Source organism: Halomonas elongata, assembly GCF_029081005.1.
Taxonomy (GTDB): Bacteria; Pseudomonadota; Gammaproteobacteria; order Pseudomonadales; family Halomonadaceae; genus Halomonas; species Halomonas elongata_B.
The window spans coordinates 1-57,125 of sequence record NZ_JAJQTQ010000019.1 but is presented as its reverse complement, the minus strand read 5'-3'; the positions used below and the strand labels follow the sequence as shown (position 1 = coordinate 57,125).

Below are 57,125 nucleotides of genomic sequence, written 5' to 3'. Positions count from 1 at the left end.
ACCTTCGAGATGCCGGTACTCGATACCCTGCTGCTCTCGCGCGCCCTCGATCCCGGCCTGGAAGGCCACGATCTCGATAGCCTGGCGGCACGTTACGGCCTGCGCTTCACCCCGGGGACCCGCCACACCGCGCTGGGTGACGCCAGGGTCACCGCCCGACTGTGGCTGGTACTGATGCTGCGACTGGAGGCCAGGGGCATCGAAACCCTGTCGCAAGCCCTGGCCTTGCAGGCCACGGCCCTCGATCGGGAGGATGCCTGCTCCTCATGAATGCCCCGCACCGCAAGGAACGCCTCGTCGCCCTGATCGCCCTGGCCACGATGCTGTTCACGCCGCCACTGTTGCTGATCGCCGATCGACTCGACGGCGGCTTGCCACTCTACCTCTTCCTGGCCTGGGGAAGCGTCATCGCCTTGATGGCCTGGCTGATGGAAGATCGACGCGGGGAGTGAAGGGTCATGAGAGACGATGTCGTAGTCCTGGTGATCGCCTTCGGCTACCTGGCGCTGCTCTTCGTCATCGCCGCCTGGGGGGACCGGCGCGCCGAGCAGGGACGTTCGGTGATCGGCTCTCCCACCGTCTATGCCCTGTCCATCGCCGTCTACTGTACCGCCTGGACCTTCTATGGCAGCGTCGGTCGCGCCGCCGAAGCCGGTCCGGGTTTCCTGCTGATCTATCTGGGGCCCACCCTGGCGATGCTCATGGCGCCCCTGGTGATCCGCAAGATGGTGCGCATCGCCACCACCCACCGCATCACCTCCATCGCCGATTTCATCAGCGCTCGCTATGGCAAGAGCGCCGGCCTCGGTGCGCTGGTCGCCCTGATCGCCCTGGTCGGCACCACCCCCTATATTGCCCTGCAGCTCAAGGCCATCACCCTGAGTCATGCGGTGCTGGTCGACTACGTCCCCGAGAGCCCGATGGCCACTGCAGAGGCCAGTTTCTGGACCGATCGCTCCTTCTGGGTAGCCCTGGTCCTGGCCGTGTTCATCATCCTCTTCGGCACCCGCCATCTGGACGCCAGCGAGCGACATGAAGGCATGGTCGCCGCCATCGCCTTCGAATCCCTGGTCAAGCTGGCCGCCTTCCTGGCGGTGGGCATCTTCACCGTTTTCGTGCTCTACCAGGGCCCCGGCGATCTCTTCAGACAGGTCGCCGCTTCACCGGCGCTTACCGACGCCCTGAGCCTGGAATCGGTCCCCGGCGGCGCACTCGGCTGGGTCGGCATGCTGGTGCTGGCCTTCCTGGCCTTTCTCGGTCTGCCCCGCCAGTTCCAGGTGCTGGTCGTGGAAAATGTCGACGAACGACACATCCAGCGCGCCGCCTGGCTGTTTCCCCTTTACCTGCTGGTCATCAACCTCTTCGTGATTCCCATCGCCATGGCCGGCCTGCTCGGCGGCAGCGGCGAGGACCCGGACAGTTTCGTGCTGACCCTGCCCATGGCCGCGGGTGTCGATGGCCTGCCGGTTCTGGTCTTCATCGGCGGTCTCTCGGCCGCGACCGGCATGATGATCGTCGAGACCATCGCCCTCTCGACCATGGTCAGCAACCAGTTGGTGATGCCGCTGCTGCTGCGTTCACGGCATCTGCACCGTGGCCATTCAGGCTCCCTGGCCAACCGCGTCCTGGGCATCCGACGCGTCGCCATCCTCGGCATCCTGCTGCTGGGCTACAGCTATCATGCTCTGATCGGCGACGCCTACAGCCTGGTCACCATCGGCCTGGTGTCCTTTGCCGCGGTCGCGCAGTTCACGCCCGCCCTGCTGATCGGCCTCTACTGGCGCGGCGCCAACCGGCTCGGCGCGGGGCTGGGCATGTCCGCCGGCATCCTGGTGTGGGCCTGGACCCTGTTGATCCCCGGTTTCGCCCAATCGGGCTGGTTGAACGCCGACCTGCTCACCCAGGGCCCCATCGGCATCGACTGGTTGCGCCCCTACGCGCTGTTCGGCCTGGAGGACTGGGACATCTACACCCACTCGTTGTTCTGGAGTCTCGCCGCCAACATCGGCCTGCTGATCGGTGTATCGTTGTTCAGTCGTGCCTCGCCGCTGGAACAGACCCAGGCCGCCTTGTTCACCGAGGCCCTCCACCCCCGGCTCGATCAGACGTCGCTATGGCGCGGTCACACCCTGCGCGGCGAATTGCGCGCTCTGCTCGACCGTTACCTCGGCACCGCGGCCACCCAACGCGTCTTCGCCGATCACGCCCCGGACGACGCCGATGACCAGTCGGCCTCCACGGCCCTGGTCGCCCGGGCCGAGCAGGCCCTGGCCGGAGCCCTGGGCAATGCCTCGGCCCGGGTGCTGATCGATTCGGTGGTGCGCGGCGAGGCGCTGGACCTGGACGCGATCCTGCGCATCCTCGACACCACCTCGGAAACCCTGGAGATGAACCGACGCCTCGAGCAGAAATCCCGTGAGCTCGCACGCATCGGACAGGAACTTCGCGAAGCCAACGATCGGTTGCGAGAACTCGACCGCCTCAAGGACGAATTCGTGGCCATGGTCAGCCATGAGCTGCGCACTCCCCTGACCTCGATCCGCGCCTTCGCCGAGATCCTGCGCGACAATCGCGACCTGACCGAACAGCGGCGAGAACACTTCCTGGACGTCGTGGTGAGGGAGAGTCAGCGGCTATCACGCCTGATCGAGGAAATCCTCGACCTGGCACGCCTGGAGAGCGGTCGACTGACCCTGGAGCCGCATCGGCTGGATCTCGCGGCCCTGACCCGCCAGGCACTGGACGCGATGCACCACCCCCTGGAAGAACGCGGCATCGCGCTGGAGATCGCCTGCGAGGTCGACACCGCCGAGGTGATCGGCGATCCGGACCGTCTGGAACAGGTGATCATCAACCTGATCGACAACGCCGGCAAGTTTGCCGATGCCGGCATGCCCCGGATCTCGCTGCGGCTGACCCGGCACAGGCGAGGTTTCCGTCTCGCCGTCGCCGACAACGGCCCGGGCATCGACGAATCGGAACGCGAACGGGTCTTCGAGAAATTCCACCAGCTCCCTCACCCCGACGCCGGCACCACACGAAGCCGGCCCCGAGGCAGCGGGCTCGGCCTGCCCATCAGCCGAGGCATCGTCGCCCACCTGGGCGGTCGGCTATGGATCGAGAACGACTGCGACCTCGGCGGCGCCTGTCTGGTCATGGAACTGCCGGAAGCACCGGCCATCTCACCGACTCCGCCTGACATGTTGCTGTCACAGTAACGTTACACCCTGTGTTCTGACTCACGCCTCCCCACACAGGTGATCCCATTCAGCTCATGTCTCGTTCTCTGATCGTCAGTGGCATGAGCCACTCCCGCACCTCCGGTATGGCATATAGCCGGTCAGTCTCTCCGACACAGGAAGGGCCGGTCCCTCAATGAAAGCCGACCCTTGTCATGCACCCTCTTGCGCCGGATCAGTCGGTCGTGGCCGCCACGACCTCGATCTCCACAAGCCATTCCTCGTTGGCCAAGTCAGAAACCCCCACCACAGAGCGAGTCGGCAGATTGGGCTGTGCCTCGGTGCCGAAGAACTGGGTATAGCCGTCCATGAAGCCGGCGAAGTCCATCCGGCTACTCTCCTCGGTCGGCACCAGGAAGGCCGTCATCTTGATGACATCGCCCATGCCAAGACCATGGCTTTCCAGCTTGGCCTCGATGCCTTTCAGCACGGAGACGGTCTGAACCTCGGTATCGCCGTAGGTGCCGTCTTCCCGCTGCTGTGGCACAGTGCCGCTGAGGTAGGTGACCTTGGCGCCTTCGACCGTCACGGCCTGGAGGATGGGAAAGTCTGAGTTCGGGAGGGAGTGGCGATCAATGTCTCCCGCCATGGCAGCCGACGAGCACATCAGGGTCAAGGCCGAGGCAGCCATCCATTGCTTGAAGTCCATCATTATTCTTCACGCTCCATGGTCGATGCATCCGAAGTCCGAAGGCTATCGACGTACTGCACGTCGATGCCACCGGCCGCGTCATTGAAATGGGTTCTCAAGAAGTTGGTCACACTGGCGATCTGTTCGCTGCTGAGGTCGCCGTTGAAGGACGGCATGCCGCCTCGACCGTTCAGCAGGACACGCACCACGTCGTCGGCGTCTCCCGAGACGAAGGTATTGTCGTGAAGGGCGGGAAAGACGCCGGAGATACCCTCTCCTCCGGCCTGGTGGCAGGCCAAGCAGTTGTCGCTGTAGACAGCTTCCCCCTCCATATCTGCCAGCACACCAGCCGACATGGCCATGCCGAGCAGGCCGGCGAGGAGTCCAAAGTGTGTCGTTTTCATCATGAGGCCATCGCCATATCGTGCAGTTTCTCGATCTGGATCCAGGCCGATTCGATGGCACCAGCCTGCCATCCGGTCAGGTAGCTCAGGTGCTCGCCGGCCAGGAGAATGCGGCCCTGAGGTTCATTGAGCAGCGGATAGGCAGTTCGACGCCCTTCTGCCGACCAGTGAGCCCATCCGCCGAGGCTGTCGGGCTCCAGGTGCCAGGCGGTGTTGAAACCGTTCTCGAAGTCCCGCCGATATCCGGCGTGCAGTTGCTCGCCCACTCCGAGCGCCTTGTCGATACGCGCATTACGGTCCATGGCGCTGAACTGCGCAGCCTTGGAGCCGAAGTTGTAGACCCCTTGCACGATCCCCTTCTGCGCCTGCCATCCGGTGGAGGGGTAGCTGATGTTGCCGGTCTCCGAGTTATGCGTCAGAGAATGACCGCCGTAGATATGATCCTCGACTTCCCAGAACCGGGTTTTCATCTGCAAACCCAGCTTGCAGGTCGGCTCATAGCTGAGTGAGTTCATGGCCGCGACAAATTCGTCGCCGAAGTCGGCATCGATGTTCTTGAGCACAGAGACCGGGATAGTGCAGATGCAATAATCGCCCTGGATCTGGTGGGTTTCGCCGCTTCCCCCATCGACGTAATCGATCATGACTCCATCGTCGGACTGCTGGATCTTGCTGACCTTGGCCTGATAGCGCACCAGGTCGCCGATCTGTTCCTCGAAGCCCTCGGCGATCTTGTCCATTCCCCCGATTGGCTGAAACATCGTCTTCTGCTGGCTGAAGCCACTCACTGAACTGACGATGTCGTAGAGGCCGGAGTTCAGCAGCTGGTTCAGCGCGTAGGGCTCGGATGCCTGACCGGAATGCAGGCCGGCACCAGGGTTCTTCTGATAGCCCCGCCCGCCGGTGCCCAGATAGTCCAGGCCCCTCTTGTCCAGATGGCCTTCATGGACCAGGAACTCCAGGAACTTCTCCTTCTCTTCCTGCGTCAAGGGCACGTCCAGTGCGCTCTGGTCGACATGCTTGGCCAGGATCTCGGAGGCATGCCCTCGCATGTCCGCGAGAACTTCCATCTGTCGAATCGGGCCAGCGCCCAGCGCCTTGGCATTGGGGCCCGTCACGAAGGCCGCTTCGTTGTAGTTGACGAAGATCTCGAGTGGAATACCGAATTCACGGGTGTAATGAAGCGTCGAGCGGTGGTGATAAGGGATTCGCCACGGGCCATGGTTGTAGTACTGCCCATCATCGAACTGGCACACCTCGTCATCCTGACCGAGCTGAGGCAGCACGAAACCGTACCGGGCGGTTTGACAGCGACCGCCAGCGAAGGCACGAGTCTCGAGGATCTCGCACTGATAACCCTGCTTGCGAAGTTCATAGGCCGAGACCAGACCGGCCAAGCCCGCGCCCAGAATCACCACGCGCTTGCCGTTGGCAGTGCCGGAGAGCGTGGGTGGACGATCCTGCACCGAGGCGATGCCGATACCGAAGGCCGACATGCCCGACATCATCAGGCCGACACCCCCGACGGCACCAAGGGCCTGCAGGAAATGGCGGCGGGTAAGGTGTCCATCGGGTGAAGCGATATGTGTGGAACTATGACCGGATTGTTGGTGGCTTTGTTGTGTCATGGAACCTCCTTATCGTGACGTTCTGTATTAGCAGAAACAGTGCCAAGAAAAGAAGATCCCCCAAGGAATCATGGTTGTAGTTTTATCTTCATCGTCTCTCGTGCGGGTTTGTCGGCCGGTTACGCGAATCTCTGGTGCGACAGGCTTATCGTTTGCACCCTTATAGATCGAACGACAGAGTTCAGACGTCATCACCGCGCTGACACGATGCCGCGAGCCTACAGCAGACGCCTCACCCGGCCTGTACGGAAAGAGAGTGACACAAGAAAACGGCGCCCCGGATGGGGCGCCGTCATCGGACAGGAGGCGGAAATCAGCTCAGCGATCGTCGAACAGGTCATCACCCAGCTCGTCGATCAAGCGTTCGGCCTTGCTGACCATCAGGGCATCGCAGGCATCGCGGCCCGGCACCACGTCGGAGCGCTCGAAGCGGTGTTCCAGTGGTTCACCGCCCTCCGAGCCCGGCTTGCGGATCCAGCCGCTGACACGGAACTGCCCGCCCATGTCCTCGGCCTGGGGCACGATCAGGTAGCCCTGGTACTCCACCGGCTCGCCCTCGACGGTCCTCGAACCGGCGCGGGACTCGCCCGTTCCCTGGCCGAACAGGCCGGATAACAGTTTCTTCAGCATGACGCTCTCCCCGGCTCCGATTCAGCTCTGTTGACGCCCCTTCCCGGCGGCAATCCGCAACCGCAGCGCATTGAGCTTGATGAAGCCTTCCGCATCCTTCTGGTCATAGGCGCCGGCATCGTCCTCGAAGGTCGCAATGGACTCGTCGAACAACGAGGCGTCAGAGCGACGGCCGGCCACGGTGGCATTGCCCTTGTAGAGCTTCATGCGCACCACGCCGGAGACGTGTTTCTGGGTCTCGTCGATGGCCGCCTGCAAGGCGCGACGCTCCGGGCTCCACCAGTAACCGTTATAGATGACCTCGGCGTACTTGGGCATCAACTCGTCCTTGAGGTGCGCTTCCTCGCGGTCGAGAGTGAGCGACTCGATGGCACGATGGGCGCGCAGCATGATGGTGCCCCCCGGCGTTTCGTAGCAACCGCGCGACTTCATGCCCACATAGCGGTTCTCGACGATGTCGAGACGGCCGATGCCGTTGTCACCGCCCAGCTGGTTGAGCCTGGAGAGCACGTCATGGGGCCGCATCGGCTCACCGTCGATGGCCACGATATCACCGCGCTCGAAGGTCAGCTCCACATAGGTAGGCTTGTCCGGGGCGGCCTCGGGGGACACGCTCCAGCGCCACATGTCTTCCTCGGCCTCGACCCAGGGATCCTCGAGGTTGCCGCCCTCGTAGGAGATATGCAGCAGGTTGGCATCCATGGAATACGGCGACTTTTTCTTCTGACTGGAGAAGTCCACCGGGATGTCGTGCTGCTGGCAGTAGGCCATCAGCTTCTCGCGGGAGTTGAGGTCCCACTCGCGCCACGGCGCGATCACCTTGACGCCGGGCTTGAGCGCATAGGCCCCGAGCTCGAAACGTACCTGGTCGTTGCCCTTGCCGGTGGCACCGTGAGAGATGGCATCGGCACCGGTCTGGTTGGCGATCTCGACCAGTCGCTTGGTGATCAACGGGCGGGCAATGGACGTCCCCAGCAGGTACTCGCCCTCATAGATCGTGTTGGCGCGGAACATCGGATAGACATAATCACGCACGAACTCCTCGCGCAGGTCCTCGATGTAGATTTCCTCGACGCCCAGCGCCTGGGCCTTGGCCCGCGCGGGCTCGACTTCCTCGCCCTGGCCGATGTCGGCAGTGAAGGTCACCACCTCGCAGTCATAGGTTTCCTGCAACCACTTGACGATGACGGATGTGTCCAGGCCGCCGGAATAGGCGAGCACGACCTTCTTGACATCGGACATGCTGGGGCTCCTCTAGGTAAACGGTGAGCGTCGTAAAGGGTCGATTATAGCGCGCCATGCCGAGCACGAATACCGGCGACGGGACGACGCGCCTTCGAAATGCTAGACTTCCGCGTTTCGAGACTTTCGTGCCCAGGACAAGGAGAGGTGCATGACCGAGGCGGTCACCCGCGAACTCATGGCGCAGCGCTTTCGCAGCTTTCTGCCCGTGGTGGTGGACCTGGAAACCGGCGGTTTCAATGCGAAGGGCGACGCGATCCTGGAGATCGCCGCGGTCACCCTGACCATGGACCCCGAAGGCAACCTGATGCCCGACGCCACCTTCGCTTATCATGTCACCCCCTTCGAGGGCGCCAACGTCGAGCAATCGGCACTGGATTTCACCGGTATCCGCCTCGACGACCCATTGCGCCAGCAAGTCGCGGTCAGCGAAGCCGAAGCGCTGGGGGAAATCTTCCGCCCGGTACGCAAGGCCATCAAGGCTCATGGTTGTACCCGCGCCATCCTGGTCGGCCACAACGCCGCCTTCGACCACGGTTTTCTCAATGCCGCCGTGGAGCGTTGCGCCATCAAGCGCAACCCCTTCCATCCCTTCTCCAGCTTCGACACGGCCTCGCTGGCCGGCCTGGTCTATGGCCAGACCGTACTCGCCCGCGCCTGCCGCGCCGCCGGCATCGAATTCGACAACGGCGCCGCCCACTCGGCCCGCTACGACACCGAGCGGACCGCCGAGCTATTCTGCGCCATGATCAACCGCTACAAGGACCTCGGCGGCTGGCGACTCGCCCAACGCGAGCAAGGAGTGGAGGAGCTGTAAGCTGTAAGCTGTAAGCTGTAAGCTGGAAAGCAGCATAAGCTCGCCATACCCCATAGCAAACACCCCCCGCAGCCATGCTGCGGGGGGTGTTTTTCTTCAAGCTTCCAGGCGCGAAGCGCCGCTCTTCAAGCTTCAGGCTTCAGGCTTCAGGCTTCAGATTCGTCGTCCTGGTGCTTGGCGGCGGTGTCCTTGACCAGGGTCTCGAGTTCGCCGTTCTGGTACATCTCGACGACGATGTCACAGCCACCGACCAGTTCACCTTCCACCCACAGTTGCGGGAAGGTCGGCCAGTTGGCGACCTTGGGCAACTCGGCACGGATGTCCGGGTTGTCCAGCACGTTGACGAAGGCGAAGCGCTCGCCGCAAGCCATCAGGGCCTGGACGGTCTGGGCGGAGAAACCGCACTGCGGCAATTGGGGCGTGCCCTTCATGTAGATCAGGATCGGGTTCTCGCTGATCTGCCGCTGGATGTTCTCGACAGTGGTGCTCATGTGCTTTCCCTCTGGATCGCGGTGTTGACCATGGCGTCACGGTAATACCCGAGCACGCTGGTCGGCCTTATGATGCAGCCATTCTACTGATGCGAGTCGCATTGCGCATCCCCCGAGGGCTGGCTAGGATGGTCGTTTTTCTCGTGGAGCGACGCCATGGCTACCCGCCATTTTCTGACCCTGCTCGATCTGAGTCCGGAGGAGTCTCGTTACCTGATCCAGCGCGCCATCTCGATCAAGAACGGCCTGAAGACGCACGGTCCGACCTACACGCCGTTCGCCAATCGCACCCTGGCGATGATCTTCGAGAAGTCCTCGACCCGCACCCGGGTCTCCTTCGAGACGGCCATGGCGCAGTTCGGCGGCCACGCCCTCTTCCTCTCCCCGCGTGACACCCAGCTCGGGCGCGGCGAACCCATCGGCGACACCGCCCGGGTACTCGCCGAAATGGTCGACGCCGTGATGATTCGTACCTTCTCCCATCAAGGGCTCGAGGAATATGCCGCGGCAAGCGACGTCCCGGTGATCAATGCCCTCACCGACGACTACCACCCCTGCCAGTTGCTCGCCGACATCATGACCTGGACCGAGCTGCGCGGCAGCGTCCGCGGCCGCACCGCCGTCTGGATCGGCGACGGCAACAACATGTGCCACTCCTGGATCAACGCGGCGCGACAGTTCGACTTCCAGCTGCGCATCTGCTGCCCGGAAGGCTATGAACCTCGCCAGGACATTCTCGAGGCCGCCGGCGATCGCGTCAGCATCCTGCATGACCCGCAAGCGGCCGTGGAAAACGCCGACCTGATCACCACCGATGTCTGGGCCTCGATGGGTCAGGAAGAGGAACAGGCCAGGCGCGAAGCGGACTTCGCCGGCTTCCAGGTCACCGAGACCCTGCTCGACCGCGCCGCCGACAACGCCCTCTTCCTGCATTGCCTGCCCGCCCATCGCGGCGAGGAAATCAGCGAGACCCTGCTGGATGACCCGCGCGCCGTGGTGTGGCAGGAAGCCGGCAACCGTCTGCATGCCCAGAAGGCTCTGATCGAATTCCTGCTGCTGGGGCGCGTCGAACCCTGACGCGACACCATGGTGTCACGCCCTCTCGCCCCGGCTTCAGGCCGGGGCGATGCGTTCATGCCCGGGTAACCACGACAGTTCGACGCATGACGTCAAGTCGACGTCGCCTTTTATATATTCTGCATCTCCATCTTCGCGGACACTCCTCTCAGGCTTAACGAGGAGGTCCAACCATGAACCGCAATGTCATCCTGACCTGCGCCGTCACCGGCGCCGGCGATACCACCGGCAAGAACCCCAACGTGCCGGTGACACCCAGGCAGATCGCCGACAGCTGCATCGAAGCCGCTCGCGCCGGTGCCAGCGTGGCCCATATCCATGTGCGCGATCCAGAAACCGGCGGCATCAGCCACTCGATGGACCATTTCCGCGAAGTGATGGAACGCGTCCGCGAATCCGACACCGATATCGTCATGAACATCACCGCCGGTGGCGGTGGCGACTGGACTCCCGACGTCGAAGACCCGACGCGCGGCGGCCCGGGCACCGACATTCAGACACCGGCGCAGCGTCACGAGCCGGTGGGCGAACTGCTGCCGGAACTCTGCACCCTGGACTGCGGCAGCCTGAACTTCGGCGACATGGTCTATATCAACACCGCCGACTGGCTCCGCGAGCATGCCCGGCTGGTTCAGGCCGCCGGCGTCAAGCCCGAACTCGAGTGCTTCGATCTCGGTCATGTCTGGTTCGCCCGCCAGCTCCAGCAGGAAGGGCTGATCGATGGCGATCCGCTGTATCAGCTCTGCCTGGGCATTCCCTGGGGCGCCGAGGCCGACACCGAAACCATGCTGGCCATGCGCAACAAGCTGCCGGAAAACGCCAACTGGGCGGCCTTCGGCATCGGGCGTCACCAGATGCCGATGGTCGCCCAGGCGGCGCTGCTCGGCGGTCACGCCCGGGTCGGCCTGGAAGACAACCTCATGCTGGAAAAGGGCGTGTTGGCCACCAACGGCCAACTCGTCGAGAAGGCCACCGGCATCATCGATGGCCTGGGCGGTCGCGTCATGACGCCGGCCGAGACCCGTGCACACCTCGCCCTGCGCGACCCGAGCACAGGTCGGATCGCTGGAGGTGAAGCATGAGCCATCAACTCAGCGTCATCGGCACCGGCGTCATCGGCAATGGCTGGATCGCCCGGGCCCTGGCCCAGGGCTGGGATGTCGTGGCCTTCGACCCGTCCCCCGACGCCGCCGAGCGTACCCGCGCCTTCGTCGCCAATGCCTGGCCCGCGCTCGAGGGGCTGGGCCTCGCCGAGGGGGCGAGCCCGTCCCGGCTGCGTTTCGTCGACAGCCTGGAAGCCGCCGTCGAAGGCGCCGACCTGATCCAGGAAAACGTACCGGAACGTCTCGAGCTCAAGCGCGAGATCCTCGCTGCCATCGATGCGGCGGCCGCGCCCGGCGCGATCATCGGCTCCTCCACGTCCGGCTTCAAGCCCAGCGACCTGCAACGCGACTGCACCGAGGCCCCGGGGCGGGTGATCGTCGCCCACCCCTTCAACCCGGTCTACCTGCTGCCGCTGGTGGAACTGGTGGGTGGCGAGTCCACGGTGCCCGCCCAGCTCGATACCGCCCACACGCTCTACCAGGCACTGGACATGCGCCCGCTGGTGGTTCGCCGCGAGATCGAGGGGCATATCGCCGACCGGCTGATGGAGGCGCTGTGGCGCGAGGCTCTGCACCTGGTCAACGACGGCGTGGCGACCACCGAAGAAGTCGACGCCGCCGTGGTCTATGGCTGCGGCCTGCGCTGGGCCCTGATGGGCACCTTCCTGACCTTCCACCTGGCGGGCGGCGACCAGGGCATGCGTCACATGCTCGAGCAGTTCGGCCCAGCCCTGAAACTGCCCTGGACCAAGCTCGAAGCCCCGGAACTGACCGACGAGCTGATCGACAAGGTCGTCGAGGGTTGCGAGTTCCAGGCTGCGGGCCGCCCGGTGGCCGAACTCGACCGTCGCCGCGACGACTTCCTCGTCGAGGTGCTCGGCCTGGCGAAGAAATACTGGCCGGAGGCGGAAGGCCTGGAGGGACGGATCTGATGGCCCTGCTCGAAACCCGCGTCGACTCCCGCTGGGTCGACTACAACGGCCACATGAACGACGCCGAGTACGCCCGGGCGTTTTCCCTGGCAGTCGAGGCACTGATGGACCGGCTCGGCCTCGACGAGGCCGGCCGGGCGCGCCACGGCTACACCCTCTACACCCTGGAAACCCATCTCTGCTATCGCCGCGAGGCCCACGAGGGCCAGGCACTGCATCTCGATGTCACGCTGCTGGACCGCGACGCCAAGCGCCTGCACGTTTTCTTCGAGATGCGGGACAGCGAGGGCAACCTGCTGGCCACCAGCGAACAGATGCTGATGGGGATCGACAGCCAGGCCGGCCGGCCGGCGCCCTTCCCGGCCGACATGGACGAGGCCGTCGAGGCACTGTCCCGGGTCGAACCCGATGCCTGGCCGGAACTCGCCGGTCGCCGCATCGGTCTGCCCCCGACCAAGCGCTGACGCCGACGGGCGTCACCCCATCGCCTTGCCACGCCATCCCGCCCGGCCGATGCCGGGCGGGCACGGGATCGCCGGCCCGAGGCCCGGCTCCGAGAGGATACGGCTTATCGCTACTTCAACACCTCCCACTCCGCCCGACTCGCCGAAAGGCGCCAGCACGTCATCTACCGTGACATCGACGGACTACATGGTGACCGAGCTGTCCCAGGCCGGATTTTTCCGCGGCATGCACAAGGGCATGACCCTGACCTCCGCTTCCCTGGTACTCGCTTTCGTGCTGTTCACCGGCCTCGGCCCCCAACTGGCCGGAGACGTTTTCGGGGCGGCACGCGCCTGGATCGAGAGCACCTTCAGCGGCTATTACCTCGTGACCGTCATGCTCTTGATGGCCGTCTGCGCTTTTATCGTGGTCAGTCGCTACGGCAGCATCCGCCTGGGCAGCGACGACAGCCGTCCGGAATTCAGCAACTTCGCCTGGTTCTCGATGCTGTTCTCCGCCGGTATCGGTATCGGCATCCTCTTCTTCGGCGTCGCCGAGCCGGCCTTCTATCTGGATGACAGCGGTGCCTTCGGCTATCCCAACAACCCCCATGCGGACATGGCCGGGGCCACCGCCATCGGCTACGAGCGCGCCATCGACGCGCTGCGCGTCTCGGTGTTCCACTGGGGGCTGCACGGCTGGGCGATCTACGTCATCGTCGGCATGTCACTGGCCTACTTCGCCTACCGCCGCGGCTTGCCTCTCGCCTTGAGGTCATCCCTTTACCCCTTCATCGGCGAACGCATCTACGGCCCCATCGGTCACCTGGTCGACATCCTCGGTGTGCTGGGCTGCGTGTTCGGTGTCGCCACCTCGCTGGGGCTCGGCGTGAGCCAGATGGCCGTCGGCCTGCAGAGGCTGGTAGGCATCAGTGACGGCCTGGACACCCAGCTCATGCTGATCGCCGGCATCTCGGTCGTCTCCATCCTCTCGGTGGTATCCGGCGTGCAGAAGGGCATCAGGATCATTTCCGAGCTCAACATCTGGGTCTCGGTGCTGGTCGTCGGCGCTTTCCTGCTGGGTGGCCCCACCCTGTGGCTGATCCAGGCCTTCGGCTCGACCCTGGTCGACTACGCCGCGAACTTCATTCCCATGGGACTGTGGTACGCCGACGAACCCGGACCGGCCGCCTGGCAGCAAGCCTGGACCATCTTCTACTGGGGCTGGTGGCTGGCCTGGGCGCCCTTCGTCGGCCTGTTCATCGCGCGCATTTCGCGAGGCCGCACCCTGCGCGAGTTCGTGCTCGGCGTGCTGCTGGTGCCGACCCTGATCATCTTCGTGTGGCTGGTCATCTTCGGCGGCAATGCCCTCTACCAGGAGCTGCATGCCACTGGCGGCCCCGGCACGGCCGGCATCATCGAGCTGGTCAACGCCTGGAACCTGCCGGCCGCCCTGTTCGCCAGCGCCGATGGCATCGCCGGCACCGGCACCCTCGGCTGGCTGCTCTCGGCGATGATGGTGTTCCTGCTGATGAGCTGGTTCGTGACCTCCTCGGACTCCGGTACCCTGGTGCTGACCACCATCCTGTCGCTGGGCAACGACGAGCCACCTCAACGCTTCCGCGTCTTCTGGGGCGTGGTGATCGGCCTGGTGGCGGCTGTACTGCTGGTGGCCGGTGGCCTGAAGGCACTGCAGACCGCCCTGATCGCCGCCGCCCTGCCGCTGAGCGTGGTCATCCTGGTCATGACCGCCGGCGTACTGGTCTCGCTGCTGCGCGAATCGCGTCGGTCCCGGATGGCAACCGAATGATGCAACACGATGCCTTTCACCGACGCTTCGAGAGCGGTCTCGACGCCCTCGCCGGGTTGCCCATGGAGGCAGCCCGGCGGCGTTACGACACGCTCTGTGCAAGCTTTGCGCCCGCCGATCCCCCCGGCATGGCGGTAAGCGACGGGCACATCGAGGGTGTCGGCGTACGATACTTCCATCCTGCCGTCGATGCTGAGGTGGCCCCTATCCTCTATGCCCATGGCGGCGGCTGGAACCTCGGCTCGCCACGCAGTCACCACGGCATCGCCGCCGATCTCGCCGAGCGGCTGGGGCGCGAAGTGATCAGTGTCGACTACCGGCTGGCTCCGGAAGCAAGCTACGCCGAAGCACTCGACGACTGTCGACGCGTGGCCGAGGCCTGCTCGCCCATCGCCCTGGTCGGTGACAGCGCCGGCGGGCGACTGGTCATGGATGTCGCCCGGCAGTCGCACCGGCACGGCGTGCTGGGCCTGATCTACCCACCAGTGGGTCGCCCGACACCCGATACCCTGGGGCCGGACGCACCGCTGCTTTCGCGGGCCGATATCCTGGCGTTGTGGGACAGCATCGCCGACGATGTACCGATGCCGGACGCTACCTCAGCCCCCGGCGAGTCCATCGAGGTGCTCGCGGTGGAACACGACCCGCTTACCCGACCACTCGAGGCAACCATCGACGGCTGGCGTCGCGACGGCGCCGACATCGGCTACCGCTGTGCCCCGGGCATGCTGCATGGTGCCCTGCATGCTCATGCCGAACTGCCCTCGATGTACGATGCCTGGCGGGATTTCTGTCGGGCCCTGGGACAACGATTACCGAGGACATGAACCACAGCGGCTTACCCTTTACGGATTTGCCGGGGTGACTGTCCGTAACGACCTCGAAATGCCCGGGAAAAACTCGAGCTCGAACCGAAGCCACAGGCCAGGCCCACGGCGAGGACATCCAGATCGGTCTCCTCGAGCAGGTAGCGGGCACGCTCCAGCCGCAGGCTCAGGTACCAGTCACGGGGCGACTGCCCGAGCTCGCGCTCGAAGAGCCGCTGTAGATGACGCAGCGAGATGCCGCTTTTCCGCGCCACTTCCGCCAGGCTCAACGGGGACTCCAGATGCTGTTCCATCAGATCGACGGCTTCCACCAGACGGCGCCGATGGGTCCCCAACCGGCGCGCCAGGGTCATGCGCTGCTGGTCGCGGCGCGTGCGGATACGCTCGTGCACCAGCTGTTCCGAGACATCGATGGCCAGCTGGTTGCCATGGCGCCGGGCGATCACGTCCAGGGCCATGTCCATGGCCGCCGCGCCTCCGGCGCAGGAGAAGCGACGACGCCCGAGCTCGAACAGTTCGTCCGAGGTCTCGATGGCCGGAAAGCGCTCCTGGAAGGCCGGCAGACTCTCCCAATGGAGGGTGACCCGCTCACCCTTAAGCAGGCCGGCGGCGGCGAGCAGGAAGCAGCCGGTATCGAGACCGCCCAGCACGCATCCCGCCTCATCGAGACGGTGCAACCAGCGCATCAGGGCACGACTCAGGCAGGATTCCGGGTCGAACCCGCTGCAGACCGCGAGTGAAGGAAGATAATGCACCGACTCGATGGACTGGTCGGCCAGCAGCGTCATGCCGTTGGAGGCCGTCACCGGCTCACCGTCCTGGCTGAGCAGCGTCCAGTCGAACAGCGGGCGACCGCTGATGCGGTTGGCGATGCGCAACGGCTCGACGGCCGAGAAGAACGCCATCATCGAGAAGCGCGGCAGCAACAGGAAGCCGACGAGTTCCGGCGTGGGTCCGGTGTAATCGAGGCGCATGACGGCAAGCCAAGGGTGCAAGGGGGCCGATCATGATGACCGGCCGGAACCTGTCGGGCAAGACGGCCTCAGTCGAAGTGCGCCTCGACCGCCTCGATGGCGGGACGCCCATCACGAGCCTCGACACCCTCGAGCCAGGTCGCCACGGTATCGTGGTTAGCCGCGATCCATTCGCTGGCCACCTCGTCGGCGGGACGCTCCTCGTGACTGTAGGCGTGCACCCAGTCATTCTGGTCGGCGGTGTCCACCACATACTGGGTCATGAAACGATGCACATCGGCATCCTGGTCCTTCAGGTCATCCGGCACGACGGTCCAGACCGTGCTCTCGATCTCTGCCACACCAGCATCATCGGCATCCTCGAGATAGACGAGGTCGAAGCTGACGTTCATCCAGTGCGGTTCCCAGCCGACGAAGGTCACCCATTCGCCGTTGCGCATCTTCTGTTCGGCCTGGGCCAGCATCGCTGCGGTGGAACTCTCGCGTAGATTCCAGTCGCCAAGATCGGCCAGGTCCTCATCGATGGCCTCGCCGATAGCGGTATTGATGCCGGTGCCGGCCTCGATGCCCAGGATGGTGCCGTCGAAGCGCTCACGGTACTCATTCAGGTCCGCCACCGTCTCGATGCCGGCCTCGTGTACATAGCGCGGCACCACCAGGCCCGAGATCGCGCCCTGGATGTTGGCAGCGGCTTTTTCCACCTTGCCGTCGGCCACCAGAGGCTCGACCATGTCGGTCTGCACCGGGTACCAGCCGCCCAGGTAAGTTTCCAGATCTCCCTCGGCCACACCATTGAGGATCACGCTCACCGCCAGGTCGTTCTGCCGGGTCTCGTAGCCCATCGCCTCCAGCAACTGAGCGGCGATTTCGGACTTGACGGTGACCCCCGGCCAGGGCGGTACACCGAAGCGAACTTCATCGAGATCGGCCTGAGCCATGGGAGCGGCCAGGGAAGACAGCGCCAGAGTGGCGCCCAGCAGGTGGCGACGGTGGTGCGTCATCGTCATGGTAATCTCCTGTTGCTTGGGGAACCTTCACAGTCTGACGCCTTTCATCAGGGTAACTTTTCACAAGTCGACCCATAGGCGACACAATGCGACAGAGCGAATTCATGCATGCGCCCCTTGCACGGCCATTGCAAAGGAAGCGATCCGCCCTACAATCGTCACTGCTATCCGATCATCCCCGATGCCCACCGGCCAGGTTCGTCGTCCATGCGCCTACAGCCCCAGGTTCCCGAGCCGGAATCCATCGGCTTCTTGCTGCTGCCGCGCTTCGCCATGGTGGCGTTCTTCTCGGCCATCGAGCCATTGCGCATCGCCAACCGCATCAGCGGTCGCACCTTGTTCCACTGGAACGTGATCAGTCGCGATGGCGGCCCCGTCACCGCCTCCAACGGCATGCCGCTTGCCGCCACCTGGTCGTTGCAGGACGCGCCCGAGACCCCGAGCCTGGCAGTCTGCGCCAGCTTCGCTCCGGAGCAGGCCCTCGACGCCGAACTGCTGGAATGGCTGCAGGCCCGCGCCCGAGCCGGCTGCGTCCTGGGCGGCATGGACACGGGCTGCTTCGCACTCGCCGCCGCCGGCCTGCTCGATGACCAGACCGTGACCCTGCACTGGGAGTCCCTGCCCGCCTTTCGCGAGCGCTTCCCCGGGATCGAGGCGGTCGAGTCGCTCTACGAGATATCGGCCGAAGGATTTTCCTGCGCCGGCGGCAGCTCGGCCATCGACATGAGCCTGGACCTGATCGCCCGTCGACACGGCGACGAACTGGCCGGCCAGGTGCGTGAACAGCTCGTCCACGACCAGGGCCGCCTGCCTGCCAGCCGGCAGCGCCACACCGCCCGGCCAGCCAATGATGTCGACCCTGGGCTCCATCGAGCCATTGCGCTGATGGAGACCCATCTGGAGGCTCCCCTAGGCATCCAGGCACTGGCCGATGAGCTCGGATTTTCCTGGCGGCGGCTCGAGCGGCTCTTCGCTCGCCACCTCGGCCAGACGCCGCTGCACTTCTACCAGGAACGTCGCCTGGCCCATGCCCACCAGCTACTGATCGATACCCGCCACAGCATCATGGACATCGCCCTGGCAAGCGGCTTCGCCTCGGCCTCCAGCTTCACCCGGGCCTTCCGCAGGCGCTACGGCCTGACACCCAGCCAGCTGAGGAGACGCTGATTCGAGACGAATTGTCGAATCGCGCATAGTCGATGTCGAATCATGTCGCATGGCGTTGCCTGTCGGTTGGCATCCTGAGCCGCATCATCACGCTGCCATCTCAGGAGATACCCCATGACCGACACCGAACTGCCACGCACGCCGGATTACGACGCCTGGCCGATCGACGCCGATCTCGACGCCGTCTCCTTCACCGCACGGCTGGTGACGGTGCGCTGGAGCGACGGCCGGGTCAGCCGCTACCACGGCATCTGGCTGCGCGAGAACGCCGCCGACGACACCACCATCAACCCGGCGACCCGGGAACGCATCCTGGACCTCTCCACCCTGCCCGCCTGGCCGGAGGTCGAGGGCGCCGTGATCGACGCCGCCGGCGCACTGTGCGTGGACTTCGCCCCCGAGGATCGCCGCCTGCGCTTCCACCCGGGCTGGCTGCGCGCCCACGACTACGACAACACCGGCGACGCCGAGGCGCCGCTGGTGCCGATGACGACCTGGCAGGGCGGCCCGGAGTCCGGCCCCGACACCCTGGACGCCACAGGCCTGCTCGACACAGACGCGGGCGACGACGCCGAAGAGGCGATCCTCGCCCCGGCCCTGGAGAGCGTGCTCGGCAAGGGGCTGGTACGGCTGCGCAACCTGCCCACCGAACCCGGCTCTCTGGAGACCATCGCCCGGCGTATCGGTCCGGTGCGTCCCACCAACTTCGGGCAACTGTTCGACGTCAAGGCCAAGCCGGACCCGGACTCCAACGCCTATACCTCCATCGCCCTGCCGCCCCACGTGGACCTGCCGACCCGCGAGTACCACCCGGGCCTGCAGATGCTGCACTGCCTGGAGAACAGCGTGGAGGGCGGCCAGGCGGTGATGCTCGACGGCTTCGCCGTGGCCGAGGCGCTGCGCGACCGTCACCCCGAAGCCTGGTCGACGCTGACACGGGTGCGCTGGTGCTACGCCAACACCGCCAGGACCACCGACTACGTGTGGTACGAGCCGATGATCCGTCTCGACGCCCGGGGCGAGCTGCTCGAGGTGCGCATCGCCGATTTCCTGCGCGGCCCGCTGCAGACGGCCTTCGAGGACGTGGAGCCGGCCTATGAGGCACTGATGACGCTGCAACGCCTGCTGCGCGACCCGGCCTTCGCCATCCGCTTCACCTACGAGCCCGGCGACCTGGTGATCTTCGACAACCGCCGCCTGTTGCACGCCCGCGACGCCTTCGAAGGCGCCAGCGGCCACCGCTGGCTGCAGGGCTGCTACATGGAGCGCGACGAGATCCGCTCGCGCTATCGCATGATCCAGCGAGCGAGGCGCCAGCGCCGTCTCACCACCGATGCCTGAGAAGCGACGAATGCTCGGCACCCCTGCCGCCGACATCGGCCTTCGCTGAGCCTCCCGTCAGCGGCTTTCAGCCGCGTTCAGCGGTCACACTGGGCGCCTCTCCGAATCTCGCCCGGTAGGCCCGGGAAAAGTGCGCCAGGTGTGCGAACCCGGTGGCCAACGCCGCCTCGGTGACCCGACAGTGGCTGGCGGCCAGCAGGCGCTGGGCCTGGTCGAGCCGCATGCCCAGGTAGCATTGCTTGGGTGTCTCGCCGAAATGGGCCATGAAGCGACGCGTCAACTGGCGCTGTGACTGTCCCACCAACCGGCAGATCTCGGGAATGGGCAGCGCCTGGGCCAGGTTCGCCTCCATGACCGCCAGGGCTCGCAGCACGCTGCGCGGCAAGTGCGCATAGCGCTCGTCCCGGCTCGGCGAAGGGTCATCGTCACCGCGCTGGTGCACCAGTTGACGGCCCACCGCATTGGCCAGCGCCGGGCCATAGAGCCGTTCCATCCAGGCCAGCATCATGTCGATGCTCGCCGACCCGCCCGATCCAGTCAGCCGGGATGCATCGAGCTCGAAGCGTGCCTGGCTGACCCTGAGCTGCGGGAACTCGCGTCGAAACGCCGGTACGCTTTCCCAATGCATCGCGACCCGATGCCCTTCCAGCACGCCCGATCGCGCCAGGATGAAGGGTGCCGTGTCCAGCCCCCCCAGCCAGCCTCCATGGGCCGCCACTCGCCTCAGCACGGCGAGATCCTGCCCTCGGATGGTCGCCTCCGCCTCATAGGAAGACACCACCATCAAATGCGCGTCATCGGCCACGGCATCGAGCTCGCCATCGACATCGATACGCACGCCGTTGCTGGCCACCAGCCCTTCTCCATCGGCGGACAACAACCGCCAGGCAAACAGGTCCCGGCCGAAACGATTGGCCACGCGCAACGGCTCCAGCAGACAGAACAGACTCAGCATCGAGAACTTGGGCACCAGCCAGACATCCAGGGTGTGCTCCGCTTCCTCAGGCGCCAGCAGCGGCGGGGAATCCGGTCTCGGATAGGGCCAGGCGTCGGTGAACTCACTCATTATGGCCAAAAATATCAAATATAGGGCGAATTTATGCAAATGGTAGCGGCGCAGCGGCGTTAGGGTAAAGCCAGTCGCGCATCGGCGCCGGTGGCGACACTTCGTCACGGTCCACGCAATACCCGGAGATAGATCGTCATGACCGCAAGCGGCAAGCTGTGGCTGTCCTCGGACGGACAGCGCCTGAACCTCGACACCCAGGGCCAGACCCGCGAATTCGCTGCCCTCTGGCTGCGCGAACGCGCCCCCGATTCCGCCACCCTGGATCCCCGCACCGGCCAGCGCCTGATCGAGGCCGCCGAATTACCGCTCGACCTGACCCTGGAAAGTGCCGAGCTGACCGGCGAGCATGTGGCGCTGCGTTTCAGCGACGGCCACGCCACCGACTTTCCGCTCGAGGAACTGGTCGAGGCCAGCACCGAGATCGCTACCAGCGTGCCCGGCCGTACCCTCTGGGATGCCAGCCTGGCCGAGCCGCCCAGAGCGGACTTCGCGGCCGCCCGCCAGGACGACGCCGCCCTGCTCGACATGCTAGAGAACCTGCATCGTTTCGGCTTCGTGCTGGTCTCGGGCGTGCCCACCGAGGAAGACGGCATGCAGGCCCTGATCGACCGTATCGGTCCCCTGCGCCGCACCAACTGGGGCGGCATCGCCGACGTCAAGTCGGTGGCCAACGCCTATGACCTGACCATGACCCAGCGTGGGCTCGAACCGCACACCGACAACCCCTACCGCGATCCGATTCCCGGCTACATCTGGCTGCATTGCCTGACCAATGCCGCCGACGGCGGTGACAACACCCTGGTCGACGGCTATCAGGCGGCGCTGACGCTCAAGGCGCGCGACCCCGAGGCCTTCGACTGCCTGACCCGTGTCGCCCCGGGCTTTCTCTACCATGACGACACCACGCGCCTGGAAGGTGAAGGGCCGCTGATCGAGCTCGACAGCCACGGCCGCCTGGCACGCGTGCGCTTCAACAACCGCACCGAACGTGTCGATGCCCTGTCGGCCGATGAACTCGAACGCTACTACGCCGCGCGCCGGGCCTTCTACCACCTGATCACCTCGGACGAGCTGACCGTTCACCTCAAGCTCGATCCCGGCCAGATGTTGATCATGGACAACTATCGCCTGCTGCACGGGCGACGCGCCTACCAACTCGCCGGCGGCGTGCGCCATCTGCGCCAGGGCTACGTCGACCGCGACAGCACCACCAGCCGACGCCTCGTGCTCCGTCGGCAGCTCTCCGGCCAGCCATCGCAGGAGGCCAGCGCATGAACCAGGCCAGTTTCCGACGTTTCGACGAAAGCCGGCTCGACGAGTGGCACTTGATCGACGCCCGTTTCCGCGACTACCAGGCCGACGCCCCGCGCCGCGTGCTCGACCATCTTCACCGCCTGGCCGGCGACCATCACGGCTACCCGGTGGATCGTTTCGAGCACAGCCTGCAGACGGCGACCCGCGCCCTGCGTGACGGTGCCGACGAGGAAATGGTGGTGTGCGCCCTGCTGCATGACATCGGCGACGACCTGGCACCGGCCAATCACGCCGAGATCGCCGCGGGTATCCTCGAGCCGTTCATCGATCCCTTGAATGCCTGGATGATTCGCCACCACGAACTCTTTCAGGGGTATCATTACCGCCACTTCTTCGGCCAGGATCGCCACGTCCGGGAGCAGTTTCGCGACCATCCGGCCTATGCGCGCACGGTGCGCTTCTGTGACCACTGGGACCAGGCGAGTTTCGACCCCGACTACGACACCCTGCCACTCGAGCACTTCGTGCCCATGGTCGAGCGCGTCCTGGGCCGTCCGCCCTTCGGTGGCCTGCCCGATCCGATCGAGGAGAACTCGCCGCGATGACTTGCGCCCAGCGACTGATTCAACTGCTCGAGGCCTACGGCGTCGATACTGCCTTCGGCATCCCCGGCGTGCACACCATCGAACTGTACCGTGCCCTCGGCGAAAGCCGGCTGCACCACGTCACGCCGCGTCACGAACAAGGCGCCGGTTTCATGGCCGACGGCCATGCCCGGGCAAGCGGCCTGCCCGCTGCCTGCTTCATCATCACCGGTCCCGGCATGACCAATATGGCCACCGCCATGGGGCAGGCCCTAGCCGACTCGGTGCCGATGCTGGTGATCTCCAGTGTCAACCAGCGCGCCAGCCTGGGTCGTGGCCAGGGGCGTCTGCACGAGATGCCCCACCAGCGCGAGACGCTGGCCGGCGTCAGCGTGTTCAGCCACACCCTGCACGACCCAGAGGCGCTTCCAGAGGTCATGGCCCGTGCCTTCTCGATATTCCACAGTGCCCGTCCCGGTCCCGTGCATATCGAGATCCCCCTGGACGTGATGGGCGCCCCGGTATCCGACGAGCCCATCACACCGACTCGCACCTACCCGCCGGCACCGGCTCCCGAGGCGCTGGCACGAGCCGCCGAGTGGCTCGGCACGGCTTCGCGTCCCCTGGTCCTGCTCGGCGGCGGCACCGCCGACGCGCCGGGCGCGGCCCGCGCCCTGGTCGAACGACTCGATGCCCCGACCTTTACCACCATCAACGCCAAGGGCGTGCTCGGGCTCGACCACCCGCTAGACCTGGGCGCCACTGCCAGCCTGCCCGCGGCCCGTCGGCTGGCCCGCGAGGCCGACGTGGTACTGGCCATCGGCACCGAGCTCGGCGAGACCGACTACGACCTGGTGTTCGATGGCGGCTTCGTCCTCGACGGTCGCCTCATTCGCATCGATATCGACCCCCAGCAGCTCGGCCGCAACCAGGCCGCCGACCTGGCCCTGCTCGCCGAGGCCGGCCAGGCCATGGCGGCGCTCGCCGAACGACTGCCCGAGTCGACGCAACGCGACGGTGCCGGACGCGCCGAGGCCGTGCGCCGAGCCCTGGCCCTCGCCGAGGATGCCGAGGTGGCCCCCTACGCACCGCTCTTCGCCACCCTGCGCGAGGTACTGCCGGACGCCATCCTGGTCGGCGATTCCACCGGCCCGGTCTACGCCGGCAACTTCCTGGCCTCGCTGCCGGCACCGCGCCGCTGGTTCAACGCCGCCACCGGCTTCGGCACCCTCGGCTACGGCCTGCCCGCCGCCCTGGGCGCCGCCCTGGCCCGGCCGGAACAACCGGTGGTCGCCCTGGTCGGCGACGGTGGCCTGCAGTTCGTGCTCGGCGAGCTGGGCACCGCCCGCGACCTCGGCCGCCCCGTGGCAATCGTGATCTGGAACAACGACGGCTACGACGAGATCCGCCGCTTCATGTCGATGAGCGAGATACCGCACCTGGGCGTCGATCTGGCCGCCCCCGACTTCCAGGCCCTGGCGCAGGCCTTCGCCTGTCGCCACCTCGGCGTGACCGACCCGGCGAGCCTGCACGACGCCCTCGGCCGCCTCGATGAAGCGAGTTCTCCATTGATCATCGAGGTCGATGCCTCCGCCTGGATCGCCTCGCTCTGATCATCGGCACGTTTACCCGACCAGAAAGAAAGATGGAGATATACGCCGGGGACGAGTCGAAGCGAGGGTCTTGTGACCAGGGAAGGCAAAAGTAGCGCCCAAGGACGGGTTTATAGCGCCCTCGCGCAGACTTGTCGCCGGGCATGCCCTGCTGGCATCTGATATGGGTTTTCATCCAACGCATAGCCAGAACCAGCCGACCAGAGATAAAGGAGACGTCTGTATATGAAGACGCATACCACGACCCTGACCATGACCCTGATCGCCGGCCTGGCCCTGGCCGGCCCCGCCACGGCCGCCGATCGCGACGACCAGCTGCGCCTGGTCGTGCCGCCCTGGCCCGGCGTGACCGTCAAGAGCGAGATCTTCGCCCAGCTCATCGAGCCGCTGGGCTATACCACCAGCAAGCAGCAGCTCAGCTCGACGGTCGGCTACAACACCCTGCAGACCGGCGACAGCGATGCCTTTCTCGCCGGCTGGATGCCCGCACAGCAGGAGAGCTACGACGCCGCCATGAAGGCCGACGCCATCGTCGACCTGGGCAACAACGTCAACGGTGCCCGCATGGGCTTCGCGGTACCGGAATACGTCTACGAGGCGGGCATCACCAGCGCCGAACAACTGGCCGACCCCGAGGTGGCCAAGCGCTTCGACAAGACCGTCTACAGCATCGAGAGCGGCTCCACCGTCACCGACATGCTGAACCAGGCCATCGAGGCCGACACCTACGGGTTGGGTGACTGGGAAGGCATGTCCTCGTCCACGCCCGGCATGCTCAGCGAGGTCGAGGCCGCGGTCGACGAGGACCGCTGGATCGTCTTCTACGGCTGGACGCCCCACTGGATGGTGCCGGAATACAACACCCGCATCCTCGACGACCCCGAAGGCGTCTATGGGGCCGACAATGGCCGCAGCGACGTCAAGACCATCGTCGCCACGTCCTACGCCGAGGCCAACCCCAATCTGACCCGGCTGCTCGACCAGTTCGTGCTCAGCGCCGACGAGCAGAGTGAATTCATCCGCGACTACAGCCTCGAAGAGCGCGAGCTGGAAGCCGTGGCCCACGACTGGCTGGCGTCCCACCCCGAGCGAGTCGCCGAATTCCTCGAGGGCGTCGAGACCCGCGACGGCGGCAATGCGCTCGATGCCGTGGAGGCCAGCCTGTGACGACACCTCGTGACGAGGAAGCCATGCAGCGCCGCGACCTGGCCGCCGCCTACCGGCTGGTCGCACTGGACGGCATGGATGACGGCATCTCGACGCATATCTCGGCACGCCTGCCCGGCGAGCGCTTCCTGCTCAACGCTTTCGGTCTGCGCTTCGACGAGGTACGTGCCGACAACCTGGTCACCGTCGACGCCGAAGGCGAGATCCTCGACGACCCGACCGGGCTCGGCATCAATCCCGCCGGTTTCACCATCCACAGTGCCATCCATGCGGCGCGTCCCGAGGTCGCCTGTGTGCTGCACACCCACACGGTCGCCGGCGTCGCCGTTTCCTGCCTCGAGGAAGGCCTGCTGCCGCTGAACCAGTGGGCGATGCAGTTTCATGACCGGCTCGGTTATCACGACTATGAAGGCATCGCCCTGGACCTCGACGAACGTCGACGGCTGACCGCCCATCTCGGTCGCCACATGGCGATGTTGCTGCGCCAGCACGGCCTGCTGACCTGCGGACGCAGCGTGGGCGAGGCCTTCCTGCGCATGCGCGACCTGGAACGCAGTTGCCAAGCCCAGTTGGCCGCCCAGGCCACCGGACGCCCCTTGCGTCAGGCCAGCTCGGAACTGTGCGAGCACGTCGCCCGCCAGTACGAGGCATGGGCCGCCAGCCCGCAGGGCACCGACCTCGCCTGGCAGGCCGAACGCCGCCGCATGCCAGCCGATGACACTTCCCCTCAGGCCACCTAGCGAGACTTTCATGCGTTATTCCCGACTGACCGACCGTATCGCCGGAGAAGGCGCCGCGGCCTGGGACATCCATAACCGGGCCCTGGCCCGCCAGGCTGCCGGCGAAGACATCACCGTGCTGTCGGTGGGCGACCCGGACTTCGACACCCCGGCGATGATCGTCGAGAGCGCCGTGAACAGCCTGCGTGACGGCGCCACCCATTATCCCGACGTCCAGGGCAAGCACGCCCTGCGCGATGCCATCGCCGAGCGCTACCGCCGGCACGGCGTCGAGGCCGACCCCGAGCGCATCATCGTGATGTCAGGGGCCCAGTGCGGGCTCTACGCCGTGGCCCAGTGCCTGCTCGACCCGGGCGACGAGGTCATCGTGCCCGAGCCCTGCTATGTCACCTACGAGGCGGTGTTACGCTCCACCGATGCCGCCATGGTACGCATCCCGCTACGCGGCGATGCCGGCTTCCGCCTCGACCCGGCCGATATCGAGGCGGCGATCACCCCGCGCACCCGGGCGATCATGCTCAACAGCCCGCACAACCCCACCGGGCAGCTCATCGACGCCGACACCTGGCACGCCATCGCCGAGCTCTGCCGACGCCATGATCTGTGGCTGATCTCCGACGAGGTCTACGCCAACCTGATCTTCGAGGGCGAGCACCAGTGCGCTGCCGCCCTGCCCGGCCTGGAGGATCGCAGCGTGGTGATCGACAGTCTCTCCAAGTCCCACGCCATGACCGGCTGGCGACTGGGCTGGGTGCTCGGCCCCCGGGAGCTGATCGAGCACCTCGGCAACCTGGCGCTGTGCATGCTCTATGGCTGCCCGGACTTCATCCAGGACGCCGCCCGGGACGCCCTGACCCGACAGGCCCCGGAACTCGAGGCCATGCACCAGGGCTACCGAGCCCGGCGCGACGCCGTCTGCGCGGCCCTGGCGGACTGTCCGGCCGTGGAGGTCATCCCCCCGGCGGCGGGCATGTTCCTGATGGTCGATGTACGCGCCACCGGCCTCTCGTCCCAGGCCTTCGCCGACCGACTGCTCGATGAACAAGGCGTGTCGGTGCTATCCGGCGAGGCCTTCGGTCCCTCCGCCGCCGGTTTCATCCGGCTGAGCCTGACCGTCGACGAAGCCCGCCTGACCGATGCCTGCCAACGCCTGGCCCGTTGTGCCGAGACGGCACGCGACGACGCCGGCCTCCTTTCCACCGTCCAATGAGTCGCCTATGACATCATCGCTCGACGACCACACTCCGCAAGCCACCGCCGCCCCGGCGGTGCAAGCGCGCCACCTCGTCAAACGCTATGGCGACCTCGAGGTGCTGCGCGATGTCTCCCTCGAGGTTCCCGAGGGCAGCGTTACCTCCATCATCGGCGCCAGCGGGTCCGGCAAGAGTACCCTGCTGCGCTGCCTCAACCTGCTGGAACGCCCCGACCAGGGCGACCTGGCGATTGCGGATGAGACGATCCAGTTCAACCGCAATCCCCAGGGCGACGTCGTCGGCCTGGACCGGCGCCAGCTGCAGCGGCTGCGCGCCAAGGTCAGCATGGTCTTCCAGCAGTTCAACCTGTGGCCGCACTTCAGCGTGCTCGGCAACGTCACCGAGGCCCCGATGCGGGTGCAAGGACTCTCCCGCCGACGCGCCACCGAGGTGGCCGAACACTACCTGGCGCGTGTCGGCATGGCCGACAAGCGCGATGCCTACCCGGCCTTCCTGTCCGGCGGCCAGCAGCAGCGCGTGGCCATCGCCCGCGCACTCGCCATGGAGCCACGCCTGCTGCTGTTCGACGAGCCGACGTCGGCGCTGGATCCGGAACGGGTCAACGAGGTACTCGGCGTGATTCGCGACCTGGCCGGCGAAGGCCGAACCATGGTGCTGGTCACCCACGAGATGGCCTTCGCCCGGGAAGTCTCCGACCAGGTCGTGTTTCTCGATCGCGGCGTCATCGGTGTCGCCGGTTCCCCCGGCGAGGTCTTCGACGATCCGCGTTGTCGGCGCTTCGCAGCCCCGGCCGCCTGATCGGCCACAGCACACCCACTTTCGAACAACGAGCCAGGAGAACACCATGCAACGCGCCCTCATCCCCGCCATCGCGCTTTCCATCGCCGGTCTCGGCGGCACCGTCCAGGCCGCAGAACCCCTGCAGATCGGCATTTCCGCCGAGCCCTATCCGCCCTTCACCTACACCTCGTCCGAAGGCGAATGGACCGGTTTCGAAGTGGAACTGGGCATGGCCATCTGCGAGGCCATGGAAGCCGAGTGCGAGATCAAGCCCACCGGCTGGAGCGGTATCATCCCCTCGCTCAAGGCCGGGCGCATCGACATGATCATGAACTCCATGTCGATCACCGAGGCCCGCCAGAAGGTCATCGACTTCACCGATCCCTACTACTTCACCCCTGGTGCCTACGTGGCCGCCGACGACCTGGAACTGAGCCTTCCCGAAGGGCTGGACGGCCTGGTACTGGGCGTGCAGAGCGCCACCACCAACGCCACCTATGCCCGCCGCGCCCTGCGTGACACCGGCGTCGATATCCGCCTCTACGACCAGGCCGAGCAGGTCAACCGCGATCTGCTCTCCGGCCGCCTGGACGTGATCCTGGCCGACAAGATCGCCATGAACGAACTGGTCGAGCGCGACGAGGCCGAAGGCTTCGAGATCAAGGGCACCGCGCCGCACCACGAAGCCTATGGCGAGGGCGTCGGCATCGGTATCCGAAAGGCTGACGACGACCTGGAGGCCGACCTCAATGCGGCCATCGAAAAGGTCCAGCAGGATGGCACCTGCACCCGACTCTCCGAGTCGTACTTCGGCACCGACGTCTGCACCGGCTGAGTACCATCGATTGCCATCGTGATTCGAACCGCCGGGCGGTGACGCTGTCCGGCGGCTTCGCCATGTCCATGCAAGGATGTCAACGCAAGTGTGACACGGTACGCGCCGGTCGATCCCCGAAGAGACCGTACGACGTTATTCCGTCCCGGCGCGCATTCCGTGTCTTCCAAGGTGCTTTTCGACCATGAACAACCTCTCGCAAGAAGGCTTGGCCGACTGGGCCGGCCCCATACTCCAGGGGGCCCTGACGACTCTGGAGATCGCCGTGCTGGCCTATGCCATTGGCCTGCTGCTCGGCCTGATCGGCGCCAGCGCGCGCCTCAGCCCCTGGGCACCGGTACGCGGCCTGGGCATCCTCTACTCCACGGCGGTGCGAGCCGTGCCCGAGCTGTTGCTGATCATCCTGCTCTACTATGCCGGCTCCCAGGCACTCACCGCCCTGACCAATGCCATGGGCTTTTCCGGTCAGGTATCCATCAACGGCTTCGTGACCGCCGTGGGCGTGCTGGCGTTCGTTCAGGGTGCCTACATGACCGAAGTGCTTCGTGGCGCCATCCTGGCCATTCCCCGAGGTCAGCTCGAGGCCGCCGATGCCTTCGGCTTCTCGGCCTGGGCGCGCTTCCGACGCATCGTCGTGCCGGCCATGCTGCCCACTGCCCTGCCGGGCATGTCGAACCTGTGGCTGATCCTGATCAAGGATACCGCCCTGATCAGCGTCATCGGCTACAGCGAGCTGTTCTTCACCATCCAGCAGGCGGCCTCCAGCACGCGTGCCCATTTTCTGTTCTATGCCGCCGCCGGCGTCATCTACCTGGCGATGACGCTGTCGTCCACGGCGCTGTTCGCGCGCCTGGAACGTTACCTGCGTCGCGGCCAGCCGACCACCGAGGAGGCCTGACATGGACTTTTCCTGGCTTGGCGATCCCTTCTATCAGGAATACCTGATCGAGGGCTTCATCAACACCCTGTGGCTGATCGCCGTGTCCGCGGTCGGCGGCCTGGCCCTGGCCGTGCTCGTTGCCATCACGCGGCTCAAGGCACCCCGGCCCCTGGCACTGGCCGTTCAGGGCTTCACCACGGTGATGCGCGGAACGCCGCTGCTGGTGCAGCTGTTCTTCTTCTACTACGGCGTGGGACGCCTGCTCGAGGGTATCCCCGGCATCCAGGACAGCGTCATCTGGCCATTGCTGCGCGATCCCTTCTTCTATGGTGCCCTGACCTTCATCCTGAGCGTCGGCGCCTATTCCGGTGAGGTCATTCGAGGCGCCCTGTTGAGCGTGCCGCCGGGCGAACGTGAGGCCGGCCGCGCCTTCGGCTTGACGCCCCTGCAGGTCTTTTTCCGCCTCTGGCTGCCCCGTGCCATCCAGCAATGCCTGCCGACCCTGACCGGCGAGATGATTCTGCTGCTCAAGTCCGTGCCGCTGGTCTCGACCATCGCCATGATGGACCTGCTGCAGGCTGCCAACATCATTCGCGACGAGACCTTCCTGGTCTATGAACCCCTGATGCTGATCGGCGGCATCTATCTGGCCATGACACTGGTGCTCACCCTGGTACTGCGCCAGGTGGAACGTCATTTCCCCGGCATGAAGCCCGAGCGCGGCCGGGGCTGGCTGCCGCGCCGCTCCCTGCACACCCATGGAGAAGCCCCATGAGCACACTGACACGACACTTCATCGATAACGCCTGGGTGGAAAGCCGGGCCACGCGACGCCTGGACGTCCTCGATCCGTATCGCGAAGTCTCCATCGCCGCTGTGACCGCCGGCGATCCCGCCGACGTGAACGATGCCGTGGCCGCCGCCCGCCGTGCGCTGGCCGGTTGGCGAGCTCTCTCGGGCAAGCGTCGCGGCCGCTTCATCGATGCCATTGCCGACACCATCGAGGCCCGTCGCGCCTCGCTCGTCCAGCTTTCCAGCCGCAACAACGGCAAACCGCTGGCCGAAGCCGACCAGGACCTGGCCGACGCCATCGCCTGCTACCGTTACTATGCGGGCGAAGCCCGCGCGCTGGATGCGCGCCAGGGCGAGGCAGTCGCCACGGGCGAAGCGGACATGGTATCGCGACGCTACCAGGACCCGGTCGGCGTGGCCGGCTTGATCACCCCCTGGAACTTTCCCCTGGTCAGCAGCGCCTGGAAGATTGCCCCGGCCCTCGCCGCCGGCTGCACGGTAGTCTTCAAGCCCTCCGAGGTCACACCGCTTCCCGAACAGGCACTGGCCGAGATCGCCCTCGAGGTCGACCTGCCGCCCGGTGTCTTCAACCTGGTGCACGGCGACGGCCGAGGCGTGGGCGAGGCGCTGACCGCCCACCCCGGGGTCGACAAGCTGTCCTTCACCGGCAGCAACCCCGTGGGCGAGGCCGTGATGGCCGCTGCCGCCCGGGGAACCCGCAACGTTTCCCTGGAGCTCGGCGGCAAGTCGCCGATCCTGGTCAGCGAAGATGCCGACCCGGATCTGGCCGCCGAGCTGGTCCTGGCAGGTTTCGCCTACAATGCCGGCCAGATGTGCTCGGCGACCTCGCGGCTGCTGGTCCACGAGTCACTGGCCGATACCCTCCATGAGCGCCTCGACGCGGCCATCGCCGACCTCGTCCCGGGCAACCCGCTGGACAACGCCACCACGCTCGGTCCACTGGTCAATACCGCCCAGTACGAGCGGGTACTCGGCTATCTGGCCGCCGCCGAGCAGGAAGGACTCGATTCCGGTAGCGACCCGTTCCCGGCCTTGCCCGATCACGGCTATTTCATCGCCCCCCGGGTCTTTCGCGATGTGCCCACCACGAGCCGGCTGTGGCGCGAGGAAATCTTCGGTCCCATCCTGTGCACGCGTCGCGTGGTCAGTGATGACGAGGCGATCGCCCTGGCCAACGACAGCGCCTTCGGCCTGGCCGCCACTGTCGTCGCCGGCGACAAGGGCCGCGCCGCCGATATCGCCGCACGGCTCCAGGCGGGCAATGTCTGGTGCAACACTCACCAGGTGGCCCCGCCAGGACTCGGCTGGGGCGGCATGAAGGGCAGCGGCATCGGTCGCGAACTCGGCCGCGCGGGCCTCGACGCCTATCTGGAGACACGGTACGTCACCCTGCCCGCCTGAAACGCCCCCTTCCGATCCAACGAAACGGGCCGCCCGACGGGCGGCTTCGTTGTCATCGCGATGCTTCACTTGACCGTCCAGATCGTCGGCTTCCCAGCATGCCGCTTCCGATCAGCGCGCCCCCACAGATCAGGACCGCGGCGAGCAGCAGGGTCGGGTTGGCTGTCGCCAGGCCGGCGGCGATCAGCACCAGGGTGGAAAACAGCGGCGTGGCGTAGGACAACAGCCCCAGCAAGCGCACCTGACCGCGTTTCATGCCCAGGTCCCAGGTGAAGAAAGCGCTGCCCACCGGGCCCAGCCCCAGGGCCAGGATCGCCCAGAGATTCGCCCCCTCGGGCCAGCCGAGCGGTTCCCAGGCAAGGTGGCAAGCGAGCGCCAGCACAGCGGCGCCCAGGCAGTTCCAGGCCACCGCCGTGGTGGGGATGCGCGCCAGCAGCCGCGAGACCACCGAGTAACCGCTCCAGATAAAGGCGGCCAGCAACGCAGCCAGATAGCCCGGCGTGTACTCCCCTGCCCAGTCGAGACCGTCGGGGCCCACCAGCAGCGCCGCCCCCAGGAAGCCGCAGATGCCGCCCAGCAGATGGATGCCGCGAAGACGCTCGCCCGGCAGCAGCAAGCCGGCCAGGATGACGATCAGCAAGGGCCAGAGGTAGCTGATCAACCCCGCGTTGGCCGCTGGCGCGTTCTGCTGGGCGATGAAGTAGCAGAGGTGATAGCCGAACAGCCCCCCGACGCCCAACAGCCAGCCCGCAGGCGGCTGGCGGAAGGCCTCGGCCAGGGCCGGACCATCACCGCGCGCCAGGAACACCAGCAGCGCCAGGCCGCCGGCCAGACCGAAGCACAGCGCGGTGAGCAGGAAAGGCGGCACCGGGCCGGCCCATTGGGTGAACAACGCCAGGGTCGCCCAGTTGAGAACGGTACTGGCACCCCACAGGGTGGCGCGATGCGCCTCGGCGGTGGACTCGGCCGACATCTCGAGGTCTCCATTCGCGGGATGGACCGACGAGTGTGACCGCTCGACGCGACGACGGCTTGTCGATTTCGGCCATCATGGCCGGCGGCGGAAGTCACTCGGCGTCATGCCCCGCCAACGGCGGAAGTGGCGGCTGAACTGGGCCCCGTCGGCGAAGCCGCAGGCCAGGGCGATCTCGGTGATCGTGGCATCGCCGGTTGTCAGCATACGCTCGGCCCGGGCCAGGCGCTGGCCCTGCAGCCACTGCCAGGGAGGCTGGCTGGTAGCGTCGAGAATACTGCGACGCAACTGGCGCTCCGAAAGCCTGGCGGCCTCGGCCAGGCGCGCCAGGTTCCAGGGCGCGGCCGGATCGTCCTGCACCAGCCGGGTCAGCCGCGCCATATTGAGCCGCGGCCCACACCAGGGCGGCGCACCACCGAGCCGTGCCAGCAGGGCACCATCGTCCAGGCTCCGGGCCTCCTCCGGCGACAGGCTCAGAAAGCGGATGCGCTCGAACAACGCATCGATGGCGTCTTTGCCAATCGGCAGATCCAGCACGCGGCAACGATTGTCGATACCCAGCCCCAGGTAATGATGGGTCGCGGCGGCGGGAATCACACAGACACCGCCGGGCACCACGGCCGCACCGCGCCCCTCCACCTCGACGTCCACGCGGCCGTCGAGCCCCACCAGCAACTGGTGGTGGTCATGGGTATCGCTGAGGCAGTCGGGCGGATAGCATCGCTCGACGCTGCCGAGCCGGGGGCGAAATTCGAGGGTCATGCCCCACAGGATGCCGGGACCGCGACGCGGATGCCAGTGCCCGTGAGGAATAGGATTTCCCTCCTCCGACCGGCCGGTTTACAGCCGTAGCCTCGGCGCGACGAAGTCCAGAAAGGCGCCGATCCGAGCCGACAGGGCCGTGTTGCGGTAGTAGACCGCCTGAACCTGCTCTCGCGGATTGGGACTGATGATGCGGTCGGCCATCAGACTGACCAGCCTTCCCTGGACCAGCTCGTCCTGAATCATGAAGCGCGACAGACAGGCGATGCCTTCGCCGGCCAGGCAAAGCTGAAGCATGACCTCGCCGCTGGACGTGCTCAACTGGGGCTGGATATTGGCCCCCTGTCGGGTCAGGCCCTCCACTGGCCAGTGGTTGAGGTTATTGACATTGAGAAACCCCAGCAGTCTATGGTCGCGCAACGCTGCAGGGCTGACCGGCACGCCGTGGCGCTCCAGATACTGCGGACTGGCCACCAGCTGCAACGGCGAGCGCCCCAGTGAACGGGCATGCAGAGTGGAATCCTCCAGGCCACCGATGCGGATCGCCACATCGGTGCGCTGCTCGAGCAGATTGATGATGTCGTCCGAGGCCGAAAGCTCCAGCTCGATGCCCGGGTAGCAGTCCCGGAAGTCTCCGATCAACGGCACCAGTTGATGCAGCATGAAGGGCGTCGCCGCGTCCACCCGCAGCGGCCCGCTGGGCCGTTCTCGACTGAGACGCATGGCTTCCTCGGCCTCGGCGAGCCGACCTAGCCCATCGCGCACCTGCTCGACGAACACCCGACCCTCGCTGGTCAGCGTCACGCTGCGAGTCGTGCGATTGAGCAACGGCGTATCGAGCCGTCGCTCGAGTCGCTGCACGGCGTGCGACACCCGCGCCACCGGAATATCCAGCCGCCGGGCGGCAGCGCTGAATCCGCCGCTGTCGACGACCGCCACGAGCAGCTCAAGATCTTCCGTACGACTCTGCAAGTCGGATTCTCCTCGCCGGACACGACCTATTATTGCACTTTCCGAAAAAGTGTTTCCATTTTACCCACATTTATCATGCAGAAAAGTCGGCGCAGACTGCCCAACCGTCGAGGCTTCTGAACCACCCACGACCCGATCACCGCCCGTGACATTCGCGTGACGGCCCCGTCCCGAGCCACACCTTTGCGCCCATCGAGAAAGTGTTTTGCGCTGGACGAGCATTGAAGGCCACTGCTTTCGCGCGCATCTACCGGGCACGCAACTCATTAGCCACTTAATGGATTTTATGAATATTCTGCTACTCAACGGCGCCAAGGCCTTTGCCCACTCCGGCGGCCGCTACAATGACACCCTGCACGAAACGGCTCGCGGCACCCTGGCCGAGCAGGGCCATCAGCTTCAGGAGACCCGCATCGACGACGGCTATGACACCGAGACCGAGATCAAGAAATGGCTCTGGGCCGACGCCATCATCCTGCAGATGCCCGGCTGGTGGATGGGCACGCCCTGGACCGTCAAGCGCTACCTGGACGAGGTGCTCACCCAGGGCCATGGCAGCCTGTACGCCAGCGACGGTCGCTCACGCCATGATCCCAGCCTCCAGTACGGCAGCGGGGGCCTGCTGCAGGGCAAGCATTACCTGCTGTCGCTGACCTGGAATGCACCGAGCGAGGCCTTCGACCAGCCTGGCAATTTCTTCGAAGGACGCGGCGTCGACGGCGTTTATTTTCCCGTGCACAAGGCCATGGAGTTCCTCGGCATGAGTGCCCTGCCGACCTACCTGGCCAACGATGTGATCAAGGCACCGGACATCGACACCCATCAGGACGAGTACCGTGCGCACCTGGAACGGGTCTTCGTCGACGCCGCCGCGACCGGCGCTTGAACCCGACGCCCCGAGCCCCACCCATCCAAGGAGCGAACATGACGACCATCACATTGCCCACCCCGGGCTTCGGCACCTTCCGGCTCGAAGGCATACTTGCCTGACGACACTCATCGCCGGGTCAGGCAAGGCTCCGCCAGACCCGGCGTTTCCACCTCGAGTGACAAAAGGCTGCCCGCCAGGGGGTGACGACGCAACGCCTGGTCATCCATGTCTTGGGTGGCGGTGGTGATATAGAGGGTACGCAGATCGCGACCGCCGAAGGCCACCATCGTCGGGTTCGGGCACGGGACGGCGTATTGCGCCACGAGACGGCCCTCGGAATCGAAGCGGGCCACCCGAGCGCCTCCGTACAGCGCACTCCAGTAGTGACCGTCGATATCTACCGCGGCGCCGTCCGGCACGCCGGGAAGATCGTGCGCGTCCAGATCGATCCAGGTCTCGCCCACGCCGACCTCGCCGGTCGCGGCATCGAAGGCATGGCGCATCACCCGACGTGTCGGTGAATCGGTGTGGTACAGCCAGCGGCCATCCGGGCTGAAGGCCAGCCCATTGGCAATGTGCAGATCGCGCCTGGCGGCGATCAGGTGTCCGTCTTCCAGACGATACAGGGCCGCGCCCCCCTGTTCGGGATTCAAGGTTCCGACCCAGAAGCGCCCGGCCGGATCACAGCGACCATCATTGAAGCGATTGCCTCCATCAAGGCCCCACTCGGGATTGGCCACGCCCGGATCGCTGTGCTCGCCTGACGGCAGCGACAGATGCGTCAAGCCCGGCGCGGTGGCTACCAGCAGTCCCTCCTCGGTCAGTGCCACGCAACCGACCGTATGCTCGAAATCGTGCCGCCGCGGTGTTTCGTGACCAGCCGGCGACCAGGCATAGACATGGCCGCGATTGATATCGACCCAGTACAACGTCTGTCGCTCGGTGGACCAGACCGGACTCTCGCCCAGGCTCATGTCGAGCTCGAGAGCGAGCTCCACGGCATTCGATAGCGTTGTCATCATCTCTTCCGTTCGTTTCATCAAGTGATGCGATTATCCTGCCACGACGACAAAAGCCTCCGGACGTCATCAACCTCCGGAGGCTTCATGGTGACTGCTGCTCAGATCTTGTCCGAAGCCTGTCTACACCTAGGCTCGACTGCGTCGCGTCTGCTTCCAGCGATCGAACAGCACCGCCAGCAGCAGGATAGCGCCACGCACCAGATACTGATAGAAGGTCGGCACGTTGAGCAGTCCCATGGCGTTCTGCACACAGCCCATGATCAACACCCCGACCAGCACGCCGGTGATCGAAGCGATCCCCCCGGAAAGTGCCACGCCGCCCAGTACACAGGCCGAGATCACGGCCAGTTCCAGACCCAGCGAGGTATTGGGGTCACCCAGGCCCATCCGCGACGTCAGCAAGACCCCGGCGATACCCGCGACCACGCCCTGAAGGCCAAACACGATGATCTTCAGGCGTCGCACATTGACCCCCGCCAGGGCCGCGGCTTCGGCATTGCCGCCGGTAGCGAGCACATTGCGCCCGAAGGACGTCATGTTGAGCAACACGCCGAAGACCACGAAGCAGCCGATCATGGTCCACACCGGCAGAGTGAGTCCCAGGAAAGAGGCGCTGCCCAGCTCGAAGAAAGCCGGCACGGTGATCATTACCGCATCGCCGCCCGAGGTGATATAGGCCAGCCCCCGCACGAACTCCATGGCCGCCAGCGTGGCGATCAAGGAGTTGATACCGAATCGCGCCACCACGAACCCATTGAAGGCCCCCACCGCGCCGCCGGCAGCCACGCCACCCAGCACGCCGATCACCACGCTGCCGGAAGCACTGGTGACCACGGCGGCCACCACCCCGGCAAAGGCCACGATCGAGGCTACCGACAGATCGACCTCACCGAGCGCGAGCACCATCATCATGGTGGTGGAAATGGTCCCGATCAGGGTCACCGAAAGCAGCAACCCGACCATGTTACGACCGGTGAGGAAGTCGGGGATCATCACCGACAGTCCGATGAACAGCAGCGCAAAAATGGCAAAAAGGCCCGAGGTATCGAGCAGGGTGCGCAATGGCTTGGACAGGGCCTTGCGACTCTCGGGAAGGGACGACTGAACACCATCGCCCTGAGCAGTCTTCTGGATTGTCATGACAGTCTCTCAAGCATTGTTGTCTTCTGGTCATCAGGCCGGCAATGCCAGGCCCAGCAAGCGTTCCGGCGTGGCCTCGTCACGGGACACGATGTCGACCAGTTCGCCGTCGCGCATCACACCGATGCGATCGCAGATGGCGCTGATCTCCGCCAAGTCGCTGGAAATCACCACCACGCCCTTGTCGTTCTCGGCCAGGTCGTACAGCAGGGAGTAGATGTCGCGACGGGCGCCGACATCGATTCCGCGTGTCGGCTCGTCCATGACGAACAGCTCGATGCGCTCCGATAACCAGCGTGCCAGGATCACCTTCTGCTGGTTGCCGCCGGACAGGTTGCTGATGCGCGTGCGCGGGCCCGGCGTCTTGATGCTGAGCCTCGTGATGTAGTCCTCGGTATTGGCCAACTCGCGGCGGGGGTTCCGAAAGCCGCCGAGGCGCTTGAAGAAGCGCCGACAACTGATATTCAAGTTGTCGGTCACACTGGCGATGGGAAAGATGCCCTGGGACTTGCGGTCTTCAGGACACATGGCAATACCGGCGCGAACCGCTTCACCGGGTGTCGTGAAACGTCGCGCTTCGCCGTCCAGCCTGACCTGACCCTCGCTCGGCGACTCCACGCCGCATACCAGCCGCATCAGCTCGCTGCGACCGGCACCGACCAGGCCGAACAGACCGAATACCTCGCCACGCCGCACCGAAAAACTGACCGGCGCATTCACACCCCGACCACACAGGCTATCGACCTCCATCAATACGTCGCCGGTGGATCGCGGTCGGTAACCATAGACATCATCGATGTCGCGCCCCACCATCTCGCTGACCAGGGTGTCGTGATCGAGCCCCGCCATGGTTTCGTGGGTACGAATGTGCTGGCCATCGCGGAATACCGTGACGGCATCGCACATCTCGAACACTTCCTCCATGCGGTGCGTGACATAGAGCACGACCCGACCTTCATCGCGCAGGCGCTGAACGATGCGCTTGAGCTGCCGGGTCTCCTGAACGGAGAGGCTACTGGTGGGCTCATCGAAGGCGATGACCCGGGCATCCCGCAACAGCGCTCGGCCGATCTCGATCATCTGCTGCTGGCCGATGGAAAGGTCGCGGACCTTGGTGGCGGGATGAACCGAGTCTTCCCCCAGCTCGACAAGGATCTCCCTGGCTCGCTCATGCAGGCGGCGACGATCGAGCATGCCGCGTCGTTCCGGCAACTGACCGAGCAACAGGTTTTCCGCTACCGACAGATTCGGCGACAGCGTCAGCTCCTGATAGATGATGGCGATACCCTGGGCCAGCGCCTGCCGTTCATGGGCGAAGACGTGCCGCTCGCCATCGAGCCACAAGGCCCCCTCGCTGACTCGATTGACGCCACTCAGCACCTTGAGCAGGGTCGACTTGCCGGCACCGTTTTCCCCCATCAACGCATGGACCTCCCCCGCCCGGGCGGCGAAGCTCACCCCGTTCAACGCCTTGACCCCGGGGAACTCGACCGTCACGTTCTCGACACTCAGGTAAGCGTCGGCGGCCTTGCCGACGCCTGCCCGTGCGACCGCCACGGCACTCTCAGAGACCGAGCTCATCGCGTACCGCCTCCCAGTTGTCACGGGTCATCAGGGTGCCGGTGGTTTCGGTATTGGCCTTCGGCTTGTCACCCTCGGTGACCCAGGTATAAAGGTTCTGCGCCGTCTGGCGACCATGCATGGTGGAACTGACTGCCACGGTGCCGTGGAAGCCGGTCGGCTTCTCCCGGGAGAACTCGGCAAAAGCCGCGCCGGAACCATTGATCCCGACCCCGATCACATCGTCGGCGGCCAGACCGTACTGCTCGGAAGCTCGCACCCCGCCCAGCACGCTTTCTTCGTTGAGCGCATAAATGACCCAGTGCTCGTATTCGCCGTTCTTGGAGAAGACCGGAGAGGCCGCCGAGAAGGCACTGGAGGTATCGGTGTTCTGCTGGGGGGCATCCAGGATGTTGCTTTCCTGGAACCCTCGGTCCAGCAGCGCATCAGTGGCACCGTCGGTACGTTTCTTGGCCGTGGGCAGCTCATAGTTGGTGATGCGTAGTGCCGCGACCTTCTCGGGATCCCAGCCTCGGGCTTCCATTTCGTCCGCGATGGCATTGCCGACCTGTTGACCGATCTTGTAGCCCGACATGCCCAGATGCGGCACCGCCTCCATGGGCTCACCATCGGCATTGACGAAACGATCATCCACGGTCACCACCTTCATGCCGTACTGTTCGGCGCGGCGCATGATGGTGGGTCCGAGGCGCACATCGGGCGGACAGATAACGAACCCCTGGGCACCTTGGGAATTGAGGTTGTCGATGGCGCTCAGCACCTCTTGACCGTCTTCACCGGCGAGCCTGACGACCTCGAAGCCTTTCTCTTCACCCAGCCGGGTGGCGGCATCCTGCTCATTGATGAACCAGGCCTGTTCGGGCTTCTTGACGATGAAGCCGAGCGTGACGTCATCTTGAGCCTGAACCAGCGGCGACAGCGCCAGGCAGGCACCGAATGCGAGGGGAGCGAGAATGGGGAAGCGGGACATAGGCGTCTCCTTTGCCCTGGGGGCGTTTGTTGTTGTGACGTGTTGTGAAAGCTGTCTCCGGTGGTGTCATGGCATGCACCGGATGCGCTTCCACCCTATGCCGTCTCAACATAACCATCCAATGCGTTTATGGTCAGTAATTGATATAAAATTAAATATCACTTCCGCGACAAGGACCGAACGACCGAGACCACCATCACCGCCAGGCCCAGCATGCTGCGACTAAAGTGTGTCGCCACCTACGGTTGCCGGGCACAACGACGCCCCGGAGGAAACCCGACCGGGGCGTCGACATCCACGGGAGTGGCAATCCAGCAAAGGTTAGTCGTCCGATGTCTGATACGAAGCGTCAGGTACAGGAAGCAACGAATCCAGCATTTTGGTAGACCGCACTAGCCCTTGACCCCTGAGGAGATCATCACGGCCTCAGTCACTTTTTTCTGAAAAATGAGGTAAGCAATCGCAACAGGTGCCGCACCAAGAAGCGCCACCGCCATGACCCGCGCGTAACTGACCCCGAATGTATCCCTGACTTGGGTGATCCCCACCGGAATCGTCATCATGTCTTCCGAGGTGATCACAAGAAAAGGCCAAAAGAACTGGTTCCATGCCATGATGAAAGTGATGATTGCCAGTGCAGTCGTGATCCCCCAGTTGAGAGGCAAATAAATTTTGAAAAGAAGCGTATACTCCCCCCCTCCATCGAGCAGCACTGCCTCACGCATCTCTTTGGGCACAGCATCGAAGAACTGCTTGTAGACGATGATGACGACTGGAACGATGAGCTGCGGCAGTATGATACCTGCCCAGGTGTTGACAAGCCCCATATCGTTCATCAGCACGAACTGGGTGACAACGAGTGCCTGGGTGGGAATCATGAAGCTGGCCATCACCACCGCATAGAGTATCCGACGGCCGGGGAAACGCATCTGCGAAAGCGCATAAGCACACATCATCCCCGAGATTAGCACCAGTACGGTGATGATCAGTGAGGTTCCGATCGAGTTGACATACCATTTCAGAATACTGGTATTGAAAATCGACTCGACGTAAGCCGTCAGATTGAACATGTCAGGCAGGATACCGGCGTTCTCGCTTACCACATGGTCTTCATCGCGAATCGATGTGACAAAGGCCCAATAAAGCGGAAAGATCCAGATTGCGGCACCAATCAGCGTAATAGCCAGGAGGACCTTGTTCTCGAGCTTTCGTATATTGAGGTTAACACCCCATCCCCCGGAAGTCGTCAGTGCCGTATCGGCACGTTCACTGCCTTGCATCCTTCGGACATTCATTTACGCCCTCCCATTCTCAGGAGTTGAAATTGCAGAACCGAGACGACCATGATGACAACGAACAGAACCAGCGCCACCGCTGAAGCATAACCGCCGTTATTGAGCTGAAAGGCCTCACGATAGACCATCATCAATAGAACATACGATGAATTGAATGGACCACCACCGCTCAGAAGGTATACCTGGTCGAACAATTTCAGCTGCAGGATCAGCTGGAGAGTCATGACCAATGCGGTCACCGGCCATAACAATGGCCAGGTAACTTTCATGAATAACTGGCGTCGCGTGGCCCCATCAAGCGACGCCGCCTCATAAAGTTCCTTGGGAATGTTGCGTAATCCCGCGATAAAAAGTAGCACATTGAAACCATTGGTCCACCAGATAGTAACGACCGCAACTGTAGGCATTACCCATGCAGGCTGTTTAAAGACAGCCACCGGCTCGCCGACAAAATACTCTATGACCGGCTGTAGAATGCCGAACTGAAAATCAAGCATCCATGCCCATATCTGGGTTACCACCGAGACCGGGAGAATATAAGGAAGAAAAAAGGTCGCTAGAACGAGTGCCTGCATTCTTCCAGATAGCCGGTTGACGGCTATCGCGATAGCCAGTGCGATCACCGTCGTAGGGATGACCGTCAGAAGAACGAAATAGCCATTGTTCTTGAGCGACGTATAGAAGAGGTTGTCCGTCAGCAGTTGTCTGTAATTTTCCAACCCTACCCACTCACCGGATCCGATCAACGGCGCATTGGTGAAGCTAAGCTCTACCACGCGGATCATGGGATAGAGAAACACAAGACCAAATATCAGGACAAAGGGCGCAATGAGCGTCATCGCCACCACAATGTGCCTGCGTCTATTTGTTATCATAGCCAATGTTAATACTCCCCTTGAGCTTCCGTTCCGCGCCATTCATGTGGGCGCGGAACACGCACTACACTCATCAATCGCGCAATGATTGAAGCTCGCTCTTCATTTGCTCGGCAGCCTGCTCAGGCGAGAGAAAGCCATGAATCGCCGGCGCTATGTTGTTGAGCGCCGCATCATAGACCGGCGAGGCAACACCGGCGATAGTTGAACGAGGATCATAAGCGGCAATATCCACGAGCGAGGAATAAGTGGCATTGGGCTCCATCTGACGGAACTCATCGCTTTCAGCGACGGGGGTATAGGCCGGGATATGGCCGGCACGTGCCCAGCTGATGGCATGCTTTTCCATCCAGGCAATAACCGTCATCACAGCTTCACGCTTTTCCTCCGACATCTCTTCGTCACCCTGGATGGGAATGGCGAAGGCATGGCTATCGGCCCATACCGCCTCTTCATCCAACAGGGTCGGTACCTGCACAGCCCCCCATTCAAATCCAAGTGTTCCGGCCTTCTCCATATCGGTCATTGTGGGTACCTCCCACACGCCATTGATCTGGAAAGCCGATTTACCCGATGTAAATAATGCTACGGAAGCTTCATATTCGGCATTCTCGGGCTGGTAACCTTTATCTCCCCAGTCCTGCATGATCTCGATTGCCTGTACGGCCTTGTCGAAGTTTTCGCCGGGCAACACCTCACCATTCTCGATGAATGCTCCTCCTTGCTGGCTGAGAAGCGTATAGAACATGCGCCAGACACCGCCAGGCCCCCCGGTCTGGTAAGAGAGTGGTGGCTGTGCCCCATTGTCCTGAGCAACCTTCAAAGCGTTATTGAAGTCGTTGAGACTCTCGATGCCCGTCAGTTCTCCATCGTCATCAAGATATTCGGTACCCTCGAGATAACTCTTGTTGTAGTAGAGAACGACCGAGTGAATATCGAAGGGTACGGCATACAGGGTACCGTCCTCGTCAGACGCGGCCTTTGACGCCCGCTCAAAGAAATCACCGCGTGACAGGCCAACGGTTTCGAGGTCCGAATCGTTAATCGGCGTCAGAACGCCTTCGGAAAGAGCACGAGGCAGGCGAGAGAGGTGATAGGTCACCACATCCGGCCCCTGGCCTACAGCAGCGGCCGTACGCACCTTGGTATAGAACGGCACCCCCCACTCGGATGTCGTGCCATTTATCGTAATATCAGGGTGCTCTTCATTGAACTGATCGATCAGCGATTTCATTCGCACACCATCTCCACCAGCAAAAAAATCCCACCAAACGACTTCAGTTTCCGCCAGCACTGGAGATGCAATGGAAGATGCCACCGCGGCAATCATCATGGATTTAAATACTTTCATACGTCCTCCGTTGTAATAATTTATTGCTACCCGACTAGCCCAGACATGCACATTACGAAATGTGGCCATCTTTTACCGCAAGCGCTTTCCTTGCTTGGAAAAAACCAGAACATCCTTGGAATCCGCCCAGACTTGAACGGACGCTCGTGCATGCAGTGCCCTCTCCCCGCGACGTTCGATCACGACCTCCTGGCCACCAGCCAGCCGTGTATACAAGTAGGCAACGCCACCGAGGTTCTCGGTCAATTCGACAGTGGAGCTAAAACCTCCCTCACGCATATGCAAGTGCTCGGGCCTTATCCCCAGCGTCACCGCCTGCCCTTCCTCGATCACACTCTGCGTGATATCCGCCTCGAGTGATTGACCGTTAGTTCCCTCGATCTCGGCCACGATGCCCTTCACAGTTTTCCTGGTGACAACGGCGGAGAGGAAATTCATGGCGGGGGAGCCAATGAACCCGGCAACGAACTGGTTGGCAGGGTCATCATAAAGTTCGAGCGGTGGCCCAGCCTGCTGAACCATGCCGTCACGCAGAACAAAAATCTTGTCGGCCAACGTCATCGCCTCGACCTGATCGTGGGTCACATAGATCATGGTCGCTCCAATTTTCTGGTGGAGTCGCGATAACTCGAGCCGCATCTGGACTCGCAATTCAGCATCGAGGTTGGACAGCGGCTCATCAAACAGGAACACTTTAGGCTGGCGAACGATGGCTCGCCCAATCGCTACACGTTGACGTTGACCGCCCGAAAGCTCGGACGGCTTCTTGTCCAGATGTCCTTCGAGCTTGAGAATATCCGCAGCCGCCCGGACCTGTTCGATCACTTTTTGCTTGGGAGTACGCGCCAGCCGCAAACTAAACGCCATGTTCTCGAAGACACTCAAGTGTGGATACAACGCATAGGACTGGAACACCATCGAGACTTCACGCTTGGCAGGCTCAACCTTAGTAATGTCCCGCCCTTCGATATCGATGGCGCCTCCATTCGTCTCCTCGAGACCCGCAATCATGCGCAGTAACGTCGACTTCCCACACCCGGAAGGTCCGACAAAAACAGCGAACTCCCCTTTTGAGATATTCATCGACACATCATCGATGATCTGGTCATCACCAAAATATTTATCAACAGAATGAAGACGAACTCCGGTCATGATCTTGCTCCTCGTCCCACATCGAGCCGTACAACATGATAAGACAACGGCGAAAGCTTACCCCTTACCTGACAACCCTCGACACCAACTCCCACGCCATCAAAGGGCGCGACGGCAGACGGCCTGTTCGGCCCATTTGTTTCTCGCAAATCAAACCCTTCCATCACCGTGTGTTCGATCACCCGTGCCGCATCGAAGCCGTAAAGTGACAAATCGAGATCGGCAATTTCTTCCAAGTGTCGATTCACCATGAACAATGTAACCTTCTCATTCTTTTCATCATGCACTGCGGCAACATCGAGATAATTTACATCATCAGCCACATTGCAATCGTAGGTAGGCCCATCTACGGAGACGTTTAGCGCGACTCCTCGCCCATAAAGAGATGCAAACTGATAGGGATAATAAATTGTCTGACACCAAGCTATTCCACCCTTTTCAGCTCGGATCGGGGCAATGACGTTGACGAGCTGGGCGATACATGCAATACGAACCCGATCACTGCGTCGAATAAATTCATTCAACAGGCCGGCGACGAATAATGCGTCTTCGAAATTGTAATCTTCCTCAAGAAGATCGGGCGCTTCTGGCCAATCCCATGTTTTCCAGCGCTTTGAATCCTCTTCACGCTGGTGATACCAGACATTCCATTCGTCGAAGCAAATGTAGACATCATTCTTGGCACGCTTCTTTGCCTTGATGAAATCTATGACGCCACCGATAGCTTGTATATAGCGACCGGTTTCCTCGATCTTGCCGAAGTAGTTAAGGGTATCGTTGCTTGAGTTACCGAAATATTTATGCAGCGATATATAATCTACATTTTCGTAGCATTCTTCGAGCACCTCACGCTCCCAATCAGGATAGGTCGGCATCTCATCATTGGATGATCCACATACAATAGCCTCGATTTTTCCGTTGATTGCCTTGAGCGCCTTGGACGTCTCATTGGCAAGATGACCGTATTCCCTGGCATTCTTTTGACCGACCTGCCAGGGACCATCCATTTCATTACCCAGGCACCACATCCTGACATCATATGGTTTGTTTACATTATGGCTTCGGCGAAGTTCCGACCAGTAAGTTCCTGATGGATGGAGTACATATTCAGCAAAATTCCGGGCATCTTCCAATCCTCTAGAGCCAAGATTAACGGCAAGCATCATATCGATACCAGCCATCTCGGCCCATTGCGCGAACTCATTGATACCAACCTGATTGGTTTCCTTTGACCTCCAGGCAAGATCGAGACGGACGGGACGCTGATCCTTGGGACCTACACCATCTTCCCACCGATACGCTGAAACGAAATTCCCACCCGGATATCGAATCGCCGGAATATTGAGAGCGCGCACCAGATCGAGAACATCCAGGCGAAAACCGTTTGAATCGGCTTCGGGATGGCCGGGTTCATAGATCCCCGAATAGATTGCGCGCCCCATGTGTTCGATGAACGCTGAATAGAGCCGGTCATCGATAGTACTGATCTTAAAGTCTCGGTGCAGCGACGCACGAATGAGCATAAAGCCCCTCCAGTGACAACATGCAATTCTGGTCTCACGCGGCCCGCTCACACCGTCGGTTCCACGCATATTTCGTTATCTTCTCAGCCCCTAGTAATACAGATTTACGCCATAACCATCCAATACCACTAACGTTAAAAACCGATATCATTATGTATATTGAATATGAAGAAATCACCGATCCAATGAGGTCACCATCATCGTGGAAATGAATACTCTGCGACTAAAGTTTATCGACATGCCTATGACCCTTATAAACATGCAAACATACCTCGCAAAGAAAAAGCCCGAGCTCTTCAGGACACAGAGCTCGGGCCATTATCAACACCTGACATCACCCGCTACTAGTACTTAAAAGCAGGTCGGTGTGGTGGGAAATATCGTGTTTCCTTGACAAGTCGAGGTTAAAAATAATACTTGAATCGCAGTCGACCGCCGTAACGATCGGCGTCTCCACCGTCGCTATCCTTCTGATCAATCTTGCTATAATAGGCTCCAAGATAGATATCAAGGTTATCGATACCCATTACCTGGGAAAAGCGGTATGAAGTGTACAGGGTGTCGGAAGTATAGGTGCCAGGCACGCTGATCACTTCAGCGCTTTCCTGAACGCTATCGATATCGTTACGCGCGTGGATATAGCCCAAGCCGAAATCATGCCACAAAGCATTGAGACCCAGCGTCAGGTTTTCCTCCTCATGGGCGTCCAGGTAAGCCAGATTGGCATTGACGCTGAAATCGTCCAGAGAGTAGGAAAGCCGCGTACCATAGCCTGTACGGTCGCTGATATCCTCGCCACGTTCATCGACAATGGCATCATCAACAACGTTGGTTTCCCCCCCTACGGCCAGTGTCCAGGGCCCCGGGGTCCAGGCCACTACCGGTCGTACGATAAAGGAGTTCTTGGCATCGTTCTCGGGGTCGATGGCATAGCCATGATACGTATCGCTTGCAAAAAGATTGGTGCGATCGCCAAACAGGGTCGAAACTTCAGCATAGAAGTCGCCGCGCGTCTGGCTGAGCAGTACCTGGCCGGAGTCTCCGCCGCGGCCGCGCCCCTCCTTGGCCTGATAGATATAACCGTGGCCATCAGAGTACAGATCGTTGGCAGTATCACCGCTGTATTCAACGAAAACATCCTGGCCTAACGGGAAAAGATCGAAGGCTTCGAAGCGCCCCACCTTGAGCTCAAGGCCGTTATCACGATTACCAAGCGCTAGCCAGGCATCATCGACTCCCATACCACCGTCGGTGCCGACCAGAGGCTGGACCTTGAAGCGAGCATAGTTCTTACCGCTGGTATGCTCACCAGCAGCCTCGAGCAGAACACGTCCGGTTTGGTTGTACTCATCACTTCTCTCGAACTCTCCATCCAGAAAGATCGGGCCCTCCTGGGAGTTTTGAGCATTGATATCAAGCTCAACATCACCGCCAAAGGTTAATTTCCCCGACTCATACTCATGGACCACATCAGCAAATGCTGAATTTGCCAAAAGAACGGACAGAACTCCAACACATGATTTTAATTGTATTTGCACTAGATACCTCTTTTATCGATTAGATTTATTACATCCCCCGGATAATCCATATCCATAGCACTCCTTTCAGTTAGATTTCTTCAAACACCTCCTTACGCTTATTCACGACACAACTTCCCCATAAGGAGCAGCCAAGTCCCTCAGAAAAGAAAATTATTTTTTCCTTTCGACATTCAACTATTTTTTAATCAGCACTCAATAAGCCCAAAAACCGACCCAACTGTTCTGGCTGGCCTTGAGCCTATCGGCTCAAGGTGCCATCGCTGTAGTGGGTCGAGGGCCGCTCACAGAGTTAAAAGTCAGTTTGAAGTCGTCTCTGAACCGCCGGTCGTCGAGTTGGTAGAAAAAACGTACCGAGTCTGGCTTTGGTAGGTTTCCCCTGGCTGCAGCAATGTCGAAGGGAAATCGGGCCGATTGGGTGAGTCCGGAAAATGCTGGGTTTCCAGGGCCAGGCCGAAACGATGGCCGTAGGTCGTCCCGCCCTTGCCGGCCAAGGAGCCATCCAGGAAGTTGCCCGAGTAGAACTGGAGACCGGGCTCGGTGGTGAGCACTTCCATCACCCTGCCGCTGTGTCCGGCCTCCAGGCGAGCCGCCGTCACCAGCTCGTCCTCGCCCAGGCCCTCCCGGTCGAGGACGAAGTTGTGATCATAGCCCTGGCCTCTGGCCAATTGGGTGTTGTCGGCCTCGATGCGCTCGCCGATGGCCGTGGGCTCGCGGAAATCAAAGGGTGTCTGCGCCACGGAGCGCAGCTCACCGGTCGGAATCAGGCCATCATCCACCGGTGTGAAGGCATCGGCATCGATCGTCAGGCGGTGATCGAGAATATCGTCGCCGTCGGCTTGCTGCCCGGTCACGCCATCGAGATTGAAGTAACTGTGCTGAGTGAGATTGACCGGCGTGGCAACGTCGGAGGTGGCGTGATAGTCGACGGTGACGGCATTGTCATCACTCAGCGTATAACGAACCCGAGCCTGTAGTTCTCCCGGATATCCCTGGTCCCCATCGGCACTGGTCAGCGTCAGGATCACCCCCACGCCTCGCTCGTCCTCGACGGTTTCGGCCTCCCAGAGACGCCGGTCGAACCCGCGATCGCCGCCATGCAGGTGATTGTCGCCATCGTTGGTGGGCAAGGTATGTACCTCGCCATCCAGACGGAACTCACCACCGGCAATACGGTTGCCATAGCGTCCGATCAGGGCCCCGAAGTAGGGATTGGCCTGGCGATAGGCCGACGACAGATAGCCCTCAAGTCGGTCGAACCCCAGCACGACGTCGCCGAATTCGCCCTCGGCATCCGGCACCTCGAGGGCGACGATGATCCCCCCGTAAGGCGTCACCGACAGACGCGCCCCCCGGGTATTGGTCAGGGTGTAAAGTGCCACCTCGCGACCATCCGGCAGGGTGCCGAAAACGCCTTGCTCGATACTTCGCTGCTGCTCCATTCCCGTTCCGTCCCGTGTTGTCTCCTGAGCGAAAGCGATGCCGGCCACCAGCGGCAAGGCGGCCAGCATGGCCCATGCTCCGTTTCGAGTGCCAAGCCATGCACCTTGCACTGCCGATGTGCCTGAGAAGCGGTCGAATGCGGTCATTTGTTGTTGTCTCCTTCCTGTGACGTCCCACTGATCGTCGACCACATTAGACAGATGAGACATTATCCGCTAATAATGACTTATCGAGTTATCAATACCCATTTGGTTATCACAATATGACACGTCGCTCCACCATGGGTGAGTTGCCACCCGACTGGTTTCTCAAGGTAAGACTAAAGTTACGCCACCTGCAGTTGTTCCTGGCCCTGGACGATCACCGCAACCTGCATCGTGCGGCCGCCAGCCTTTCCATGAGCCAGCCCGCCGCCTCGAAGCTGCTCGGCGAACTGGAAGGACGCCTGGGCGTACGCCTGTTCGAACGTCATTCGCGAGGCGTCGAGCCCAACTGGTATGGCGAGGTGGCGGTGCGTCATGCCCGCAGCATCCTCTCCTCCCTGCAGCAGACCGGCGACGAGCTCAATGCCCTGAACGCCGGCAATGCCGGCGCGGTCTCCGTGGGCACCGTGATGGCGCCGGCGGTGACACTGATCTCCCGGGCCCTGGAACGCGTTCATCGCCAATTGCCGGGCCTCAAGATCAGCGTCGATGTGGATGTGAGCCCGGCCCTGGTGCCTCGATTGCTGGAAGGCGAGCTCGACATGGTCATCTCGCGCATTCCCGCCGGGTTCGACCCCGGGCATTTCGTCTTCGAGGAGATCGGCGAGGAGGCCATCAGCGTGGTGTGTCGACGCGAGCATCCGCTGGCGAATGTCGCCTCGCCGTCGCTGGCCGACATGAAGGCCTACCCCTGGTCGCTCCAGCCGCCGGGCGCCCTGATGCGGCAGCGCGTCGATCATCTTCTGATGTATCACGACCTCTCGCCGCCGACGCATATCATCAACACCTCGGACGTCCTGGTATCGCTGGCACTGGTGGCCAACTCCGACACCCTGACGGTCACCAGCCGGGAAGTCGCCGAACTGCTATGCGACCCGCAGCGTTTCCGGGTACTGCCCACCGAGGAAGCCCTGAGCGTCCAGCCCTATGGCCTCATCACCCTCCGCCAGCAACGTCTCTCCCCCGGCGCCGCCGCCCTGACCACCCTGCTGCGCGAGGTGATCGCCGAGGGATGGGCCAACGGCTGACTCGCGTGCTTTTTTCTTGAGTGCCTGGCCAGAAAGTCGGCGAGCGAAGACCCGAGCCAGGCCCGCTATCGGCGGGCCAACGTATTTCTCGCCTCCATGTGGGTCACAAGGGCAAAATCAGTGAAAAGGCGACACTATCTCCCGATGCCCCAACATCATGGCATCCGCCACATGCCGTAACGGCGTGACGTCCACATCGCTACGCCCCGTGGTCAACAGTTCGTGAAAATGGGTATAGAGGCCCGAATATTCGCGCTCCGGCTCGTCGACCACCGTCTCACCATCGAGCGTCAACCGACGCCCACCGCCGGACAGTTCGAGGCGCCCTTCCTCGGTGATGATGGTCATCTCCCAGCGCGGCGGGTCCTCGTGGCGGAAGTCGAAATCCGCCTCCAGGGGCACGCCCGCACCATCGCGCAGATGCAGCCGGGCAGCAATCGGGGTCTGGCAATTGTCGGGCACCTCGAGCGTGGCGCGCTTCAGGAAGAAAGGGGTATCGACCAGCCGAGTGACGATCGACAAGGCATTGATACCGGGATCGAACACGCCCATGCCGCCCGCTTCCCAGAGCCATGCCTGACCGGGGTGCCAGACCCTGACGTCTTCATGCCAGACGATCTCGATTCCCGTGACTCGACGCTCGCTCAGCCACTGCCTGGCGACCGGAACGGCGGGGGCAAAACGCGAATGCCAGGCGGCGAAGAGCACGCTGCCCCGCGACTCGGCCAGGGCGTTCAGATCCTCGACCTCGGCCAGGGTCGCGCCGGGCGGCTTTTCGAGCATGACGGCCTTGCCGTGCGCCAGCGCCTCGCGGGCCAGGGCATGGCGCAGATGGGCCGGGGTGCAGATCGCCACGGCATCCAGCGACGGTTCCTCGGACAACATCGCCCCCAGCGAGGCATGGCCGGGCACGCCCTCGAGCCGAGCGTGGGGATCGGCCACAGCGACGAGCTCGAGACCGGGCGTGGCCTGGATGGCGGCGAGATGCTGATCGCGAACGATCTTCCCGGCCCCGACCAGGCCCAGGCGAAATGGGGACATGAAACCTCCTGATGCGAAATGCTGGCCGGGCATCCTACCGTCTCGAGAAGGTGCCCGCCATTGAGGGCAAGATCCGTCTAATGATTGTCCCGGGGCGGACTTTGACGCGCCACATCCCGATAATCGGGCGCGTTGCGCAGCGTCATCCCGTCCGCCAGGGGCGCCACCAGCGTCCTCTGGATCTCCTGCCAAGGCGTCTGGTGGTCGGGATAGCGATACCCGCCCTCGGCCTCCAGGCGCTCACGGCGCGACGCCAGCTCGGCCTCGTCCACCCGCAGGGTCACCTTGCAGCGTCCCAGGTCGACGCGCAGCCGGTCACCGGTCTCGAGCAATGCCAGGGGCCCACCGGTGGCGGCCTCCGGCGAGGCATTGAGGATCGAGGGCGACCCCGATGTGCCCGACTGACGACCGTCGCCGAGGCACGGCAACGACTCGATGCCCTGCCGAATCAAGGAGGCCGGCGGCTGCATGTTGACCACTTCGGCGCCACCGGGGTGCCCTACCGGTCCGGCACCTCGCATCACCAGGATGGTGGTGGCATCGATCTCGAGGCCGGGGTCGTCGATGCGGGCGTGGTAGTCCTCCGAGCCATCGAACACCACCACTCGGCCCTCGAAGGCATCAGGGTCCTCGGGCGTATCGAGGAAACGGCGGCGGAAATCGGCGGAAATCACGCTGGTCTTCATCAGCGCCGAGTCGAACAGGTTGCCCGTGAGGTTGAGAAACCCTGCATGTTCGACCAACGGATTGGCGTAGCGGCGGATCACCTCGTCGTCGGCGGTCTCGCGGCCGGTCAGGTTCTCGGCCAGCGTCCTGCCGTTGACGGTCGGCACATCGCCGTGCAACCGCCCGGCGGCCAGCAGCTCGAACATCACCGCCGGCACGCCCCCGGCACGATGAAACTCCTCGCCCAGGTAAGCGCCCGCCGGCATCACGTTGGCCAGCAGCGGCACCTCGTGACCGAGGCATTGCCAGTCGTCGTTGTCGAGCGCGACACCGGCATGGCGGGCAATGGCGTTGACATGTACCGGGGCGTTGGAGGAACCGCCCAATGCCGAGCAGGTCACCACAGCGTTCTCGAACGCTTCGCGGGTCAGGATATCGCTCGGTCGCAGATCGTCCCAGACCATGTCGACGATGCGCTCGCCGGTGGCATAGGCGACCGCACCGCGTTCCTTGTAGGGGCCGGGGATCATTGCCGAACCGGGCAGACTCATGCCCAGTGCTTCGGCCATGGAATTCATGGTCGAGGCGGTGCCCATGGTATTGCAGTGCCCCACCGAGGGCGCGGAATCGGCGATTCGCGACAGGAATTCGGGATAATCGATGTCACCGGCCGCCAGGCGCTTGCGCATCTCCCAGACCACGGTCCCCGAGCCGACACGCTCGGCACCCCGCCAGCCGTTGAGCATCGGCCCGCCGGACAGCACGATGGCCGGGATATTCACCGTCGCCGCGGCCATCAGGCAGGCCGGGGTGGTCTTGTCGCAGCCGGTGGTCAACACCACGCCGTCCAGCGGGTAGCCATGCAGCACCTCGACCAGCCCGAGATAGGCCAGGTTGCGATCCAGCGCGGCCGTGGGCCGACGCACATTCTCATGGATAGGATGCAGCGGGAACTCGAAGGGCACTCCACCGGCGGCACGGATCCCATCCTTGACGCGTTTCACCAGCTCGATGTGATGGCGATTGCAGGGCGTCAGGTCGGATCCCGACTGGCAGATACCGATGATCGGTCGGCCGGACGTCAGTTCCTCCAGGGTGATTCCCTGGTTCATGTAGCGCTCGATGCACAGGGCCGTGGTGCCCGGATGCTCGGGGTTGTCGAACCAGTCGCGCGAGCGCAGTCGGTCGGATGTCATGCGGGGTCGCTGGGTCGTCATGGCGTCTCCGGTCTCAGTGAGAATGGCGCGGCACGTCGGCACCCCGGCACCCCACCAGGAAGTCGAAGTCACAGCCTTCGTCCGCCTGCAGCACATGCTCGATGTAGAGCTGACGATAGCCGCCACTGCTGGCGATCTGCCGCGAGGCCTGGGTGGGATCGTGCTCGGCCAGACGTGCCTGGAGCTCATCGTCCTCGATGTCCAGATGCAGCTTGCCGGCGTAGGCATCCAGTTCGATCCAGTCGCCGTTGCGCACCGCCGCCAGCGGTCCCCCGGCCGCCGCCTCCGGCGCCACATGCAGCACCACGGTGCCGTAGGCCGTCCCGCTCATGCGCGCGTCCGAGAGTCGTACCATGTCGGTGACACCCTGCTCGAGCAGCTTGGCCGGCAAGCCCATGTTGCCCACCTCGGCCATGCCGTGATACCCGCGTGGCCCGCAATGTTTCATCACCAGCACGCTGTCGGCATCCACGTCCAGATCGGGGTCATTGATGCGTGCCTTGTAGTCGTCGAAGTCCTCGAACACTACGGCACGACCCCGGTGCGTCATCAGTTCGGGGGTCGCCGCCGACGGCTTGAGCACTGCCCCCTTGGGCGCCAGATTGCCGTGCAGCACGCACATGCCACCATCCTCGACCAGCGGGTTGTCCAGCGGCCGGATCACCTCATCGTTGTAGAGCGGCGCCTCGCAGACGTTCTCCCACAGGGTCCTGCCGTTGACGGTCGGGGCCTCCTTGTGAGGCAGGCGGTCGGCTTCGCCCAGTCGGCGCAGAACGGCGGGCAACCCACCGGCATAGTAGAACTCCTCCATCAGGAAGCGTCCCGATGGCTGCAGGTCCACCAGCGTCGGCGTACCGCGACCAATGCGCGTCCAGTCGTTCAGCGCCAGATCGGCGCCGATGCGACCGGCGATGGCCTTGAGGTGAATCACGGCGTTGGTCGAACCACCAATCGCCGCATTGGTGCGAATGGCATTCTCGAAGGCCTCTCGCGTCAGGATCTTCGAGAGCCGGAGATCCTCGTCGACCATCTCGACGATACGATTCCCCGACAGGTGGGCCAGCACATAACGACGCGAATCGACCGCCGGGATAGCGGCGTTGTGCGGCAGCGACACGCCCAGCGACTCGGCCATGCAGGCCATGGTCGAGGCCGTGCCCATGGTGTTGCAGGTCCCCGCCGAACGTGACATCCCGGCCTCGGCCGCCATGAAATCATGCATCGAGATCTTGCCGGCCTTGACCTCCTCGGAGAGCCGCCAGACCACCGTTCCCGAGCCGATGTCACGCCCTTCCTGCTTGCCGTTGAGCATCGGTCCACCGGTGACCACGATCGTCGGGATATCGCAGCTCGCCGCCCCCATCAACAGTGCCGGCGTGGTCTTGTCGCAGCCGACCAGCAGCACCACCGCATCGATCGGGTTGCCCCGGATCGCTTCCTCGACATCCATGCTCGCCAGATTGCGAGTGAACATCGCCGTCGGCCGCAAGTTGGACTCGCCGTTGGAAAACACCGGGAATTCCACCGGATAGCCGCCCGCCTCCAGGACACCCTGCTTGACGTGGTCGGCAATCTTGCGGAAGTGGGCGTTGCAAGGCGTCAGTTCCGACCAGGTATTGCAGATGCCGATGATCGGCTTGCCCTGGAATTCGTGGTCGGGGATGCCCTGGTTCTTCATCCAGCTGCGATACATGAAGCCGTTCTTGTCGGCGCTGCCGAACCATTCGGCGCTGCGCAGCGTCGGCTTGTTGGCGTTCTTCGGTGACGACATGGAGGTGACTCCTCGCGGCATTCCTGGGCGATGGGCAAGACCCACCGATGATGTGCCACGGACACTACGACGAGACGAGAGCAAAGTACACACATACGAAAGTATATGTTGAACATATATGACTTGTGGGCAACATTCCTCCTGCTCGCTTTCGATGGTCCGCGACACGACAACCGCGACCAGCCACGGATTCGACAAGAGAGAGCGGGCACATATCACGACAACTCGAAACACGCAGCACGAACGTCAACAACAAACTCCCCGAACGGAGAGATTCGATGCCACACCTGACCCCCAAGCTGCTCCTGGGCGCTTCCGCCCTGTTGCTGAGTGTGACCGGTGCCCATGCCGCGGAGTACGAATGGACCTTCCAGGCCTCGGAAACCGCCGGCGAACCGAGTTTCAAGGTCAAGCAGGAGTGGGCCGAACGCATCGGCACCATGACCGATGGCCGCGTCCAGATCGAATTGCTGCCCATCAACGCCGTGGTGGGCCCCACCGAAACACTGCAGGCCGTCAGCTCCGGCATCCTGCAGGGTCACATGACCGACCCGAGTTACTTCTCCGGCCAGGACCCGGCCTTCGGCATGCTGGGCAACCTGGTCGGCGCCTGGAGCGATCCCTATGACTTCCTGGAGTTCATGAAACAGGGGGGCGGCGAGGAGCTCTACAATGAACTCGCCGAGCCCTATGGCACCCACTTGATCGGGGCCGCCACCTTCCCGCTCGAATCCGTTCCCTCCACCGTCCCCATCGAGAGCCTGGAGGACTTCGAGGGCCTCAAGCTTCGCGCGCCACAGGGCATGGTCTACAACATCTTCGAGCGCATCGGCGCCACCCCGGTCAACCTGCCGGGCTCCGAGGTCTATACCGGCCTGGAGAAGGGCGTGATCGATGCCGCCGATTCCACGGTGCTTTCCAACAACGACGCCCAGGGGCTGCACGCCTTCGCCCCTTACCCGCTCTATCCAGGCTTCCACTCCATGCCGATGATCGCGGTGTCGATCAACAAGGAGACATGGGACAGCCTGCCGGCGGAACTGCAGACCACGCTCGAGACCGCCTTCGACGCCATGGCGTATGACTTGATCGCCCGCCTCAAGGAACAGGATATCGAGACCCTCGCCAAGCTTCGTGAGGACCCTGAGGTGCATCCATTCAACCTGCCGGCGGAAGAGCGCAAGAAGTTCCGCCAAGCCGCAGAGAAAGAGTGGAAGGAATGGGCCGGTCGCAACGAGATGACCCAAAAGGTCTACGACGCCGCCACCGGCTTCCTCGAAGCTCGCGGCCAGCTGTAAGCACGCGCGCTTTTCTACCTGAACACCCGGGCCGGCCTCGCCGGCCCCTCGTCATTACGCCACCACGCTGCCCGACAAGGGCGGCACGGAGTCAAGATGTCTTCCACCACCGAGGATGCTGGCGATCCACGGGGCGCCACGCCGAGTCCGACACCCCCCGACCCGGTGCGCAACGCCTTCGACCGGGGCGTGGCAGTCTGCGGCCGCATCGCTGCCTGGCTGGTGCTGGTCGCCATGGTCATTAGCGTCTATGAAGTGATCATGCGCTACGCCTTCGCCTCGCCCACCTCCTGGGTCCACGAGACGGTGGTCATGCTGGT

Annotated in this window: 53 protein-coding genes (1 of these 53 running past the window's edge); 27 read left to right on the top strand and 26 right to left on the bottom strand. The window is 63.4% G+C overall.

Annotated features, from left to right (window positions below; genetic code table 11):
- The 3 genes in view from LU493_RS14145 to LU493_RS14135 are tightly spaced (at most 6 nt apart) and all read left to right on the top strand, a layout consistent with a single transcriptional unit that may run on beyond the window.
- Window positions 1-270 carry the 3' end of an exonuclease domain-containing protein gene (locus LU493_RS14145; protein WP_275288432.1) on the top strand. Its footprint begins 1,773 nt before the window's first position, so the window shows 270 of its 2,043 coding nt (coding positions 1,774-2,043); its start codon lies off the left edge, out of view; the stop codon is at window positions 268-270.
- A complete protein-coding gene (locus LU493_RS14140; RefSeq protein ID WP_275288431.1) occupies window positions 267-452 on the top strand; it encodes a hypothetical protein in 186 nt (61 codons plus the stop codon). Before LU493_RS14145 ends, LU493_RS14140 begins: the two co-directional genes overlap by 4 nt.
- A 6-nt stretch (window positions 453-458) precedes the next feature.
- The gene (locus LU493_RS14135; protein ID WP_275288430.1) at window positions 459-3,218 is read left to right on the top strand and encodes a sensor histidine kinase; all 2,760 of its coding nucleotides are present in this window, start codon (window positions 459-461) and stop codon (window positions 3,216-3,218) included.
- Between the two features lie 196 nt (window positions 3,219-3,414).
- Here the strand turns inward: LU493_RS14135 and LU493_RS14130 are convergent, their stop codons facing one another.
- From LU493_RS14130 to LU493_RS14110, 5 genes are all read right to left on the bottom strand, one after another.
- Window positions 3,415-3,891, bottom strand: a complete 477-nt coding sequence (locus LU493_RS14130; RefSeq protein WP_275288429.1) for a RidA family protein — start codon at window positions 3,889-3,891, stop codon at window positions 3,415-3,417.
- Window positions 3,891-4,277, bottom strand: a complete 387-nt coding sequence (locus LU493_RS14125; protein ID WP_275288428.1) for a c-type cytochrome — start codon at window positions 4,275-4,277, stop codon at window positions 3,891-3,893. Before LU493_RS14125 ends, LU493_RS14130 begins: the two co-directional genes overlap by 1 nt.
- Window positions 4,274-5,902 (bottom strand): flavin monoamine oxidase family protein, encoded by a 1,629-nt coding sequence (locus tag LU493_RS14120; protein ID WP_275288427.1) that lies wholly within the window; start codon window positions 5,900-5,902, stop codon window positions 4,274-4,276. Before LU493_RS14120 ends, LU493_RS14125 begins: the two co-directional genes overlap by 4 nt.
- A 318-nt stretch (window positions 5,903-6,220) precedes the next feature.
- A complete protein-coding gene (locus LU493_RS14115; protein ID WP_275288426.1) occupies window positions 6,221-6,532 on the bottom strand; it encodes an HlyU family transcriptional regulator in 312 nt (103 codons plus the stop codon).
- A gap of 21 nt (window positions 6,533-6,553) precedes the next feature.
- On the bottom strand, window positions 6,554-7,774 hold the full coding sequence (locus LU493_RS14110) for an argininosuccinate synthase (RefSeq protein ID WP_275288425.1): 1,221 nt from the start codon (window positions 7,772-7,774) through the stop codon (window positions 6,554-6,556).
- 151 nt (window positions 7,775-7,925) lie between these two features.
- Between LU493_RS14110 and rnt the strand changes: the two genes are divergently transcribed.
- On the top strand, window positions 7,926-8,591 hold the full coding sequence (gene rnt, locus LU493_RS14105) for a ribonuclease T (protein WP_275288424.1): 666 nt from the start codon (window positions 7,926-7,928) through the stop codon (window positions 8,589-8,591).
- A gap of 146 nt (window positions 8,592-8,737) precedes the next feature.
- Here the strand turns inward: rnt and LU493_RS14100 are convergent, their stop codons facing one another.
- Window positions 8,738-9,082, bottom strand: coding sequence for a Grx4 family monothiol glutaredoxin (locus LU493_RS14100; RefSeq protein ID WP_275288423.1), 345 nt, complete (start codon window positions 9,080-9,082; stop codon window positions 8,738-8,740).
- Between the two features lie 156 nt (window positions 9,083-9,238).
- On the opposite strand from LU493_RS14100, the gene argF reads away from it, so the two are divergent.
- The 6 genes from argF to LU493_RS14070 all read left to right on the top strand — a co-directional run bounded on the left by argF (window position 9,239) and on the right by LU493_RS14070 (window position 15,274).
- The gene (argF, locus tag LU493_RS14095; RefSeq protein WP_275288422.1) at window positions 9,239-10,159 is read left to right on the top strand and encodes an ornithine carbamoyltransferase; all 921 of its coding nucleotides are present in this window, start codon (window positions 9,239-9,241) and stop codon (window positions 10,157-10,159) included.
- 173 nt (window positions 10,160-10,332) lie between these two features.
- Complete coding sequence (locus tag LU493_RS14090) at window positions 10,333-11,241, top strand: 3-keto-5-aminohexanoate cleavage protein (RefSeq protein ID WP_275288421.1); 909 nt, start codon at window positions 10,333-10,335, stop codon at window positions 11,239-11,241.
- Complete coding sequence (locus LU493_RS14085; protein ID WP_275288420.1) at window positions 11,238-12,194, top strand: L-carnitine dehydrogenase; 957 nt, start codon at window positions 11,238-11,240, stop codon at window positions 12,192-12,194. The genes LU493_RS14090 and LU493_RS14085 overlap by 4 nt, the downstream gene beginning before the upstream one ends.
- Window positions 12,194-12,658, top strand: coding sequence for a thioesterase family protein (locus LU493_RS14080; RefSeq protein WP_275288419.1), 465 nt, complete (start codon window positions 12,194-12,196; stop codon window positions 12,656-12,658). The genes LU493_RS14085 and LU493_RS14080 overlap by 1 nt, the downstream gene beginning before the upstream one ends.
- A 187-nt stretch (window positions 12,659-12,845) precedes the next feature.
- Window positions 12,846-14,447 carry a BCCT family transporter gene (locus tag LU493_RS14075; RefSeq protein WP_275288444.1) on the top strand — a complete coding sequence of 534 codons (1,602 nt, stop codon included), beginning with the start codon at window positions 12,846-12,848 and terminating at the stop codon, window positions 14,445-14,447.
- A complete protein-coding gene (locus LU493_RS14070; protein ID WP_275288418.1) occupies window positions 14,444-15,274 on the top strand; it encodes an alpha/beta hydrolase fold domain-containing protein in 831 nt (276 codons plus the stop codon). The genes LU493_RS14075 and LU493_RS14070 overlap by 4 nt, the downstream gene beginning before the upstream one ends.
- An 11-nt stretch (window positions 15,275-15,285) precedes the next feature.
- Here the strand turns inward: LU493_RS14070 and LU493_RS14065 are convergent, their stop codons facing one another.
- A complete protein-coding gene (locus tag LU493_RS14065; protein ID WP_275288417.1) occupies window positions 15,286-16,248 on the bottom strand; it encodes a GlxA family transcriptional regulator in 963 nt (320 codons plus the stop codon).
- Between the two features lie 68 nt (window positions 16,249-16,316).
- A complete protein-coding gene (locus LU493_RS14060) occupies window positions 16,317-17,255 on the bottom strand; it encodes an ABC transporter substrate-binding protein (protein WP_275288416.1) in 939 nt (312 codons plus the stop codon).
- Between the two features lie 207 nt (window positions 17,256-17,462).
- On the opposite strand from LU493_RS14060, the gene LU493_RS14055 reads away from it, so the two are divergent.
- On the top strand, window positions 17,463-18,422 hold the full coding sequence (locus tag LU493_RS14055; protein WP_275288415.1) for a GlxA family transcriptional regulator: 960 nt from the start codon (window positions 17,463-17,465) through the stop codon (window positions 18,420-18,422).
- A 114-nt stretch (window positions 18,423-18,536) separates the two neighbouring features.
- Window positions 18,537-19,763 (top strand): TauD/TfdA family dioxygenase, encoded by a 1,227-nt coding sequence (locus LU493_RS14050; RefSeq protein WP_275288414.1) that lies wholly within the window; start codon window positions 18,537-18,539, stop codon window positions 19,761-19,763.
- Between the two features lie 67 nt (window positions 19,764-19,830).
- On the opposite strand, the gene LU493_RS14045 is transcribed toward LU493_RS14050, so the two are convergent.
- Window positions 19,831-20,829: a GlxA family transcriptional regulator gene (locus LU493_RS14045; RefSeq protein ID WP_275288413.1), complete on the bottom strand. Its 999-nt coding sequence runs from the start codon at window positions 20,827-20,829 to the stop codon at window positions 19,831-19,833.
- A 138-nt stretch (window positions 20,830-20,967) separates the two neighbouring features.
- Between LU493_RS14045 and tmpA the strand changes: the two genes are divergently transcribed.
- From tmpA to LU493_RS13990, 11 genes are all read left to right on the top strand, one after another.
- On the top strand, window positions 20,968-22,107 hold the full coding sequence (gene tmpA, locus LU493_RS14040; protein ID WP_275288412.1) for a 2-trimethylaminoethylphosphonate dioxygenase: 1,140 nt from the start codon (window positions 20,968-20,970) through the stop codon (window positions 22,105-22,107).
- The gene (locus LU493_RS14035) at window positions 22,104-22,691 is read left to right on the top strand and encodes an HD domain-containing protein (protein WP_275288411.1); all 588 of its coding nucleotides are present in this window, start codon (window positions 22,104-22,106) and stop codon (window positions 22,689-22,691) included. The genes tmpA and LU493_RS14035 overlap by 4 nt, the downstream gene beginning before the upstream one ends.
- Complete coding sequence (locus LU493_RS14030) at window positions 22,688-24,283, top strand: 5-guanidino-2-oxopentanoate decarboxylase (protein WP_275288410.1); 1,596 nt, start codon at window positions 22,688-22,690, stop codon at window positions 24,281-24,283. Before LU493_RS14035 ends, LU493_RS14030 begins: the two co-directional genes overlap by 4 nt.
- Before the next feature lie 225 nt (window positions 24,284-24,508).
- On the top strand, window positions 24,509-25,450 hold the full coding sequence (locus LU493_RS14025) for an ABC transporter substrate-binding protein (RefSeq protein ID WP_275288409.1): 942 nt from the start codon (window positions 24,509-24,511) through the stop codon (window positions 25,448-25,450).
- Complete coding sequence (locus LU493_RS14020) at window positions 25,447-26,190, top strand: class II aldolase/adducin family protein (protein WP_275288408.1); 744 nt, start codon at window positions 25,447-25,449, stop codon at window positions 26,188-26,190. The genes LU493_RS14025 and LU493_RS14020 overlap by 4 nt, the downstream gene beginning before the upstream one ends.
- 10 nt (window positions 26,191-26,200) lie before the next feature.
- Entirely contained in the window at window positions 26,201-27,400 is a 1,200-nt protein-coding gene (locus tag LU493_RS14015) for a pyridoxal phosphate-dependent aminotransferase (RefSeq protein ID WP_275288407.1), read from the top strand.
- Window positions 27,401-27,407: 7 nt separating this feature from the next.
- Window positions 27,408-28,202, top strand: coding sequence for an amino acid ABC transporter ATP-binding protein (locus tag LU493_RS14010; RefSeq protein ID WP_275288406.1), 795 nt, complete (start codon window positions 27,408-27,410; stop codon window positions 28,200-28,202).
- A 46-nt stretch (window positions 28,203-28,248) separates the two neighbouring features.
- On the top strand, window positions 28,249-29,019 hold the full coding sequence (locus LU493_RS14005) for a transporter substrate-binding domain-containing protein (RefSeq protein WP_275288405.1): 771 nt from the start codon (window positions 28,249-28,251) through the stop codon (window positions 29,017-29,019).
- Window positions 29,020-29,203: 184 nt separating this feature from the next.
- Entirely contained in the window at window positions 29,204-29,917 is a 714-nt protein-coding gene (locus LU493_RS14000) for an ABC transporter permease (protein ID WP_275288404.1), read from the top strand.
- A 1-nt stretch (window position 29,918) separates the two neighbouring features.
- Window positions 29,919-30,674: an ABC transporter permease gene (locus LU493_RS13995; RefSeq protein WP_275288403.1), complete on the top strand. Its 756-nt coding sequence runs from the start codon at window positions 29,919-29,921 to the stop codon at window positions 30,672-30,674.
- A complete protein-coding gene (locus tag LU493_RS13990; RefSeq protein WP_275288402.1) occupies window positions 30,671-32,113 on the top strand; it encodes an aldehyde dehydrogenase family protein in 1,443 nt (480 codons plus the stop codon). Before LU493_RS13995 ends, LU493_RS13990 begins: the two co-directional genes overlap by 4 nt.
- Before the next feature lie 52 nt (window positions 32,114-32,165).
- Here the strand turns inward: LU493_RS13990 and yddG are convergent, their stop codons facing one another.
- The 3 genes from yddG to LU493_RS13975 form a co-directional block, all read right to left on the bottom strand.
- Entirely contained in the window at window positions 32,166-33,086 is a 921-nt protein-coding gene (gene yddG / locus LU493_RS13985; protein WP_275288401.1) for an aromatic amino acid exporter YddG, read from the bottom strand.
- Between the two features lie 75 nt (window positions 33,087-33,161).
- Window positions 33,162-33,848 carry an AraC family transcriptional regulator gene (locus LU493_RS13980; protein WP_275288400.1) on the bottom strand — a complete coding sequence of 229 codons (687 nt, stop codon included), beginning with the start codon at window positions 33,846-33,848 and terminating at the stop codon, window positions 33,162-33,164.
- Between the two features lie 78 nt (window positions 33,849-33,926).
- Window positions 33,927-34,820 carry a LysR family transcriptional regulator gene (locus LU493_RS13975; RefSeq protein ID WP_275288399.1) on the bottom strand — a complete coding sequence of 298 codons (894 nt, stop codon included), beginning with the start codon at window positions 34,818-34,820 and terminating at the stop codon, window positions 33,927-33,929.
- A gap of 286 nt (window positions 34,821-35,106) precedes the next feature.
- On the opposite strand from LU493_RS13975, the gene LU493_RS13970 reads away from it, so the two are divergent.
- On the top strand, window positions 35,107-35,706 hold the full coding sequence (locus LU493_RS13970; RefSeq protein WP_275288398.1) for an NAD(P)H-dependent oxidoreductase: 600 nt from the start codon (window positions 35,107-35,109) through the stop codon (window positions 35,704-35,706).
- Window positions 35,707-35,816: 110 nt separating this feature from the next.
- On the opposite strand, the gene LU493_RS13965 is transcribed toward LU493_RS13970, so the two are convergent.
- The 11 genes from LU493_RS13965 to LU493_RS13915 form a co-directional block, all read right to left on the bottom strand.
- Window positions 35,817-36,710 (bottom strand): SMP-30/gluconolactonase/LRE family protein, encoded by an 894-nt coding sequence (locus tag LU493_RS13965; RefSeq protein WP_275288397.1) that lies wholly within the window; start codon window positions 36,708-36,710, stop codon window positions 35,817-35,819.
- 129 nt (window positions 36,711-36,839) lie between these two features.
- On the bottom strand, window positions 36,840-37,853 hold the full coding sequence (araH, locus tag LU493_RS13960; RefSeq protein WP_275288396.1) for an L-arabinose ABC transporter permease AraH: 1,014 nt from the start codon (window positions 37,851-37,853) through the stop codon (window positions 36,840-36,842).
- Between the two features lie 33 nt (window positions 37,854-37,886).
- Window positions 37,887-39,434 (bottom strand): L-arabinose ABC transporter ATP-binding protein AraG, encoded by a 1,548-nt coding sequence (araG, locus tag LU493_RS13955; protein WP_275288395.1) that lies wholly within the window; start codon window positions 39,432-39,434, stop codon window positions 37,887-37,889.
- The gene (locus LU493_RS13950; RefSeq protein ID WP_275288394.1) at window positions 39,418-40,404 is read right to left on the bottom strand and encodes an arabinose ABC transporter substrate-binding protein; all 987 of its coding nucleotides are present in this window, start codon (window positions 40,402-40,404) and stop codon (window positions 39,418-39,420) included. The genes araG and LU493_RS13950 overlap by 17 nt, the downstream gene beginning before the upstream one ends.
- Before the next feature lie 392 nt (window positions 40,405-40,796).
- Window positions 40,797-41,699: a carbohydrate ABC transporter permease gene (locus LU493_RS13945; protein WP_275288393.1), complete on the bottom strand. Its 903-nt coding sequence runs from the start codon at window positions 41,697-41,699 to the stop codon at window positions 40,797-40,799.
- The gene (locus LU493_RS13940; protein ID WP_275288443.1) at window positions 41,696-42,538 is read right to left on the bottom strand and encodes a carbohydrate ABC transporter permease; all 843 of its coding nucleotides are present in this window, start codon (window positions 42,536-42,538) and stop codon (window positions 41,696-41,698) included. Before LU493_RS13940 ends, LU493_RS13945 begins: the two co-directional genes overlap by 4 nt.
- A gap of 109 nt (window positions 42,539-42,647) precedes the next feature.
- Complete coding sequence (locus tag LU493_RS13935) at window positions 42,648-43,925, bottom strand: extracellular solute-binding protein (protein ID WP_275288392.1); 1,278 nt, start codon at window positions 43,923-43,925, stop codon at window positions 42,648-42,650.
- Window positions 43,926-43,997: 72 nt separating this feature from the next.
- A complete protein-coding gene (locus tag LU493_RS13930; protein WP_275288391.1) occupies window positions 43,998-45,077 on the bottom strand; it encodes an ABC transporter ATP-binding protein in 1,080 nt (359 codons plus the stop codon).
- The gene (locus tag LU493_RS13925; RefSeq protein WP_275288390.1) at window positions 45,074-46,600 is read right to left on the bottom strand and encodes an alpha-N-arabinofuranosidase; all 1,527 of its coding nucleotides are present in this window, start codon (window positions 46,598-46,600) and stop codon (window positions 45,074-45,076) included. Before LU493_RS13925 ends, LU493_RS13930 begins: the two co-directional genes overlap by 4 nt.
- A gap of 404 nt (window positions 46,601-47,004) precedes the next feature.
- On the bottom strand, window positions 47,005-48,138 hold the full coding sequence (locus LU493_RS13920) for a carbohydrate porin (protein ID WP_275288389.1): 1,134 nt from the start codon (window positions 48,136-48,138) through the stop codon (window positions 47,005-47,007).
- A gap of 299 nt (window positions 48,139-48,437) precedes the next feature.
- Entirely contained in the window at window positions 48,438-49,649 is a 1,212-nt protein-coding gene (locus tag LU493_RS13915) for an aldose epimerase family protein (protein WP_275288388.1), read from the bottom strand.
- 212 nt (window positions 49,650-49,861) lie between these two features.
- Here LU493_RS13915 and LU493_RS13910 point away from each other — a divergent pair, with 212 nt between their 5' ends.
- Window positions 49,862-50,812 (top strand): LysR family transcriptional regulator, encoded by a 951-nt coding sequence (locus LU493_RS13910; RefSeq protein ID WP_428994566.1) that lies wholly within the window; start codon window positions 49,862-49,864, stop codon window positions 50,810-50,812.
- A gap of 117 nt (window positions 50,813-50,929) precedes the next feature.
- On the opposite strand, the gene LU493_RS13905 is transcribed toward LU493_RS13910, so the two are convergent.
- From LU493_RS13905 to LU493_RS13895, 3 genes are all read right to left on the bottom strand, one after another.
- Complete coding sequence (locus LU493_RS13905; RefSeq protein ID WP_275288386.1) at window positions 50,930-51,853, bottom strand: Gfo/Idh/MocA family protein; 924 nt, start codon at window positions 51,851-51,853, stop codon at window positions 50,930-50,932.
- A gap of 77 nt (window positions 51,854-51,930) precedes the next feature.
- On the bottom strand, window positions 51,931-53,736 hold the full coding sequence (locus LU493_RS13900; RefSeq protein ID WP_275288385.1) for an IlvD/Edd family dehydratase: 1,806 nt from the start codon (window positions 53,734-53,736) through the stop codon (window positions 51,931-51,933).
- A 13-nt stretch (window positions 53,737-53,749) separates the two neighbouring features.
- Window positions 53,750-55,507: an IlvD/Edd family dehydratase gene (locus LU493_RS13895; RefSeq protein WP_275288384.1), complete on the bottom strand. Its 1,758-nt coding sequence runs from the start codon at window positions 55,505-55,507 to the stop codon at window positions 53,750-53,752.
- A gap of 278 nt (window positions 55,508-55,785) precedes the next feature.
- On the opposite strand from LU493_RS13895, the gene LU493_RS13890 reads away from it, so the two are divergent.
- Both LU493_RS13890 and LU493_RS13885 read left to right on the top strand, forming a co-directional pair.
- Window positions 55,786-56,805 (top strand): TRAP transporter substrate-binding protein, encoded by a 1,020-nt coding sequence (locus tag LU493_RS13890; protein WP_275288383.1) that lies wholly within the window; start codon window positions 55,786-55,788, stop codon window positions 56,803-56,805.
- Window positions 56,806-56,901: 96 nt separating this feature from the next.
- On the top strand, window positions 56,902-57,125 hold a 224-nt coding region (locus LU493_RS13885), incomplete at its 3' end, for a TRAP transporter small permease subunit (protein ID WP_428994565.1).

What these genes read in the sequence shown, in the direction of transcription:
- LU493_RS14140 (WP_275288431.1), top strand. Translation starts at nt 267, where the DNA reads ATGAATGCCCCGCACCGCAAGGAACGCCTCGTCGCCCTGATCGCCCTG.
- LU493_RS14135 (WP_275288430.1), top strand. Translation starts at nt 459, where the DNA reads ATGAGAGACGATGTCGTAGTCCTGGTGATCGCCTTCGGCTACCTGGCG.
- LU493_RS14130 (WP_275288429.1), bottom strand. Translation starts at nt 3,891, where the DNA reads ATGATGGACTTCAAGCAATGGATGGCTGCCTCGGCCTTGACCCTGATG.
- LU493_RS14125 (WP_275288428.1), bottom strand. Translation starts at nt 4,277, where the DNA reads ATGATGAAAACGACACACTTTGGACTCCTCGCCGGCCTGCTCGGCATG.
- LU493_RS14120 (WP_275288427.1), bottom strand. Translation starts at nt 5,902, where the DNA reads ATGACACAACAAAGCCACCAACAATCCGGTCATAGTTCCACACATATC.
- LU493_RS14115 (WP_275288426.1), bottom strand. Translation starts at nt 6,532, where the DNA reads ATGCTGAAGAAACTGTTATCCGGCCTGTTCGGCCAGGGAACGGGCGAG.
- LU493_RS14110 (WP_275288425.1), bottom strand. Translation starts at nt 7,774, where the DNA reads ATGTCCGATGTCAAGAAGGTCGTGCTCGCCTATTCCGGCGGCCTGGAC.
- rnt (WP_275288424.1), top strand. Translation starts at nt 7,926, where the DNA reads ATGACCGAGGCGGTCACCCGCGAACTCATGGCGCAGCGCTTTCGCAGC.
- LU493_RS14100 (WP_275288423.1), bottom strand. Translation starts at nt 9,082, where the DNA reads ATGAGCACCACTGTCGAGAACATCCAGCGGCAGATCAGCGAGAACCCG.
- argF (WP_275288422.1), top strand. Translation starts at nt 9,239, where the DNA reads ATGGCTACCCGCCATTTTCTGACCCTGCTCGATCTGAGTCCGGAGGAG.
- LU493_RS14090 (WP_275288421.1), top strand. Translation starts at nt 10,333, where the DNA reads ATGAACCGCAATGTCATCCTGACCTGCGCCGTCACCGGCGCCGGCGAT.
- LU493_RS14085 (WP_275288420.1), top strand. Translation starts at nt 11,238, where the DNA reads ATGAGCCATCAACTCAGCGTCATCGGCACCGGCGTCATCGGCAATGGC.
- LU493_RS14080 (WP_275288419.1), top strand. Translation starts at nt 12,194, where the DNA reads ATGGCCCTGCTCGAAACCCGCGTCGACTCCCGCTGGGTCGACTACAAC.
- LU493_RS14075 (WP_275288444.1), top strand. Translation starts at nt 12,846, where the DNA reads ATGGTGACCGAGCTGTCCCAGGCCGGATTTTTCCGCGGCATGCACAAG.
- LU493_RS14070 (WP_275288418.1), top strand. Translation starts at nt 14,444, where the DNA reads ATGATGCAACACGATGCCTTTCACCGACGCTTCGAGAGCGGTCTCGAC.
- LU493_RS14065 (WP_275288417.1), bottom strand. Translation starts at nt 16,248, where the DNA reads ATGCGCCTCGATTACACCGGACCCACGCCGGAACTCGTCGGCTTCCTG.
- LU493_RS14060 (WP_275288416.1), bottom strand. Translation starts at nt 17,255, where the DNA reads ATGACGATGACGCACCACCGTCGCCACCTGCTGGGCGCCACTCTGGCG.
- LU493_RS14055 (WP_275288415.1), top strand. Translation starts at nt 17,463, where the DNA reads ATGCGCCTACAGCCCCAGGTTCCCGAGCCGGAATCCATCGGCTTCTTG.
- LU493_RS14050 (WP_275288414.1), top strand. Translation starts at nt 18,537, where the DNA reads ATGACCGACACCGAACTGCCACGCACGCCGGATTACGACGCCTGGCCG.
- LU493_RS14045 (WP_275288413.1), bottom strand. Translation starts at nt 20,829, where the DNA reads ATGAGTGAGTTCACCGACGCCTGGCCCTATCCGAGACCGGATTCCCCG.
- tmpA (WP_275288412.1), top strand. Translation starts at nt 20,968, where the DNA reads ATGACCGCAAGCGGCAAGCTGTGGCTGTCCTCGGACGGACAGCGCCTG.
- LU493_RS14035 (WP_275288411.1), top strand. Translation starts at nt 22,104, where the DNA reads ATGAACCAGGCCAGTTTCCGACGTTTCGACGAAAGCCGGCTCGACGAG.
- LU493_RS14030 (WP_275288410.1), top strand. Translation starts at nt 22,688, where the DNA reads ATGACTTGCGCCCAGCGACTGATTCAACTGCTCGAGGCCTACGGCGTC.
- LU493_RS14025 (WP_275288409.1), top strand. Translation starts at nt 24,509, where the DNA reads ATGAAGACGCATACCACGACCCTGACCATGACCCTGATCGCCGGCCTG.
- LU493_RS14015 (WP_275288407.1), top strand. Translation starts at nt 26,201, where the DNA reads ATGCGTTATTCCCGACTGACCGACCGTATCGCCGGAGAAGGCGCCGCG.
- LU493_RS14010 (WP_275288406.1), top strand. Translation starts at nt 27,408, where the DNA reads ATGACATCATCGCTCGACGACCACACTCCGCAAGCCACCGCCGCCCCG.
- LU493_RS14005 (WP_275288405.1), top strand. Translation starts at nt 28,249, where the DNA reads ATGCAACGCGCCCTCATCCCCGCCATCGCGCTTTCCATCGCCGGTCTC.
- LU493_RS14000 (WP_275288404.1), top strand. Translation starts at nt 29,204, where the DNA reads ATGAACAACCTCTCGCAAGAAGGCTTGGCCGACTGGGCCGGCCCCATA.
- LU493_RS13995 (WP_275288403.1), top strand. Translation starts at nt 29,919, where the DNA reads ATGGACTTTTCCTGGCTTGGCGATCCCTTCTATCAGGAATACCTGATC.
- LU493_RS13990 (WP_275288402.1), top strand. Translation starts at nt 30,671, where the DNA reads ATGAGCACACTGACACGACACTTCATCGATAACGCCTGGGTGGAAAGC.
- yddG (WP_275288401.1), bottom strand. Translation starts at nt 33,086, where the DNA reads ATGTCGGCCGAGTCCACCGCCGAGGCGCATCGCGCCACCCTGTGGGGT.
- LU493_RS13980 (WP_275288400.1), bottom strand. Translation starts at nt 33,848, where the DNA reads ATGACCCTCGAATTTCGCCCCCGGCTCGGCAGCGTCGAGCGATGCTAT.
- LU493_RS13970 (WP_275288398.1), top strand. Translation starts at nt 35,107, where the DNA reads ATGAATATTCTGCTACTCAACGGCGCCAAGGCCTTTGCCCACTCCGGC.
- LU493_RS13965 (WP_275288397.1), bottom strand. Translation starts at nt 36,710, where the DNA reads ATGACAACGCTATCGAATGCCGTGGAGCTCGCTCTCGAGCTCGACATG.
- araH (WP_275288396.1), bottom strand. Translation starts at nt 37,853, where the DNA reads ATGACAATCCAGAAGACTGCTCAGGGCGATGGTGTTCAGTCGTCCCTT.
- araG (WP_275288395.1), bottom strand. Translation starts at nt 39,434, where the DNA reads ATGAGCTCGGTCTCTGAGAGTGCCGTGGCGGTCGCACGGGCAGGCGTC.
- LU493_RS13950 (WP_275288394.1), bottom strand. Translation starts at nt 40,404, where the DNA reads ATGTCCCGCTTCCCCATTCTCGCTCCCCTCGCATTCGGTGCCTGCCTG.
- LU493_RS13945 (WP_275288393.1), bottom strand. Translation starts at nt 41,699, where the DNA reads ATGAATGTCCGAAGGATGCAAGGCAGTGAACGTGCCGATACGGCACTG.
- LU493_RS13940 (WP_275288443.1), bottom strand. Translation starts at nt 42,538, where the DNA reads ATGACGCTCATTGCGCCCTTTGTCCTGATATTTGGTCTTGTGTTTCTC.
- LU493_RS13935 (WP_275288392.1), bottom strand. Translation starts at nt 43,925, where the DNA reads ATGAAAGTATTTAAATCCATGATGATTGCCGCGGTGGCATCTTCCATT.
- LU493_RS13930 (WP_275288391.1), bottom strand. Translation starts at nt 45,077, where the DNA reads ATGACCGGAGTTCGTCTTCATTCTGTTGATAAATATTTTGGTGATGAC.
- LU493_RS13925 (WP_275288390.1), bottom strand. Translation starts at nt 46,600, where the DNA reads ATGCTCATTCGTGCGTCGCTGCACCGAGACTTTAAGATCAGTACTATC.
- LU493_RS13915 (WP_275288388.1), bottom strand. Translation starts at nt 49,649, where the DNA reads ATGCTGGCCGCCTTGCCGCTGGTGGCCGGCATCGCTTTCGCTCAGGAG.
- LU493_RS13910 (WP_428994566.1), top strand. Translation starts at nt 49,862, where the DNA reads ATGGGTGAGTTGCCACCCGACTGGTTTCTCAAGGTAAGACTAAAGTTA.
- LU493_RS13905 (WP_275288386.1), bottom strand. Translation starts at nt 51,853, where the DNA reads ATGTCCCCATTTCGCCTGGGCCTGGTCGGGGCCGGGAAGATCGTTCGC.
- LU493_RS13900 (WP_275288385.1), bottom strand. Translation starts at nt 53,736, where the DNA reads ATGACGACCCAGCGACCCCGCATGACATCCGACCGACTGCGCTCGCGC.
- LU493_RS13895 (WP_275288384.1), bottom strand. Translation starts at nt 55,507, where the DNA reads ATGTCGTCACCGAAGAACGCCAACAAGCCGACGCTGCGCAGCGCCGAA.
- LU493_RS13890 (WP_275288383.1), top strand. Translation starts at nt 55,786, where the DNA reads ATGCCACACCTGACCCCCAAGCTGCTCCTGGGCGCTTCCGCCCTGTTG.